This is a genomic window from Paenibacillus sp. LjRoot56 (genome assembly GCF_964253335.1).
Taxonomy (GTDB): domain Bacteria; phylum Bacillota; class Bacilli; order Paenibacillales; family NBRC-103111; genus Paenibacillus_E; species Paenibacillus_E allorhizoplanae.
Genome location: NZ_CAXURV020000003.1, coordinates 712246 through 769916, shown reverse-complemented (window position 1 = coordinate 769916; position 57671 = coordinate 712246). Strand labels below are relative to the sequence as shown.

Below are 57671 nucleotides of genomic sequence, written 5' to 3'. Positions count from 1 at the left end.
CTGGACAGAATGGACGAATTTGACCAATGTGCAGATCGTTGATCAAATCAAGAAAGTTAATCCGAATGCCGAATGGGTGCAGTTAACAGCGCCGAAAGGTCCTGCAGGACAGTTCTCAGGATCAACGGATATTGGAAAAACAGCTGGATTGATGGCAATCCCGAAGTCACTTGAGAAAGACAAGACGAAGCTGCATAGAGTGTTCGACCTCTTGAATTATATCTCCACCGGAGAAGGTTCGAAGCTTGTCCAATATGGCGTGGCGGGTAAGCATTATAATCTGGAAAACGGCAAGGTTGTCCCGACTCCGCTTATGGCCTCGGAAGCCGCATATACGTATCTGTACCAATTTACAGGTCGACCTGACCTTGAATACTTGTCAACCAAGTTTGCAACTCAATTTCCATATATCGATTTTGCGAATAAACAATCACGTATTCAGTCGCTTAACGGATTCCTGAACTATCCGGAGGGTTACAATGATGCCGATGCTAGTCGTTATGTTTCGGAAGAGCTTACGAAATTCATTTACGGGAAGCGGCCAATGAGCCAGTATGATGATTTCCTGAAAAGCCTTGAAACGACAATGAACTACAAGACTTTTCTGAATTCGGCCAACAAGCAGTTGAATGAGTTAGGTTATGGCAAATAAAGCAAACAGTTTTCTGCGAAGAACCGATTACTCTCTTCTCGGTTCTTCGCTTTTTTGGTAAGGAGGGAAACCAAAGATGGATGAAGGAATTTTACAGGTAAGTAAAAAGCAAACGGTACAAAGAGCCCAGATGAAACGACTTAGAAAAGCGATTTGGAGCTATCGGGCACTCTATTTCATGCTGCTGCCGGGAATCATTTACTACATTATTTTTAAGTATATCCCTATGTATGGAATTATTATTGCATTCAAAGATTTTAATTTCTCGGACGGTATCCTGTTCAGTGGATGGGCAGACCCTTGGTACAAGTATTTCAAAATGTTCTATGAATCGCCTTACTTTATACAAGTCATGTCCAACACGTTTATTATTAGTTTCTATAAAATGATTTTCGGCATCGTGCCTCCGATCCTTTTTGCGGTCCTGCTTAACGAATGCCGAGTCCGTTGGTTTAAGTCTTTCATTCAAACGTTAACCTATATGCCTCACTTTTTTTCCTGGGTGATTATTTACGGGATTCTCCTTGCGTTTCTGTCCGAAAGTTCGGGTCTGGTAAACCATTGGATTAAAGATTCTGGAGGTACACCAATCAGTTTCCTTACCTCAACGGAAATGTTTCGGAGTGTGCTTGTTAGTTCTGAAATTTGGAAAGACTTGGGCTGGGGCGCAATCATTTATCTGGCTGCAATGACCGGCATTGACCCAACGCTTTACGAAGCCGCTAAGGTCGACGGGGCAGGAAGGTTTCGAATGATATGGCATATTACGTTGCCCGGGATCCGATCAGTTATCGTCATGCTCCTGATTCTGAAGCTTGGGCACATTCTGGATGCGGGATTTGATCAAATTTACATTCTATACAATGTTCAGGTATACCCGGTTGCGGATATTTTGGACACTTGGGTTTTCCGAACGGGGCTGCAGAAATTGAACTTCAGTCTGGCTGCTGCTGCCGGTTTACTCAAATCATTTGTGGGTTTGGTACTAATACTGTTATCTAACAAGCTTGCAAAGCGTTGGGGGGAGAGCATATGGTAAAACACTGGAATGATAAGTTATTTGACGGAGCTGTGCTGGTAATATTGGGCTTGGCCGGCTTGGCCGCGATCATTCCGGTCATGTATGTGGTTTCAGTATCGATTACCCCAATCTCCGAAGTACTGAAAAACGGAGGATTCGTACTCATTCCGGGAAAAATTGATCTAACTGCTTATAAGCAACTGTTTACGACAACAGGAATACCACGATCGATGTGGGTGACTGCCTTGTTGACCGTTATAGGAACCATAGTTAATTTGGTTTTGACGCTTCTCATGGCGTATCCGCTTAGCCGGAAGAAGTTGCCTGGCCGCAGTTTCTTTCTTTTTATGGTTGTCTTTACGATGTTGTTTAACGGAGGATTGATTCCTACTTATATTGTCGTGAAGAATATAGGATTACTCAACTCTATCTGGTCCATGATATTGCCTAGTGCAATATGGACGTTCAATATTCTCATTATGAAAAGTTTCTTTGAAAACTTACCGGAGGAATTGTTCGAATCCGCCCGGATGGATGGAGCCAAGGAGATGCGTATCTTGACGCAGATTGTCGTACCTTTGTCGGTTCCATCCTTAATGACAATCGGCTTGTTTTATACCGTTGGTCATTGGAATGAGTTTTTTCAAGCCATCATGTATATGACGGACAGAGACTGGTTCCCATTGCAAGTGATAGTAAGGGAAATTCTGATTCAGACGCAGCAACCTTTGGAGAATGCTGAAAACTTGATGCCTACCGAAACATTGCAGATGGCGTCTGTGATTACGGCATCATTGCCAATCATTGTCCTGTACCCATTTCTGCAGAAACATTTTACCAAGGGTATGCTTTTAGGCGCGATCAAAGGTTGATAAAGGGGGAGTTCACATGCAATTGCGTACAGACATACTAGTTGCAGGAGGTGGGATTTCTGGCGTGGTAGCTGCATTGGCAGCTGCTCGTAATGGTGCGAAGGTCATAATATGTCAGGATCGGCCTGTATTGGGTGGTAATGCTTCTTCTGAGATTCGTATGCATATCGTTGGGGCAGCAAATTCCAAGCGGAAGCAGGATTTGGAGACGGAAGCGAGAGAAGGCGGCATACTTGAAGAAATTCTGCTTGAATGTGCCATCCGCAATCCACAGCGAAGTGCATCGATGTTCGATCTCATCTTATATGAAAAGTGCAGAGCGGAACCGAACCTGAAATTAATGCTCAATACGGTAGTCACTGGTGTGCGGATGGAGGGCAGCCGAATTCTGTCCGTACTGGCTGCCAGGGAAAGTACGGAGCATTATTTTGAAATCTTCGCCAGCATCTTCATGGATTGTACGGGAGATGGGCGTCTAGGCAAAGAAGCGGGAGCATTGTTCAAGACAGGCCGGGAATCTTCCAAACAATACGGTGAGTCCCATGCAGGAGAAGAAGCTGATCCGTACCGTCTCGGTTCTTCGCTGCTGTTTACAACCCGGAATATGGGCAAACCGATGAAGTATATCCCACCCGCATGGGCTAAAAAGTATACAGAAGCGGATTTAAAGTTCCGCGACCACTCCTCATGGGAATATGGATATTGGTGGGTGGAGTTCGGCGGTTTGCTGGATACGATTGCCGATAACGAAACGATCCGCGATGAACTGCTTGCCATTATGATGGGCGTCTGGGATCATATCAAGAACAGCGGCAACCATCCGGAGTCGGAGAACTGGGCTTTGGATTGGTTCGGCTTTGTCCCCGGCAAACGGGAGTCTCGCCGATTTATCGGCAAGCATCTCCTCACGCAATCGGATTTGGAAGAAGCTGTCCATTTTGAGGATGTGATTGCGTATGGCGGGTGGCCGATGGATACGCATCCACCACAGGGGATCGAAGCAAAAGATCAGGATCCTTGCAGTCAGCCGGTTACCAATTATGTATACGGTATCCCGTTGAGGGCATTGGTTAGCGCCAATGTGGACAATCTGATGTTTGTAGGACGGAACATATCCGCTACGCATATTGCTTTTTCAAGTACCCGTGTTATGGCAACGTGCGGTGTAATGGGACAGGGGGCAGGAACGTTCGCAGCGCTTGCGATTTGTAATGGGATCACACTGGATCAAGCATGGCGTGACCCGGAGTTGGTCCGAAATACGCAGCAGTTGCTGATCAGACAGGATGCCTATTTGCCTGGCATTCAGGCGGATCCCAATCTGGCGAGTCAGGCTACTGTCCGGGCTTCATCTGAGCAGTCGGAGGGGTTGGCTTCGAATGTCATTGACGGACATACCCGTTCCATACATGGATCGAGAGGGGTAAGACCGGATCTATCTGTTCCTGGCACCCACCGCTGGATGGCAAAGCCGGAAGACCGGGAGCCTTGGATTGAGCTGGAGTGGAAAGAACCGGTAGCTATCCGCGATATCACCATCGTGCTTGATACGGGCATGCATCGGAGGCTAACACTGACACACGATGACAACCTGCACCAACAGAACGTGTGGGGGCCGCAGCCGGAAACCTTAAAGGAGTTTCGGATACTGGCTTATTTAGAGGGTTCGTGCGAAGAAGGCATTCAAGTGATGCACGTCCAGGATAACTATCAGCGGCAAGTTACATGTCAAGTTCAGTTGGAGCAGGTGCGTAAGCTTCAGCTGGAGGTCCTGGGTACCAATGGATTGGATCATGCTCGAATTTTTGAAATTCGATGTCATTGAAGGAGGGATATGCCAATGAGCCAACGCAAGCCACTGTTTCCGCAATTGAATCGGATGCTGCACGGGGCGGATTATAACCCCGAGCAGTGGATCCATATGCCCGAAGTCTGGGATGAAGATATGCGTCTGATGCATCTAGCCAAGTGCAATGTCATGACCATGGGCATGTTCTCCTGGTCCAGTCTGGAGCCGAATGAAGGACAATTCGAATTCGGATGGCTTGACGGAATCATTGATAAACTGACGCTCAACGGCATCTCGTTCATTCTGGGTACGCCAAGCGGGGCGCGGCCGGCATGGCTGGCCCGTAAATACCCGGAGGTGCTTCGGGTCAGACCGGAACGAGTGCGTAATTTGTATGGAACCCGGCATAACCATTGTTATACGTCGCCTATATATCGGGAGAAGGTCAGGATTATCAATACATTGATGGCGGAACGTTACGGCAAACATCCCGATTTGCTGCTGTGGCATATCTCCAACGAATACAACGGGGAGTGCCACTGCGATTTATGCCAGGCAGCATTTCGTGAATGGTTGAGGAAGAAATACAACGACGATTTAGACAGTTTGAACCAGGCGTGGTATACGACCTTTTGGAGCCACACCTATTCAGATTGGAATGAAATTGAGTCGCCTTCCCCTATTGGGGAACATATGTTGCACGGTTTACAGCTGGATTGGAAACGGTTTGTCACCGATCAGAGCATTGATTTTATGCTTCATGAGATTGCGCCTCTGAAGCGGCTTACCCCTGATATTCCTGTCACGACGAATTTCTTGGGCGGGTGTAACATCAATTATGAACGAATGGCCGAGCATGTGGATATTGTTTCGTGGGACAGCTATCCGTATTGGCACAGCAGGAATCCCGACTGGCGGACGGCTTGCCATGCAGCGTTCACCCACGACCGGTACCGTTCGTTCAAGCCCGATAAACCTTTTCTGCTGATGGAATGCACACCGAGCTTGGCAAACTGGCAGGAGGTTGCCAAGCTGAAGCGACCCGGCATGCATGCGTTGTCCTCCATACAAGCTGTGGCTCACGGCTCTGATTCCGTTCAATACTTCCAGTGGCGTAAGAGCAGAGGAAGCTCGGAGAAGTTCCACGGTGCTGTTGTGGACCATAGCGCACACGAGTATACGAGAGTTTTTAGCGATGTAGCGGAATTAGGTGCTTACTTGGAACGACTACAGCCTGTTAACGGTACGATTATCCGGGCGGAAACCGCACTCATTTACGATACTGAAAATAAATGGGCGGTGGAAGGAGCAGCAGGGCCGAGAAAACCGAATCTTAGCTACGATCAGGAAGTGTTCCGCCACTATGAGCCATTTTGGAAGCAAGGTATTCCTATAGACATTATATCCATGGATCGTTCACTAGAGGGCTACAAGCTCGTGATTGCTCCGATGCTATACATGTTGAAGCAGGGGACGGCAGAACGATTTGAGGCATTTGTCCGATCAGGGGGTACGCTTGTCCTAACGTACTGGAGTGGAATTGTCGACGAGAATGATCTCTGTTTCCTGGGCGGCTTCCCGGGACCGCTTCGTAAGCTAGCTGGGGTATGGTCAGAAGAACTTGATGCTCTTTATCTAGAAGATCACAATTCACTCGTTATGAAGGAGAACGCATTGGAAGGCTTATCGGGAACATATTCGGTATCTTTGATGTGTGATCTGATTCATGTCGAGACGGCGAAAGTTCTTGCAGAATACCAGGAGGATTTCTATCAAGGGTATCCTGCCTTGACCGTAAACCGATTTATAGATGGGGAAGTTTACTATATGGCGGCTCGAACCGAGCCATCGTTTCTGGAAGATTTTTATCCCGCGCTGGCAGGTCGTTGCAGGTTGGGCCGTGCGCTTCAGGCAGATTGGGCGGAGGGCGTCAATGCGCAGGTCCGTACGGATGGCGACCGGGACTACATCTTCCTTCATAATTTCACTAATAAAGAGCAGAGCATCCTATTGAGGGAGATTGTCACCGATCTGGACGGAATCCCAGTAGAACAAAAATTGTGTCTTCCAGCTTACGGATATCGTGTGTTCATTAGGGAAGGAAATGTTTTTAAGGCTAATGTCTGAAAGGGCGAGCCTTCCAGTTTTCCTGAAGCGAGACTCTTAATTATCCCAAATAAGTATTGTTAAATTTCAAAAAGGTCGCCTCTTAAGCATTATAAAGAAGCGACCTTTTGAAGTACATCCGGAAACTTTGGATGCACAGTACGGTAAGTTGGCTGTTAGTTCGTGGCTGGAACGCGTGAATTAAGGTCAATTGAGTTGAAACACAACATGGCATTTGTAGCTTATTTTTTACCGGTTGAAAGTGGATTTAGTACATCGGATCTGGGCTAATGTTCATTTACACGGGGAGGAAACTAATGATAAAATTCGTTGAGTAATGCTATGTCTATAAATAGAGCGCTTACATTGCGGGGGCCTGCGGCATGAGAGAAAGTAAATTTTTTGTTCAGCTGTTCGCAGCTATTATGGTTTTTGTGGTGGTCTACACCTTTATTGCGTCGGGGATCTTCTACTACAAGAACAATGAGCTTGTTAATCATGATCTGGACAATGCCCAGAGGCAACTGGTGGAACAAGCGGAAGAGAAGCTGGACACCTACTTGTTGGTGGCCACTAACTTGATTTACCAACTGAGGACCAATGACCATATGAACGACTATGTCAAAAGCGGGGGAGCAGATCCATATGCTGTTACGAAGCTGCATTTGGATCTAATAGATATGGTGGGAGCCTTCGCCGATTTTGGTTATATGATCGGGATCACCAACAAGGATGGCTCTGTTGTGATCACCCCGGAGCATACTATTGACAAAGAGCGCTATTACCAGGAGATCGGCCTGACTCACGATGAGATCTTGATAGTGAAAAACCATCTGGAAAGCAGCCGAACCGGTGCTTTCCTTACGGTTCCGAAGCACCCTGGGGCGGAGGTGGAACGTCGAAACACTGCGTTGACTCTGGTGCGTAAGGAAAAAATCGGGGAGAATGGGGAGTTCATTGTTTTTGTAAACTTCCCTGAGAAGCAATTCTCTTTGCAGTTGAGTTCGTCAGAAACGGAAGCCTTCGGAATTGTTAACGGCAACGGCTTGGTTTCTATGCAATCCGATCTTGACCGAGCTAAGTTGGAAGGACTTATGGTGCCTTTTATCCGGGAAGGGGGGATGGAGAACCATGAATATTTCCGGACCGAAAGCGGCCGTTACTTCATTCATGCCGTTCCGTCCAAGGTTATGCGGGATTGGCGCTATGTGTATCTGGTGCCAAAAAATAAAATGGACAAGAGCACCCGCAACCTGCTCATGGAGTCCCTTTTGGTCTACATGGCTTTGGGAATTTGGGGGGCGGGCTTGGCTTACATGTTTTCCAGGCGCATGTATCGACCTGTCCGCAATCTAGTCCGTTCCTTTAAGGGAATCGATATCGACAGTGAAGCTCGGGATGAATTTGCCTTCGTGCAGGAGGCAGCTTCTCGGATTCATACTGCCAATGCCAATCTCAGGGAGATGATGTCCGCCCATCGAGCTCCATTGAAGATCAACTTTATCCGAGATTTGTTATGGGGCATGGTTCCCGACCACAGGCTTCAGGAGGAGCTGGAGAAACACGGGTTGGAGGCATTCAACGGCCATCTGACAGTGGTCATTGTCGAGTTTGCCAATTACAAGGAGTTGGAAGAGGAATATTCCAAGGAACTGATTTTAAAACTCAAGCCTCAAATAGCGATTATTTTGGAGGAGCAACTTCGTCAACAGACGGAAACAGAGGTGGTAGAGATAACATACAAGGGGTTTGTACTGCTTCTACGAGAGACAGATCCGTCTGTGCTCAAAAAAATGTTGGATGGCGCCCTGAAGACCATAGAAGCGAGCATGGAGTTTCCTATGGTGGCAGCCATCGGTTCTCCGTCGGAAAACCTTCCTGAAATTGAAAAATCATACCAGAGCGCACTGCAAATTATGGACTATTGGTATTCCATTCATAACCAGACCATCTTGACCTGGACAGATCTGGAGGATACCATTCAGGAAAGCTTCTTTTATCCACTGGATCTGGAGTCTAGCTTCATTCATTACCTGCTGCGTGGCAAGGAAAAAGAAGCGGAGAATCTGTTGAACCGGGTGCTAGAGGAAAACTTTGTTAAACGGAAGCTTAGCGACGAGGTGCTGTCACAATTCCATTATGCCATAATTACCACTGTTAACCGGGTTGTGCACCAACTTGGCCAGATGCCCGTAGAATTCTTTGGGGATGAGATCAGCCTATACGCAGAGTTCAAGATGGTTCCGGTAAGAACGGAAATGCCCGATCGAATCCGTAAGCTGTTCTTTTGGATGCTTGGAAGGATCAAAGGCAAAGATGACCGTATGGACAATGCCCAAGTGAGCCGGATCATTGAATTCATTGCCGAAAACTACGCGGCGGATTTGTCCCTACAGTATTTGGCGGAGCATTTTGGCTTGTCCGCAGGTTACATCGGCACCTTGTTCAAGAGTCATACGGGAGAGAACTTCAGGGATTATCTGAATATCTGCCGCGTTACGAAGGCCAAGGAGATACTGAGTCAAGAGGATGTGAAAATTAACGATTTGGCGCTGCGCGTCGGCTGCACCAATTCCCACACTTTTATCCGTATGTTCAAAAAGTACGAAGGAGTGTCTCCAGGCCAATATCTGAAGGATCGTGATGGGCATGCCGAATAGGTATGCCTTTTCATTCGGGCACATTTCAGGAATAAATGAATTATTATGCGGGTGATCTAGGATATTGCACATGAAAACTTGGATTCTGAACATGTACGTTCCTCTATGCTGGATGTTACAGTTTGGTCGCAGACAAGAATGCGCTTACATGAAAAGGTTTACAAAAAGATGAAAAGGAGGTGCTAAAACTATCGCTTACCCCCATCTTGAAAACAGGCTTGATCAACATCACATTGTGGAACAAACTGGCCTGGAATTCAGAAAGTTATACTGAACGAGGAAAAACGGCAAGAGAGTAAACGGCCACTTAGTCTTATCGCCTGGTTGTAGACCTTATCCGGCGCGTTCGCTTTGCCAGCATGAATCTGGGTGGACCTTGCTGACCGCTGATTACCGAATTCCGTCACATATTTAACTGTAAGGGAGTTGGTTATTCATGATTGAGAAATGGAAGAAGCTTATAAGCATGCTGTTGTGTCTATTGCTGCTGCCGGGACTTCTGCCTGCCGGGCTTTCCGGCGGTTGGGGGGCGGCTCCGGCTAAAGCAGAATTGCAGGAAGAGATAAACAGGATACTAAATCCAGTTATGGATACGTATATGGATGGGGGGGTTTCCCCGGGTACAGACGAAGAGCAGTCGAAATCCTTCGGTACATCAAGTGTCATGGCCTTATACGGATATAACGATGACTTTAGCAGCCCCCAGAGCCACAGGATCGGCCTTATGAAGTTTGATTTGAACAATTTGGGCAGTTTTAACAGTGCCAAGCTGCGTATGTACTGCGTCTCCAATTGCACTTATACTGCACCGGACAAATATGTAAGCGCGTACAAGATCTCTGGTGACCAATGGGACGAACAAACGCTTACCTGGCTCAACCGTACGGATTTTCCTGCCGGAATGACGGCAGCCCAACTAAACGGCATTTTCCTGAACAAAACTACCGTTGGAGGGGGGGCTGGCTGGTACGAATGGGATTTGACGGATTACATGCTGCAGCAGAAGGCAGAAGACGGGATTGCCTCGATCGCCTTGCGCTCGCAGAATCAGAAGGTCTACTTTGCCGCCAGTAACAGCGGCAATGCGGCCCAAAGGCCGTATCTTCTGCTGAGCACCGATAGAACACCGCCGGCTTTGTCTAGAGCTCCGGTAAGTGGCGGGAACACCGTGATCGATCTGCAATTTGACGAGCCCATTCTGAATAATCTTGCAGACGGTTCGGCCTTGAAAGTGGCGCTAGCGCTTAATGTCGGAGGAACAGGCTTCAGTCCTTTGGGGGCGGGAGATACAGTTGTCATCAATGGCAATAATTTGACTGTCACCATGATGAACAGGCTGGCTGTCCCGGGTGCCCGTATCCGACTGTCAGCTGATTCGCTAAAGGATAGTATTGGGAACAAGGTACCTCAATTAGACATTCCGCTGGAGTACGATGCCGAGTCTCCTGCGATAACCTCAACAGCCGTCAGCGGAATGAACAAGCTGGTAACTCTGAATTTCAACGAAAGTATCATCAGTACGGCTGCAGATGTGGTGGCGCTGAAGGCGGCTGTGTCGGTAGACCGGAATAGCGGCGGATTTGTTCCTCTTGCCACCGGTGATACGGTTACGCTGAACGGTAATCAGCTAGTAATTACCTTTCAATCGGCCTTGTCTAACAATGCTCAAATTCGCATTGACAGCGGTGTACTGAGAGATTCGGCAGGCAATGCGGCGAGCGTTCTGACTGCCTTGGCGCAGCTCGATTTCGTGCCGCCGATTTACCAGGGTGGGGATATTCTTTCCTTCAACAAGCGGATTGTCCTCAAGTTTAACGAGCCTCTAACCGCCGCCGTCACTGACTTGAAGTCAGTGGTTACCATAGAGAGGAATGGCACGGGTTTTGCGGTGCTCAGTCCGTTAGATACGGTTCAGATTAGCCGAAGCAGCTTGGTACTGGATTTGGATGAAGCCATTTCCGGGCAGACGAGAATCAAGGTCGCCGCCAATTCCCTGAAGGATGATTCCGGCAACATTCTTGCGTCGGAGGTGCCATCTAACCCCATCAACGCTTACTTCGCCAATTATCCATATCCCGGTTTTCTCACGGGGCGAGTGGAAAAAGCTATTGCCCTTGATATGAAAACTCCCGCTGATCGTGGAGTGGTGACGGAGGAATACAGAAAATTTGTGGTGCTGTCTACGGAGCTGGCTCGGGGAGAGCGCAGCTCGGCTGTGGTGCTGGCATTTACGAACGCTGTCCGAAAGATGATCACGGAGTATGACTACATGCCTGATGTGTTTGGCGGGTTGGAGGCTCGGAACAACGTCAGTCTGACATACGGATTGGCGCTGGTTTGGCAACAGTCAGATATTATGAGCCAATTTACGGAAGCGGAGAAGAGCAAGTTGATCACGTTTCTTAAGGCGGAGCTGGTGTCGAGCGCCTATGTACTCAGCGACAAGAACGCCGATGGCAGCGCCCGGTCCAACAGTAAAAGCCGCAGAGAATTGGACGGCGGCACAAATAGTTGGCCCCATACAGGCCCGAACTATATGGAGCCCATATTCGGCGTGATGTTTGCGGCACAGATGGTACTTGGCCTGCCGCAGTCGGATCGCTTTTTGAAGACCTACGACCACAATGCGTTTATTGCCGAGCTGGAGGCCCAGGGCTTAAGTCGGATCAAAGCCTCTTTCGCCAAAACAACAGTCTCGGAAATCCAGCCAGTGGTTCGATTCCAAAGCTGGAGTTATAAAACGTCAAGCGGGCAAATCGTTACCATGAAACAACTGCTGGAGGACCCGGTTAAGGCGTTTGACGCCATGGAGCAGTTCACCTTCGAGCATCCTGCGGAGGAAGGGCATTATATGGGGCAGCTGGGCATGCTGAAGGAATTTCATTCCTCGGACTCCGGAGGAAACCGGGAAAGCTCAGTGTATGCCAAACATGGAGTGGACCCGGCGCTCATGAACCGTACCCTGCTGGAATATTACGGATTTATGTCCCAGACCGCCTATCCGGAGGCGCGGAATCGAATTGAGGACCTGCAGAAGGTGGGGTTAGACGACTATTACACGAAGGTGGTCAACGGCTTTTATACAGTATCTTCCACCAGCGCGCAGACCTATTATTACAGCAACGATGTGATGTCGGAATTCGCCGCCGCACGTGGGCTGTACCAGCCTGCCGCTTGGAATGACACCTTTAATTACGACCCGTTAGCTACAGATCCAGAGTTGACCGCCGCTGCCAATTGGAACTTCAGCGGAGGAAGCTGGACCCCGGAGTTTAAGGTTATCGTGCCATACAATATCAAGAAGGCCGCCAATTCCAAATTTCCCGCCGCAGGCACTCAGGACCCGCAGGAACGGTCGCTGAGGCTTTCCGGGGGCGACGGCCAGGCGGTTGCGTACTCCAAGCGCAGCTTCGGGGATATCCGCTATATCACGTGGGTTCAGTTCGACGCGGCCGATCAAATCGGGCTGGTAGGAAAAGTGGTGGATGAGGTACATTATTATGCCCTTGTATATGATCATCTCCGCAAGAAGGTAGCCATCCAGAAAAAAGCGGGTGCAACCGTGACCACTTTGGCGGAAGCTTCGTATGCTTTAAACGTCGGGAAAGCCTATCGTTTCCAAGCTGATTTCATCGGCCAGTCCATCAAGTTTTATATTGACGGCAAGCTGCTGCTATCGGCAACGGATTCCTCCGCTTCCCAGACAAGGGGCGGCGTGGGGTTCATCGGGCAACGGAGCGCAGCCAATTTCGACGCAGTTGTGGTTCAGTATCCCGTGCCTACAGCTCCGGAGCTTATTACCATCGATATCGGGGAAAACCAGCTAACCCTCAACTACAGCAAAATTCCCGATGCCATCGGTTACAAAATCCGGTACGGGACAGCACCGGGTGTGTATACCCAAGTGCTAGATACCAGAAGAGATGGAACGGAAACGGTTCCGGGTCTTACCAACGGCACGGTGTACTATTTTGCCGTTTCCTCCGTAACAAATGACGGCGAAAGCGCGCTGTCCAATGAAATGGCCCGGGCCCCTGCCGTCAACACAGCGGTTCAGCCTGTCCTGCAATCGGTGGTGCCCGCAGGTTCCAGAGTGCTACTCAGCTTCAGCACGGACCCGCTGAATACGGAATATACCATTCACTACGGATACAGCCCCGGCGTATATTCCAACACCATCACGGGAGTAACGTATTCCAACTATGAGGTGCCGCTCTCATTTGCCCGGGTGCCATATTACTTTGCGGTTTCTGCTGCCAACGCCACAGGCAGCAGTCCCAATTCCAACGAATTGACTGGGCAATCGAATAGCGAAACGATGTACATTGACGATTTCGGTCAGGGAGCTTACGGGGCCTATTGGACGGGAAAGCAGGGCTTCTCCCTGACAGGCGATGGACAGCTCAAGTCTGCCTCCACGGGGCTTAGCCGGGCCTGGCTGGCGGCCGGCTATGAATGGCAGGACTATTCGGTTTCCGCTGATATTACCTATACCGGCACTCAAGCGCAGCAGCTCCTCCTTCTGGGACGGGCAACCAACGTGAACAATTACTATTTACTGGGCTATTATTTCGGGGAGTACGCTATCCTGAAGAAGGTCGACGGCGGAGCGGTGACCAAGATTGCCGCTATGGCCGCTCCCTCCTTGCAGACGGGGGACCAATTGGCATTGAGGGCGGAATTCAAGGCCAACCGGATCAGCTTATATGTCAACGGGCAGCTGGCAACGGAAACGACAGACTCCAGCCTGGTCAGTGGAACGGCGGGTTTTCTGACCAATAATACTCTGGCCCTTTATGATAATCTGAGAGTAATATCCGCTGCCTCTGAGCCTCCAGCAGAGATCCAACGTGACATCATCATGGACAACGGAAATGCAGATCTGACGGGAATCTGGACGTCATCCTCTTACAATGCCAATTATTACGGAAACGACTATGTGTTTGTACGAAACGGTACCGGAACGGAGACGGCAATATGGAGACCGAATATTGGGCAGGCCGGAAATTATGAGGTATATGTCTGGCTTCCCGATGGGGCATCCAACCGGAGCACGTCTGTTCCGTATTCGGTATATTACTATGGAGGCTCCCAAACTTATGCCGTTGACCAGACGGTTGTGCCGGGAGGCAAATGGATCCTGCTTGGTGTCCATCCCTTTGCTGCGGGCCAATCCGGCTATGTACAAGTGGCTAATAAGACGAGTCTGACTATCGCCGATGCTGTCCGGTTTGTGCTTGTACCGGACATCGTGATAGACAACAAGGAGGCGAGTTTGCAGGGCGTCTGGACGCCCTCTACCTATAACGCCAATTATTACGGATCCGATTACAGCTATGTTCGAAACGGTTCCGGAACAGAAACCGCGGTGTGGAGACCGGATATTTGGCGTTCCGGGAACTATGAGGTCTATGTATGGTTACCAGATGGGGCATCCAATAGGAACACGTCTGCACCGTATACGGTATATTTCGACGGCGGCTCCCAAACCTATGCTGTCGACCAGACGGTTGTACCAGGAGGCAAATGGATCCTGCTTGGTGTCCATCCGTTTGCTGTGGGCCAATCCGGCTATGTGAAGCTGGCTAATCAGGTGAATTTGACGACCATCGCCGATGCAGTCCGGTTTGTGTATGTCCGATAAAAACCAGTCACCGTCGACAATATATTTCACGTTACAATGGTTTCACCGATACGTCGGAACGTAACGGCTCGTTAAATTTCGGGAGGAAGACATCTAATAGGTGTTTTCCTTTCTTTTATAGTGAAGAGCCGCTATTAGAACAGTACGGGAAAACCGCACTCCGGGGTATGAAGTACACGAGAGATCACAGGTATTGTACATGAAACCTTGGATTCTGGACATTTACGTTCCGCTTTACAGGGTGTTAGAGTTTTATTGCAAGGCAAGCAAGCGTTTGCAAACATAGAGGAGGAGAAGGAGAAAGAGATGGAACAAATCAACCAGAAATTGTCCACCCGTTACACTGTCCGAAGGAAGAGTCCGGCAGCGGTCCTCATGAAGGCGTTGATCCAGGACCGCTTCCTATATATGCTGCTCATTCCATTCCTTGCATGGTACGTGCTTTTTGAATACATGCCCATGTACGGAATGCAGGTTGCCTTTAAGGATTACAAGCTATTTAAAGGAATTTCGGGCAGCGAGTGGGTCGGTTTTAAGCATTTTCAGGAATTATTTACAAACCCGTATTTTTGGAGGCTTTTGAAAAATACTTTCATCATCAGCTTTTATGGACTGCTTTTTTCGTTTCCGGCGCCTATCGTGTTGGCACTGCTGCTTAATGAGGTGAGGCTGGGCCTGTTTAAGCGGATTGTACAAACCCTTACTTATCTGCCCCACTTCGTATCTACTGTAATTATCGCGGGGTTGGTCACTAACTTTCTTGCCCCTACCAACGGGCTGTTCAACCTGATCCTCGATCAGCTGGGTTTTGACAAAATCTACTTTTTGACCAGAGCGGAATACTTCCGAACAATCTTCATTTCCTCAAATATTTGGAAGGAAGTTGGTTTTGGTTCCATCCTGTACATTGCCGCTTTGTCCGGCATTAATCCAGAGCTGTATGAGGCGGCGGAGATTGACGGGGCCAACAAATGGAAGCGGGTACTTCATGTCACTCTGCCCGGTATCGCGCCAACCATTACTATCATGCTGATCCTTAAAATCGGCAGTCTGCTCAGTGTCGGCTATGAATACATCATCCTATTGTATCAGCCTTCCACGTATGCCACAGCCGATGTCATCAGCACATATGTATATCGGACTGGCTTGCAGGAGGGGCATTATGACTTTGCCACAGCCGTCGGATTATTTAACTCTGTGGTATCGCTGACGCTTGTTTTTCTGGCGAACAAGGTATCAAAGCGGATTTCGGAAACTTCGTTATGGTAGGTGAAGCATATGAATAAATTATCCAACGGGGAAAAGACATTTAACGTATTCAACTATTTGTTTTTATCGCTGCTTGCTTTCGTCACCCTGTATCCTTTCTGGTATGTATTAGTATCTTCCTTGAGCGCAGGTGAGGCAGTTTCGCATGGCAAGGTGTGGTTATGGCCCTCAGGGCCGAACCTGGAATCTTATAAAAAAGTCATCCATTACGATGGAATATGGGTCGCCTATGCCAATACGCTGTTTTACACAGTGGTTGGCACGGCGGTGGATCTTGTTTTTACAACAATGGGAGCGTATCCGCTTTCGAAAAAACGGCTTTTAGGCCGGAAGCCCATCAATATCTTCATCACCTTTGCCATGCTGTTTGGAGCCGGACTGATTCCGGTTTATCTGAACTTTCGCAATCTGGGTCTTATCGACACCCGACTGTCGTTGATTGTCGGATTTGCCGTGAGTACCTTCTATGTGTTCATTCTGCGCTCCTTCTTCAGTTCGATTCCAGAAGAAATGGAAGAGGCAGCCAGAATCGACGGAGCGGGCGGTGCCCAAATCCTCCTGCGGATCTATTTGCCTCTGGCTAAGCCGGCCTATGCAGCGCTGGGATTATTCTATGCAGTGGGGAAGTGGAATGGCTACTTCTGGGCCATGGTGCTGCTGCGAGACGAGGATAAGATTCCCTTGCAGGTGTTGTTGAACAAGCTGGTTGTCCAGATGAAGGCAAGCGACCAGATGCTGGGCATACAGGATGTAGGGTCCAGCATGACTCCGGAAACGGTGATCTATGCTACCATCATTGTGGCGGTACTGCCGATCATCGTGATTTACCCCTTTATTCAAAAATATTTTGTGAAGGGGGTGATGATCGGCTCAGTCAAAGGATAAGTAAATGCGTGATGGGTCATGCCGTTGGTATCAGGAAAGATAATAAAAGGGAGGATAAAAGACATGGTTACAACAAAAAAAATTGTTTTCGGAGTAACAGCAGCTGCCTTGCTGGCAGCATTTTCGACAGGTTGTTCCTCCGACCAGCCCAAGAGCAGCGCTTCGGCAAGCCCTGTGGCGAGCCAATCTGCTGCCCCGGAGGCACTTGCTAAGGCTAGCAATACCCCCATTGAGGCTACAATCCATATGCATTATTTCGGTAACCGGGTATTCGACGACAATTGGCCGGTTTTCAAAAAGGCGGCTGAGCTGACGAATGTAAAGTTGAAGGGAACCGCGTCCAAAGCCTCCACGAACAGCGATGAAGTGTACAATCTGATGGTGGCGGGAGGCAATTTGCCGGATATTATCCAATTCTATGATGGCAAGCTGAAGAAACTGGCCGAGGATGGAGGCTTGCAGCCGCTCGATGAGCTTATTGAGAAGTATGCTCCACACATTAAGAAGTATTTTACGGACAACCCGTTAATCAAGCAGGCAGCTTTGAATACGGACGGGAAGTTGTATATCATTCCATATGTTCAAGGTGGACTGGTGCAGAAGGGCTGGTTTGTCCGCAAGGATTGGCTGGATAAGCTTGGGCTGCAGCAACCGAAAACTGTTGATGAGCTGTATACGGTGCTGAAGGCGTTTAAAGAAAAGGATCCTAACGGAAACGGCGCTGCGGATGAGGTTCCATATTTCAACCGGGACAACCGGTACGGCATCTATGATTTGCTGTCGCTGTGGGATACGCAAATGGGGCTATACAGCAAGGACGGCAAGAGAGTATACGGCCCTCTGGAGCCACAATTCAAAACAGCCGTAACCACCCTTGCCAAATGGTATAAAGAAGGCCTGATTGACAAGGAAATCTTCACACGTGGCGGCAAAGCGCGGGAGATTCTGCTAGGCGACAATAAAGGCGGTCTGACCCACGACTTCTTCGCCAGCACGGCCAATTATAATACCAGTCTGAAGAGCAATGTGCCGGGCCTCAATTTTGTGCCTATTGCGCCTCCCGCAAGTCCCACAGGCGTCATAAAGGAATATACGGTCCGGAGCCCTTATCCTAATGGAGCCACCATAAGCTGGGGAATTTCCTCCCATACGAAATACTCAGTGGAACTGATCAAATATTTCGACTTCTGGTTCACCGAGGAAGGAAGCAGGCTGATGAACTTCGGCGTGGAAGGCCAGACGTATACGATGGTAAACGGCAAGCCACAATTGAATGCCGATATTCTGACGAAGCCCAGCGTGGCGGATGAGCTAAACAAGATCGGGGCTCAGCAGCAGATCGGCTTCGCGCAGGACTATGAAAACGAAAGACAATGGACTAACGAGATTGCGCTTAAGGGCATTGATGAATATATCAGCAAAAACTATATTGTTCCCCCTGCACCTCCTGTAACAACCTTGAGTGAGCAAGACAGACAGACCAACAGTAAACTGTCGGGGCCTCTGGCGACTTATGTCGAGGAAACTCTGCAAAAATGGGTGCTGGGAGCAGAGCCGATTGAGCCCAACTACGACAAGTTTGTTGCCAAGCTGAAGGAACTGGGGGCAGAGCAAATTGTCGCCATTATGCAAGCGGCGGCAAACAAGAAATAGCAGCAAAGCGATTAGAATTATACTGATACACCATGGCGCTCAGGGGTAACATTCGGGGCGACATGGTTGTAAACAGTTGAGATCGAACTTCAAATCACAATTAACAATGGAGGGGATGGTTGTTTATTTTTGAATACGAACACAACGTTGTTAAGTCCTTCTTCCGAATCGTAATACCAACATTGTCTTAAAGATAAGGGGATGATCGAACATGCATCAAAATTTGAAACGGATTATCAGTGTATTCCTGGTCGCTGCAATGATGTTAGGACTTGCTCCGCTGGGGTTCCTGGATCCATTAAAAGCTTCTGCTGCCGTACCGCTTGAAGTCAATCGAACACTGTATCCTACGGAGGACACCTACATTGATGGCGGTGTTCCAACTTTGCCGGCAGGCGAGACGCAAGATAGCATGCAAGCCAAATCTTTTGGCGGAAGCTCCGTCATTGGACTCTATGGATACAATGACACTTTTACCGCAACGAATGAACTAAATCATCGGATCGGATTCATGAAGTTTGATCTGAGACAATTGGGCGACTATGACAAAGCGGTTCTTCGTATGTATTGTACAACAAATTGCACAACAACTTCGGATCGTTTTGTAAGCGCGTACAAAATATCGGATGATGCATGGAATGAAAATACACTAAATTGGGACAACCGGATAGAGTTTCCCCTGGGGACTACAACTGCATACTTGAACTCCATTTTGCTTACCAAAACATGGGTAGGCAACGGTGCCGGCTGGTACGAGTGGGATCTAACTGATTACATCAAGTCCCAGCAACAGACAGATGGGATTGCTTCCATCGCTCTTCGGTCACAGAATCAGAAGGTTTACTTCACAAGCAGCAACACTACAACCGTGGCAAACCGTCCATACCTCTTTATCACTACCGATCGGAACGCTCCTGTATCAACCGGAGCTAAGGTCAGTGGTGAAAATACTGTCATCGGTCTGCAATACGACGAGCCGGTAGTCAACAATCTGGCGAATGCATCTGCGTTGAAAGCCGCGGTTACCATGGATGTATACGGAACGGGATTCCAGCCCTTGGCGACGAATGACTCCGTGACGATAAGCGGCAGCGACGTAACCGTCGCACTGGGGAGCCGGTTAGCCGTTCCAGGCGCCAAAATCCGGGTGGCTGCGGGAGCGCTGAAGGATGCTATGGGAAATGCCACAGCCGAGACTACAATTGCGCTTCAGTACGATGCGGCTGCACCGGTATTAAGCCGTTCGGAGATTGGAAATTTGAACAAGCTAGTCACTCTGGAATTCGATGAAGACGTGATAAACAGTCTGGCTGATGCCGCTGCGCTTAAGGCAGCTGTTACCATATCCAAAGCGGATGGTTCCTATGTGCCCCTTGCAGCAGGAGATACCGTAACGTTGAGCGCCCGTCAGCTTGTCCTGGCCTTCGGGCAGGCGATCCCGGATGGGACGAACATCCGTATTGCAGCAGGCGCTCTAAAGGATGCGGCAGGTAACTGGTCAGAGCTTGTGAACGCAATTATTCATCTTGATTTTGAGCCGCCTGTCTTTCAAGGAGCCAGCTTGTATGCCGTGAATAAAAGAGTGAGTCTTCGGTTTAACGAATCCCTTGTAGCTGCGACGACGAACTTGAAAGCTGCGGTAACCATAGACCGGGACGGTAACGGCTACGTTCCTCTCGGTACCAGTGACAGAGCGCAGTTGAGCAACAACTCCCTGATCCTGGATCTGCAACAGGAAGTTACCGACCAAGTACGGGTCAAGGTCGCTGCAGGTGCTTTGAAGGATGAATTCAACAATGTGCGGACTGGCGTATCGGAGACGGAGTTATTGAAATCCAGTCTGCCTGCTTACAATTATCCAGGGTTTCATACGGACGTGGTTGAGAAAGCATTGACACTGAATATGAAAACGCTTGCTGATCGGGGAGTGCTCAACGCGGAATACAGGAAATTCACGGTGCTTGCAACGGAGCTTGCCCGTGGAGACCGGAGTCCGGATATCGTTCAGGCATTCACCGGCGCTGTCCGGAAGATGGTCACGGAATATGACTATGTGCCGGATGTATTCGGAGGACTGGATGCAAGGAGCAACATCTACTTGACCTATGGGCTGGCGCTGGTATGGACGCACCAGGATATTATGAATCTGTTCACAGAGTCGGAGAAGAGCAAGCTGGTTACCTTCTTGAAGGCGGAGCTGGTTTCCAGCGCTTATGTACTTAGCAGCAAAGGTCCCTACAAGCCAAGATCAAGCGGCGCAAGCCGCCCGGAGATGGATGGCGGGACGAACAGCTGGCCCCATACTGCTCCGAACTATATGGAGCCTCTCTTCGGAGTGATGTTTTCTGCTCAGATGATCCTGGGGCTTGCCCAGTCTGATGATTGGCTCAGGACTTACAATCACACGAATTTTATTTCCGAACTTGATGCCAAGGGGTTAACACGTATTCATGACGCCTTTGTCAAAACGGCGGCTACCGACATCAATCTTGTGGTCCGTAATGCGTCTTGGTATTATACGAATTCTGATGGCAAAACCGTTACGATGAAACAGCTTCTGGAGGATCCGATACAGGTCTTCTCGGTGATGGAGCAGTTCAACTTCGTGCATCCTGCCGAAGAGGGCTATTATATGGGACAGTTGGGAATGTCCAAGGAATTCCACTCCAGCGATTCCGGCGGTAACCGTGAGAGCTCGGTCTATTCCAGGCTCGGAATCGATCCTGCTTTGTTAAATCGGAGCTTATTCGAATACTATGGGTATTTGGATAACACCTCTTATCCGGAGGCCAAAGAACTTATTGAACAACGGCAACAGATAGGATTGGACGATTATTATACTAAAATGGTCAACGGCTTCTTCACGGTATCTTCCACCAGCGCGAAAATGTATTACGCGGACAATGATTTGATGACTGACTTTACGGTTGCACACGGATTGGTTGACCTTCCCGCGTGGAATGATACCTTCAATTATGATCTTGCCGCCACAGATCCGGCGCTCAGTCTGGAGAGTAAGTGGAATGTGCGGGGAGGCAGCTGGGCTCCGCAATATAAGACCATTGTGCCTTACAATATCAAGAAAAGCGCAAATACCAAACAACCGACCGGCCTGACCGACCCGTCGGAGAGAGTGCTGAAGCTATCCGGTATGACCGATAACTCGGTGGTCTATTCGAAGATGAGCTTCAAGGATATCAGCTATATGGCATGGCTCCAGTTCAACGCTGCCAACGAAGTGGGCTTGCTCGGAAGGGTTGTGGATGACACTCACTACTATTCGATGGCCTACGACAATACAAGGAAGAAGATCGCCATCAAGAAGCGCAACGGCGATACCGTGACGACACTTGCGGAAGCGACGTATGCCCTGGATGCCAATCGTTCTTACCGCTTCGAGGTTGATATGAGCGGAGGAAATCTGAAGCTGTCCATCAACGGCAATCTCCTGCTTACTGCAACCGATACCGAGTATGCGCAGGGCGGAATCGGATTCATGGGACGGCAAAGCGACGCGTACTTCGACGCAGTGGTGGTGAAGAATCTGGCGCCTACGCCGCCGGAGCTTCAGTCCATTGTCATAGGAGATGGTGAACTCACGCTGAACTACTCCAAAATCCAGGATGCTGTAAGCTACAACATTCATTACGGATCCGAACCCGGACACTATACACAGGTCTTGAACACCAGACGCCCTCTAACTACGACTGTTCCGGATCTCGTCAACGGTACGAAGTACTATTTTGCAGTCTCTTCTGTCACCCCGGACGGAGAGAGTGGACTATCCAATGAGATGTCGTTAACGCCTTTGAAAAATACAACGGTGCAGCCTACAGTGCTAGGAATTACACCGTCAGGTAATCGCCTGGTTGTAAATTTCACCACGGCTCCAGTTAATACAAGCTACATCATTCAATATGGACTGTCCTCAGGGGTATATACTTCCAAGATAGAGGGAGTGACGTCCTCTGGCTACGAGGTGCCTATTACTTTTTCAGAGGAGCCTTATTACTTCACGGTAACGGCGGTGAATGAGACGGGCAAAAGCCAGCCATCCAACGAAGCAAGTGGTCAAGCGAGTGCCGCTTCATTATACATGGATAACTTCGACGCAGGGTATGGAGGGAATTGGGCTGTCAAGACAGGATTCAGCTGGTTGAATACGGGGCAAATCCGGTCCATTAACTCTGGACTCAGCCGAACATACCTGGCCGCAGGATTCCATTGGCGAGATTACTCCGTTTCGGCAAAGGCCAAATACACGGGTACCTCGCTGGAGCAAATATTTGTCACGGGCAGGGTTACCGATATTAATAATTATTATTACGCCGGTTATTACACAGGCGAGTACGTGATATATTCCAAGGTAGGTGGAACACTCACCAAGTTGGCATCCGTCCCTGCGGGAGTCATTAAGACTGGTGATGAGATACTTTTGCGCGCTGAATTCACAGGTACTCGGATCCGGCTCTACGTGAACGGCAATTTTATGGTGGAGGCAATTAATTCGAGCCTGCCGGAAGGAACGGCCGGCTTAATGACTAATCGTACGGAGGTTGCGTTCGACGAAATGGTCGTATCCGCAATATCTCCAATCTCGGCATCCTTGAATCCCGCAGCGACAGACGGGCTTGACAGTTGGTATACGGTTCCGGTTACCGTAACGATAACGACCTATGGCAGCGCAGAATATAATGTGAACGGCGGGGATTGGATCCCTTACACGGGCTTGATTCCAGCCTTCGGAGAAGGGGTTTATACGGTCGGTTATCGCAGCACGGGTCAGGCGGACAATGTCGGGCAAACCCAAACCATCACATTTAAGGTAGATAAAACGGCGCCTGTAACAGACGCGACTGTAAATCCCGGAGCGCAAAACGGCAGCAACGGCTGGAGCGTACTTCCGGTGACAGTCACCTTAAGCACATACGACAACCTCTCGGGTGTTGCCAAGACGGAGTACAGTCTGGACGGCGGGAGCACATGGCAAAGCTACACGAATCCGGTCACAGTTAACCAAGATGGCAAGTATACGATGAGTTATCGTTCGATGGACAACGCCGGCAATGCGGAAGCGGTGAAAACGATCAACTTCAATTTGGATTTGACTGCACCGACGATTACTATATCCGGTGTGACGTATGGAACGCTCCTTGATTCCATGAATATTACTCCGATCCTTACGCTTAGTGATAACTTGTCCGGCGTGGACAACAGCAAAACGACGGTCACCTTAAGTACGTATGGCGTTCAACAACCCATGCAGCAAGGAGCTACCGTTTCGTTATATACGCTGCCGCTTGGTTCACATACCTTTATTGTCACGGCAAGTGACTTGGCGGGGAATACGAGCACCCAAACCGTCCTGTTCCAGACAACGTCTAGCATCCAATCTATGCAAGATTTAGTCACACGCTTTACGAGTATGGGATGGATCGATAACGCAGGGATCGCAAATAGCCTGCAAAGCAAATTGGCTGAGAATAATTTGGCTGACTTAGTGAATTTTGTGAAAGCACAAAGCGGAAAACACATTGCAAGCCAAGCCGCTAGCTACTTGCTCAGAGATGCCCAATATTTGTTAAACGAGAATTAATAAGTCCAGTGGGCAACATGCTATTCACAAAAGTGCGTTAATCGCAGGCAATATATGACGTAGGTATGATTAAGAGTCCCGTTTTTGTTGGATATTTTAAAAAGATATACAAGGAGGCTGTCCTTAATTGCTATGGGCAGCCTCCTTGTATTCATATCATGTTCCGCTGTAGCCATACCCATTCTCTTATAAACTGGATCCATCCTTTCGCCGCATGGGAAAGGTAATGGTGTTTACTCCATATGATAGCAAGATCCCAACTGATATGGGGAACCGTCTTCGGAATGACTTTGACAGATTCGGTGTGTATTCTTCCTGAAACTGTCTCCGGCAGCAAAGCGATGCCTAATCCCACCCCTACCATTTCACTAATTAGATCCCATTGAGAACTTTCATAAGAAATAATAGGCTCGAACCCTTCTCGAATGCACGCCTCTCGAACTCTGTCGTTAAGTGAGAACCCCTCCTTGAACAAAATAAATGATTCGTTACGTAACTCAGATAAATGAACAATTTCTTGATTGGCGAGAGCGTGATTCGAATTCACAATTAACGAAAGTTTGCGTTCAACCAGAGGAATGAAATCAAATTGACTTTCGTCTACAGGAAGTACGACCACTCCCAAATCAATTTTTGCATCGCGTAAAAGTTGTTCAACTATTTTTCCCCCTTCCTCAATCAGGTGAAGATGAATGCCAGGGTATAGGTCTCGAAACTTTGCAATAATATGCGGAAAGAAGCTAACACCAATTACAGGAGGGAGCCCTAACGATAATTTTCCCTTCTTTAAAAGCTTTCCGTCATTCAGGGATACTTGGAGGTCATCAGCCATCGATAATGTTAAATGGGCAAATTTTAGAAAAATGTCACCGTCATCTGTCAATTGAATATGCCTTGTTGAGCGGTTAAACAATATAACCCCTAATTCGTCTTCAAGGTTCTTGATAATCTTACTTAAAGTGGGCTGTGTAATATGCAGGGTCTGAGCCGCTTTTGAAATACTGGCATGCCGCACCACTTCAATAAAATAGCTCATGTGTTGAAAATCCATCCTTAATCTTCTCCTATATATTCGATTTTGGAATAAATCTCATTCATTTTTATCATTTTACACATAAATTGTTGTGCTGTACACTTTAATGTAAGCGTTACATCTATTCGTTGTAATTACTATTTCAAGGAGATGACCATCATATGTATGAAACCGAGGTTGCAATTGTAAGTGCAGCCCGAACACCGATAGGGAAATTTAATGGTGTATTCAAGGAATTTTCAGCCATTCAACTTGGGGCAGCTGCCATTCAAGAAGTAATGCGACGTGCGAACATAGAGGCTTCTTTGGTTCAAGAAGTGCTGATGGGCAATGTCCTGCAGGCGGGCCTTGGCCAGAATCCGGCAAGACAGACATCTCTATTGGCAGGGTTGTCCACCGAGATACCCGCTACAACGATCAATCAAGTATGCGGTTCCGGGCTAAAGGCCATTCAATTGGCGTATCAATCCATCCGAAGCGGCGAGTACGATTTCATCGTAGCTGGCGGAATGGAGAATATGAGTCAAGCGCCGTATTTGCTCAAAGGAGCACGGACTGGATACGGTATGGGTGAGCAAGTTCTGGTTGATAGTATGATAAAAGACGGCTTATGGTGCGCGGAGAATGATTATCATATGGGAATTACAGCTGAAAATCTGTGTAATCAATACGATTTGGCGCGAGAAGAGCTGGACCGCTATTCCCTCGGAAGCCAAAGAAAAGCCGCAGCAGCTGTTGTAGAGGGAAGATTTAAAGACGAAATTGTGCCAGTACACGTGCCAGGGAGAAAAGGAAGTATCATAACCACAGACAGCGATGAATATTTGCGACAGGACACAACCATGGAAGGACTATCTGCACTGCGCCCAGCATTTATGAAGGACGGGAATGTTACGGCCGGCAATTCTTCCGGCATTAACGATGGAGCAGCTGCGTGTTTATTGATGAGCCATGCGAAGGCACAATCCCTTGGGATTCGTCCAATGGCTATTATTCGTTCAAGCTCGGTTGTAGGAGTAGACCCTGCTATTATGGGAATCGGACCGATTCCAGCCACCGAACAAGCTTTGAGAAAAGCTGGATTGGCAATAAAAGATATTGATTTAATTGAAGCAAACGAGGCGTTCGCTGCGCAATCGCTCGTTTTTTCGAAACATTTCGAATTGAACGACGACAAACTTAACGTCAATGGCGGAGCCATTGCCCTTGGACATCCGATTGGTGCTAGTGGAGCAAGAATTGTAGTGACCCTTCTTTATGAGATGATGCGCAGAGAATCGAGATATGGATTAGCTACGCTGTGCGTCGGTGGCGGGCAAGGTATTTCCATTATTGTTGAGCGTTGCTTATATGAACAGGAGGGGGAGGTAAAATGAAAAGCATATTAACATCGTTTGCAGATGCGGTTGCGGAAATAAAAGACGGGGACTCTCTCATGGTTGGCGGCTTCGGACTGGTTGGTATTCCTGAAAATCTGATCATGGCCCTTGCAGAAAGCGGGAAGCGGAATTTAACGATCATTTCCAACAACTGCGGTGTCGATGATTGGGGACTGGGGCTTCTGCTGCGTAATAAACAGATTAAGAAAATTATTGCCTCTTATGTCGGCGAGAATAAAGAATTCGAACGCCAACTCCTATTGGGGGAAATCGAAACAGAGCTTCTGCCGCAGGGAACGCTGGCGGAAAAAATAAGAGCGGGAGGCGCTGGAATTCCTGCTTTCTATACCCCAGCAGGAGTGGGGACTCTTCTTGAGGAAGGACGGGAAACTCGAGTTTTTAACGGCAAAACCTATATGATGGAAGAATCATTAACAGCAAATTTTAGCTTAATTCGCGCAGCAATTGCAGATAAGAATGGGAACTTGACATACAATAAAACGGCAAGAAATTTCAATCCGATCATGGCTGCAGCAGGACGCAAGACTATCGTGGAGACGGAGCAGTTGGTTGAAGTAGGGCAACTCGATCCTGAAAATATTCATACTCCGGGTATTTATGTGCAAAGCCTAATTGTCGGTCAGCAACAAAAAAGAATTGAAAAGATGACCTTCAGCACTGAGTTATAACATAATAACTGCAAAAGGAGAAAAACGATGAAAGAATGGTCCGTTCGTGAAAGAATTGCCATCCGTGCAGAAAAGGAAATTGAAAGCGGATTCTATGTAAATCTTGGTATAGGCATTCCCACGTTGGTAGCCAATTATATTCCTAGCATTAAACAAGTCATGCTTCAATCCGAGAATGGGCTGCTTGGTATCGGGCCTTACCCTAAAAAAGACCAAGTCAACCCTGATCTGATCAATGCCGGCAAAGAAACTGTAACAGCAATTTCGGGAGCCTCTTATTTCGATAGCTCTGATTCATTTGCCATGATAAGAGGTGGGCATATCGATTTGGCCATTCTTGGCGGGATGGAAGTATCGGAATCCGGAGACCTTGCCAATTGGATGATACCTGGCAAGATGATCAAAGGAATGGGTGGCGCCATGGACCTTGTTCATGGCGCGAGACGTATCGTCGTCATTATGGATCACGTGAATAAAGAAGGCAAACCGAAAATATTGCGCCACTGCAGTCTGCCTTTGACTGGCAAAGGGGTCGTTAATAGGATCATTACGGATCGTGCGGTTATTGACGTTACCTCGCAGGGACTTATGCTGATGGAAGTGGCCAAAGGTTACACATGCGACGATATTCAAGCAATGACAGAACCATCGCTCCGCATGGCGGAAAACCTGGTGTTGAATGCTTATTAACAAGGAGGCGAAGTTAGTGGTGCAAGATCGGGTCGTTCTGATTACAGGCTCTGCCAGGGGAATCGGCTTTGAAATCGGGAAACGTTTTGCCGAGTCGGGTGCTAAAGTCATATTAACGGATAAGGATCGCGCCGCTGTAGAACAATCTGCGGAGCATCTTCGTTTATTAGGATTGGATGTTCATGGCGTAAAATTGGATGTGACGTCGGAAGCGGAAATCGCTGAAACTATTCACCACATAGCGTCCGAGTGGGGAAGATTGGACATACTGATCAATAATGCCGGTATGCAGCATGTATCTCACATTGAAGATTTTCCAACGGAAAAATTTGAGCAGATGATAAAAATTATGCTTACGGCCCCCTTTTTAATGATTAAGCTGGCTATTCCAATTATGAAAAGACAACGGTTCGGGAGAATCATTAACATTTCATCGATTAACGGATTAGTAGGCTTTGCAGGCAAATCTGCTTACAATAGCGCCAAGCATGGGGTCATCGGACTGACAAAAGCCGTTGCCCTTGAGACTGCCGCATACGGAATTACGGTTAACGCGCTTTGCCCCGGCTATGTGGATACGGACCTGGTAAGAAATCAATTGAAGGATGTAGCGGCTCTTCACAACACATCGTCTCAGATGGCGTTGGAGGAGATTATCCTGCCTTTGGTCCCACAACGCCGTCTGCTGGAGGTGAATGAAATAGCGGAATATGCCTTGTTCCTTTCCAGCGAGCATGCAAAAGGAGTGACAGGTCAAGCTATTGTCATTGATGGCGGATATACTGCACAATAGCAGTTATTGAGGAGGAGAGTAAGAATGGAAGATATACTAAAAGACGTCCATATAGAAGGGGGCACTGTTACAAATGTTCAATTTGTGACTGATGGATGCTTTACCTTGCCGGATGGTAGAATCATAAGCGACTTGCCTGCATTTTGCCGTGTTGTTGTCAATTTGAAGCCAACTCCCCAATCAGACATCAATATAGAGGTTTGGTTACCTCAAGAGATATGGAACGGAAAATTTCTCGGCACGGGCAACGGAGGGGGCGCCGGTTTCATCAATTATACGCCTCTTGCATTTGGAATACGGCGCGGTTATGCAACTGCTAACACAGACCTGGGCACGTCCCCTAATGCCAATACTTTAATTGGCCAGCCCGAACGATGGGCGGATTTCGGTCATCGCGCTACACATGAGATGACTGTGGCGGCGAAGGAGATCATTCAAGTATTTTATGAAAGATCAGCCTCATACTCATACTTCATTGGATGCTCGACTGGCGGCCAACAAGCATTAATGGAAGCTCAACGTTATCCGTCTGATTATAACGGAATTATTGCTGGTGCTCCGGCTAACAATCGCACACACCTGCATACCGGGTTTCTATGGAATTACAAAGCTATGAATCCAACGCCGGGGAGAACAATTTTAACGAAAGAACAAATAGATTTCATTACACACACGGTGGTCAGGCAATATCAAGGAAAAGATGGCGGTGCTCCGGGCGATAACTTTTTAACGGATCCTAGAAAATGCAATTTCGATCCTGATACGATTCCCAATTGTAACGGGGGAGATTACAACAATGGTCTTACAAGTGAGCAATTATCCGCACTGAAGCAAATTTATGCAGGACCAACCAATCCAAGAACGGGAGAACGGATATACACGCCTCTTCCTTACGGAAGTGAGAATTGCGCCGGGGGCCTAGAGTTACAACAAGATCCCGAAAAGCTGCCGCAGTCGCTTTTATACATGTTTAAATGGGTGTTCGGCGCCGATTTTGATTACACAAGATTTGATTTTGACCGCGATCTGGATACATTGAATGAAATTTTAGCTCCGATTCTAAATGCTAACAATCCCGATTTAAACGAGATGAAGAAATTCGGTGGGAAAATCTTGATGTATACAGGGTTGTCTGATCCGCTTGTCCCTTATCAAGATGCGCTCCATTATTATGAACGGGTGATTCAAGATCAGGGGGGACTAGCCCAAACCCAAGAGTTTTTTCGGTTTTTCCTCGTGCCGGGGATGGGACACTGTGGTGGCGGTCCGGGGTTAAACGATATCGGTCTCGGTGTTTTTCAAAGCGTTGTTCCAAGTAGCGAGCATGACGTTTTCACCGCGTTAGTTGAATGGGTCGAGCATGGAATAGCACCGGATAAAATCATCGCAACAGCGTTTAAAGATAACTTTGCTCCGAATGGGATCAGCTTCCAGAGACCTATCTATCCATATCCTAAGCTTCCCGAATATGTCAGTGGGGACCCGAATTTACCTTCTAGCTACCAAGGCGTTGATCATGAACGAGGCGGAGTTTTGACACCCGCTGAAAGATATCTTGTATAGTTGAACATTACATTAAGATGCTTACTTAGTTCTTCGACGCGGTAGGGCACGTCTCGATTCGTCGCATGCCGCAGAAGTCTATTATGGCCAATTTCAGGCACCCTATTCCGTAACACCGAAAATGATTGGGACGGATCTTACTGAAATTACTAATAGAGAAGCTTTCAGCACTCTATCGAAAGCATTCGGAGGTTGTTCGAATCATCTTGCCTTACGATTGGAAAATTATTTTCATGGATGCAGAAGGCAATCAAGTTCCGCTGAAGCCGCATAAATTACCACAGCGTCGATATCTGGCTTACGGTTCATCCATTACGAATGGCGGTGACGCCGTGCGTCCCACCGGATCTTACGCGATGCGTATCGCCGATCTTCTTGGCGTGGATTTATTGAATAAGGGATTCGCAAGTAGCGCACATATGGATCGAGCAATCGGTCATCATATTGCGGAGTGCGCTGACTGTAAGTATTCGAGTACATCGTATTCTTTGCTTTTGCAATCATTCGGAAACGATAATCGTCCTTCCATTTTCGCCAGTTCAGGGAAATGGAGGGCGTTTTCGTATAACATTACATTTTAGAATCTGTAAGAAAGAAAAAGCCGAGGGCAAATGAAGCCGTCGGCTGGAAGTTTCTATGGATTACCCATTATTTCCATTTTTGTATCGACGGAGATGGGCTTTATAAGCTTTCACAACAAATTACTGCCCGCTTTCCTATTCTTGATTTTATTCCCGACCATAGGGACGACCGTTACGTACAGTGTCTACAATCTCTCGGCAGGTGCAGTATTTGACCCTGTAACTGCGAAGTTCTCTTGGACGCCTCAGTTTAAGTCCGGAGCATATCCATAGCGATTCGAGTAAGCGACGGGCAATTAACAGACAGTGAGAGCGTGGTTATCACAGTTTACGATGTGAACGCAGAGGACCTGGTCGCGGAGAGTATCAATTATATCGTCTTCCAGATAGATACGACTATCCATAACAATTTGACTTTGAAGCTGAAGGCGGTAGCAGATTCTTTGGAAATTGCAAACGCTGTCGCTGCGATCAACAAGCTCCATGCTTTTGAAAATAGCGTAGAAGCCCAAAGAGGGAAGAAGCTTTCCCAGGAGCAGGTGGATAAATTAATCAGTACGCTACAACGATCGAATATGTCATTGGCTTGAAATAGACTAAGTGAACAATATTCGGAAGGGAAGACTACAAGGGGCGGTTTTGGGAATTAGGCTTATTTTGTAAAAAAATTTCAAGTCCTGTCTAGAACAGACGCCCAGTGAGTTCAGAAAAGAATCACATGTCCAACTGATAGCTATTCGCGCCCCTTTCCTTCTTGAGGAGAGGGACGTTTTTTACAGCTGGTAGCGTAATTTTGTACAAGAGGACACTAAATCTGTTTCTTACTCGCCTCACACTACGATGGTATGATAAAGATGCGTTCAGAAAAAGAGAACATCTACTGCAGGGATTGATCTATCCATGGATCATTCGCTGGACCGTTATAAGCTCGTGATCACCCCCATGCTGTATATGTTGAAGCAAGGGACGGCCGAACGGCTCGAGGCATTCGTCCGTTCAGGAGGCACGCTTGTTATAACGTATTGGAGTGGAATTGTTGACGAGAACGATCTCTGCTTTCGAAGGAGGAAAGGTTGGATGGCTTAGCGGGACCGTATTCGGTGTCGCTGATGTGCGATCTAATTCATACCGAGACAGCGGTGGTTCTTGCGGTTGAGCCTTCCGGCATATGGATGCAGGGTTTCATTAGAGAAGGAAATGGAACGGGCACGGGTGTCCAATAAAAAAGGGGAGATGGTCAGATTGACTCTCAATCAAACGGTTTTGTCTGTGCCCAAGTTGTTCAGTGATCGAATGGTAATTCAACAAGGAGAGCCTGTCACGGTATGGGGGAAAGCGGCAGCTGGCGCACGGGTGACGGTACGGATTTCCAGGCAAGTTAAACAATCTGTCGTTACACCTGAAGGCGAATGGCTGTTACAGCTAGATCCGCTTCCCTATGGAGGCCCTCATACCATGCAGATAACGAGCGATGGGCATATGATTACACTATCTGACATTTATGTAGGGGAGGTTTGGGTGTGTGGTGGGCAGTCTAACATGCAGTGGAGTTTGGCAAGAACGACTAATTATGAGGTAGAGCGGCAGGCTGCCAACTATCCCGGCATACGCTTTTTCAACGTACCCATTACCAGCTCGGACAGACTTGAGGACGATTTTAAATCAGGCGCTTGGAGCGAAATAAGCCCGGATACGGCAGGCGAAGCAACGGCGGTAGGCTACTACTTTGCCAAATTGATTCACGAGACGTTGAAAGTGCCGGTCGGTTTTATCCACGCGTCGGTAGGCGGCACAGAAGCTTCTTCATGGATTAAGCGCGAAACGCTTGAGTCCAATCCCGAACTAGCCTACCTCATTCGCAGGTATAAGAAAGAGGCCGTGGCAAATATTGATCTCCAAGAACAGTACAACGAACGAGAGCGGCTATACAAACAGTTTGCCGAAATGGCGGCTCAGTTTGAACAAGAGATGTTGCCGAGTAATGAAATGATTGGTGCCCCTTTAATGGGTCCGGCGCACCCTAGACGACCGGGAGCACTGTACAACGGCATGATCTTCCCTATTCAGCCATATACGATCAAGGGCGTATTGTGGTATCAAGGCGAGAGTGATGCCGGACGGACTCACCTGTACCCTGAGCTGCTGCGTGCCTTGATAAAAGAATGGCGGAGCGGGTTTCGAAAAGCTGACCTTACTTTCCTCGTCGTCCAGCTCCCTGGGTTTGGACACGGCGAGAATTGGCCGCTTCTGAGGGAAGCACAACATATTGTCGTAAAAGAAACAAAAGATACTGGGATGGTTGTTACACTAGACGTAGGGGAATGGGGAGACGGTCATCCTCCCAACAAACAGCCAGTCGGCGAGCGGCTTGCTCTATTGGCCAAAGCGACAGTTTACGGCGAAGACATTATTTACGAAGGACCGACATGCACCTCAGCCGTTTCATCCGGAGACGGTAAAGTCAAGCTTAGTTACAACGGAAGAAACAGCCCTAAAACCCTCACAGGAGTGGTTAAAGGATTCGAAATTTGTGGAGAAGACGGCGACTATTATAAAGCTGGTGCTATCATTATCAACGAATCTCAAATCGTTGCATTCAGCCCAAGGGTAGCCGAGCCTGTCGGTGTTCGCTACGCGTGGGCAGCTTATCCTGACGCCAATGTAACGAACAGAGAAAGACTTCCAGCGTATCCGTTCAGGATGGACGTCACCCGTTAGATAAGCTGGTTAATAGTGATACGATTATGATGTATGCACCGACGTAATTATCGTTAAGATACGTAGTTACTGTATCCGTTGTTGTTTGCTCCGCTTGTTCAGGAATGATTACTGCCTTTGTTGTTAAAAGGAGAGTGTAAGACATAGTCATGAAAATATGTCCGCAAGAGCTTTACCGTAACACTCACATCCGCAATGCAGTCGGAATAACAGAGATGGATCATGGATGGCTTCCGAGAAGATTCACGGAGGAGCAACTAAAGGAGTATTCAAAACAAGAACTCCACAGGATCAGGTCGGAATGTACCGCAGGAGTAAGTTTGGACTTTATGACGGATTCCCCTTGGTTGGAATTGGACTATTCGTTAGCTAGAAGTTTGAGGGAGTATGCTTTATTCGATGTTTATTTGGATGGAGCTTGGTTGGGGGCGTATCAATCCGAGCAGTTGAGTGAAAACCGCCCTGATACAATTCGTTTGAATTTATATGAGTCGCTTGGCCAGAAGCAGGTGAAGCGAGTTACCATCTATCTCCCCCATAGTGCAATCGTCCTTCTTCTCGAACTGCGGCTGTCGAATCAAGCTCAAATGTTCGAGGCATCGGTTCATTCTAGAAAGCTGCTCTGTATGGGCGATTCCATTACTCAGGGCATGGTTGCCAAACGTCCTTCCTTAACTTATCCCGTTCAACTGTCCCGAGGACTGGGCATGGAACTTCTGAACCAGGGAGTAGGCGGTTACATCCATAATGAACAGGTTCTGGACGGAGCGCTTCCTTGGAAGCCGGATTTGATTACGTTGGCCTATGGAACCAATGATTGGACTCAAGCTGAAAGCTTAGAGCAATTCGTGTCCAACTGCCAATCCTTTTATGATAAGCTACGTCTCCTCTACCCGGATGTGCCTATTATCGCTTGGACACCATTATGGAGAGCGGATTGGGAGAAGCCGAGGAATGCCTGCGGATTTTTAGAATTTGCTGCAGTTATGGAGAAGATCGTAGCTTCCTATGATCGGGTACAGGTTTTGAAGGGGATGGAACTGATGCCGCATGACCCTGCATTGTTTTTGGATGGGGTGCATCCGACAGATGAAGGCTTTCAGCGGTTGTCGACCAATTTATTGACTTTGATTTCCGCTGACTATTCATGAAAAATCACGCATCTTCAAGGAACGGGGAACTTCTGGAGCCAGTCACCGGTAGGACTGTCCCGGTGGAATCCGCATTCATTTTCGATCCCGAAAATAAAAGGTAAAAGTAGCCGAAAGGCCCCAAAAGCCGAAACGTTGCGGAATTGGAAGCATGCTTCAGGGAGACTGGACGGAACATCGGCGGAGAAAAGCTGGTATTGCCTTCATATGGGTTTCGGATATTTATACGGGTAGAACAACATAATTAATTTCGAGATTTGCAGCGAAATACGATTCGTTAATAAGGGACCTCCCCAGCGTCGATTACCGATTATCTTCAATACTTAACGGTCAAAGCAGGGCGTGTGGTACTGCGGATCTTTTATCTTGTATAGTTGAACATTAGAACATTACAGTAAGATGCTTACTTAGTTGATTACTATTAGACAAGAAGGTGGAAAAATTGCAAGTTTTCAAGGGAATCGCATTTCACAATGTTGATGAATTGGTACCTTTTGAAGGCGGGGGTTGGGCTCTAAACCGGGTGCCTTCCCAAGTGAGAAAGGAGTTAAATGAGGCAGCCAGAGTTGACCGTGCGGAAAATACATGCGGAGTGGAGCTAAGGTTCTTAATGCGTAGTGATAAGGCGAAGATTATTCTTCGCCGAGGTAAAGCGCGTCTTGATTCGTCACATGCTGCAGAAGTCTATTATGGCCAATTTCAGGCGCCCTATTCAGTCACTCCGAGAATGATTGGGACGGATCTTACTGAAATTACTATTGAACGGCCCCATATAGAGAAGCTTTCAGCACTTTACCGAGAACATAATCTCGTTTTCGATCCGGAGGTTGTTCGAATCATCTTGCCATACGATTGGAAAATTATTTTCATGGATGCAGAAGGTGATCTAGTTCCACCGAAGCCGCAACAATTACCACAACGTCGATACCTGGCCTATGGTTCATCCATTACGCATGGCGGTGATGCCGTGCGTCCCACCGGATCTTATGCGATGCGCATAGCCGATCTACTTGGCGTGGATTTATTGAATAAGGGATTCGCAAGTAGCGCACATATGGATCTGGCCCTCGGTCATCATATTGCGGAGCGCGATGATTGGGACTTTGCATCACTAGAGATGGGGATAAACGTGATAGGGCAGTGGACGGCAGAAGTATTCGAACATAAGATGCGTGATTTTCTTTCTGCCGTCCTTAAATGCAAGCGTAATCGATGGCTCTTTGTGACGGACCTATTTCTATGTAACCATGATCTGGATGGTTTGGATCGGATCTTAGACTATAGGTTGGCAGTCCGTCGAGCAGTCGAGGATTTAGGTGATTCGAGGACTATCTACACAGCGGGAACGGAGCTGTTGCGAAGTGTAAATGAGTTGTCCGCCGATCTTGTCCATCCTTCAGCGGCGGGTCAAGAAGCAATCGCTTTACGCTGGTCCAAGCTCATGCGCGACCGGATTGAAGCGGAATAACTTCGAGCTCTTTGCTTAGCAATCATTCGGAAACGACAAGCGTTCTTCAATTTTAACCAGTACAAGGGAATGGAGTTCGTGGAATTCGTTTTTATAACATTACATTCAGAATCCGTTCATGAAAAAGCCGAGGGCAAATGAAGCCGTCGGCTAGAAGTGTCTATAATTACTATATATTACCAATTCCATTGAAGGTCCTTATAACTTTATTCAAGATTTTAAAGATAGGAGCGACGGATATGGGCTTTATAAGCTTCCACAACAAATTGCTGGCCGCTTTCCTATTCTTAATTTTATTCCCCACCATAGGGACGGTCTATTATTCTTATCATGAGTTCAATGACTTGCTCCGCAAACAAGTGGAGCTGGATGCGGCCAATCAGTTGGAGCAGGTGAATTTTAACTTCGAAAGGCAGCTAAAAGTGATCACAAGTACGATGAATTCGATCGCTTTGGATCCCAATGTGAAAACATTGCTGGAAACACCAAAAATCACCGAACGGGATCAACTGAATGCTGCTCAACAGATGGATAAAAAATTTCTTGAAGTAACAACGACACTTTTGGATGATACGGCGCAAATTATAGTTCAGGATAGAAATATGCACATTTATACGTATGGCATTCCCAATGGGTCTAGAGACGTTAGGGAACAGTTAATCGATCAAATTACAGCAAAGAACGGATATATGGTTTGGTCGATACAATCACAAACTGCGGACAATTCCGAAAGCGGTTTTATCACGGTGGGTAAGCTCCTCAAAGACGAAAACTTGTCGGATCTGGGAGTAGCGGTAATTCGCTTGCCCACAGATGAATTGCTCGAGATATTGGGAAGACAAGGCTCCTCCTCAGAACAGACCGGCTTCTTGCTTTCTGAAGACGGTATTTGGGGCACCGACTTGGAACTCAATAAAGCCATTTACGAGCAATTAAAGTCGAGTTGGTCCGCAGGAAATAATACGTATGAGATTAATTGGAATGGGGAGTTGTATCTGGTCAGCACATATTCGCTTTCCATTCCGGGCTGGCATGTCGTACAAATGATTCCATACACCGAAATGTACCGGAAGGTCAATCAGATGACCCGCTGGACGGTACTTGTATTATCATTAGCGATGACGATATTCATCGTACTGATTATCGGTTTTTCCTCGATGCTGAGCAAGCCGATCCGAGAGTTGAGGAGAGTGATGAGGCAGGTGGAGTCCGGCAGGCTGGACGTTTCCTGCGAGGTGAAGTCCCGAGACGAGATTGGATTATTAAGCAGAAGTATGAACAGCATGCTGATGAGGCTAAAGAGCCATATTGAAAATGAGGTGATTCTGAATAAGCAGAAGGAACAAGCCAAGCTGGAGGCGCTCCAGTCGCAAATTACCCCTCATTTTTTATACAATACGATGAATACGATCAAATGGATGTCGGTAATGGCAGGCACAAAGGACATTACGGAAATGCTGATGTCGCTCGGACATTTATTGAATATGAGCATCCATCGCGGACAAGAGATTATTAAGTTTGAGGAGGAACTGGAGAACGTCCGATCGTTTTTGACCATACAGAGATACCGTTTCGGTGAGAGCATTAAAGTCCGGGAGGAGATTAATCCGGGATCACTGGCTTGCATGGTGCCCAAGCTGTCTTTACAGCCCCTGGTCGAAAATGTTTATCAGCACGGGATATTCTCCGGAAGGGGCGAGGGCGAGATGATTATTCGAACAAAGCTTGCCTCCGGAATTTTGCTAATTGAGGTGGAGGATTCAGGGCAAGGTTTATCTCAGGAAAGAATCGATGAAATTCATAAATTGTTGAAGCAGCCGGCATCGGCTCATGGACCGCGCATCGGTTTGAAAAACGTTCACAATCGCATCCAATTAATGCATGGGACGGACTGTGGAATACAGCTTCAGAAAAATAAAGGGAATGGTCATACAGTGGTTTCCATCAAGCTGCCGGTTCACAAGGAGGAGATGGTTGATGAAGATCGTCGTGATTGATGATGAGATACTCGTACGCAGAGGGATTATGAGCATGAATTGGGAGTATTATGGGATAGAAGTGGCTGGTGAAGCTGCCGACGGAGAAACTGGCCTTGAGCTAGTAAGGCGTACGCTGCCAGACATAGTACTAAGCGATATTCGGATGCCCAAAATGGATGGGTTAACGATGATACGTACGATCAGGGATGAATTTCCTGAGATGAAAATAATAATACTTAGTGTGCTGGAGGATTTTGAATCAGTCAGGAAAGCCCTTCGCTTGGGGGTAACCGATTACGTACAGAAATTTCTAATGGGTCCGGACGAACTGCTGGAAACGGTGTTGAACATCAAGCGAATTCAGGATTGCACAGGTAAAGCTCGTCCGACATCCAAACATGACACACTACCCGACAAGTTGTCTGATTGCGAGCTGGAGAAACCGGAGGCGGACTTTTATGGACAAGCGCTGCGCCCGGAAGACGGCGCGAGAACGCATGCTGCCGTAAGTACAAGCATAAACTTTTTTGCCGTCGAACATTTAAAACAATACTACACGGTACTTGAAGGGCCGGAGGAAGCTATTGCTCGCGAAGGTTTCGAACGTTTGTTCCCGTTAGATGCAGATGAGTGCATCACAGAGCAAAATATAAAAAATGAAATATGCCTATGGGTTTCCACCGTGGTCTCTCTGATGCAGGAGTGGGGCGGGAATATTCAGCAATTTTGGAACCATTCGTCCCCCTACAATCAAATTTCACAAGCTGCAACCTACCAGCAATTAAGAGGTTGGTGTCTCGATTTTCACATGCTGGCTTGGGAGACGCTGCATATTCTCAAAGCCTCGCATCATCGAATCGAGATTTGTAAAGTCATAGATTATTTACATGCTCATTATATGGACCAGATTCAGGTTACTGACATGGCACATTTGACCAATCTAAGTGTAAATTACTTTAGCTACTTGTTTTCCAAGGAAATGGGAGAGCCATTCGTCAATTATTTGCAAAAGGTTCGCGTGGAGAGGGCGAAAGAGTTGCTGAGAAGCAATCAGTTACACTGGATCGACGTCGGAGAGCAGGTCGGCTTCCGCAGCACAAAATATTTTGCGAAAATTTTCAAAAAGTACACGTCTGTCTCTCCTTCTCAGTATAAGTATTGAGTCTCGAAGAATCGGTGATCAATATCGAAGAATTGCAAACGCACCCTTTAAAGAGCGGATGGTTGCTCAATAGGAAATAATAAATACGTTCGTATTTCAAAGATGCGTGAGTTTCTGAATAATAGCGCTTACATTATAATTTTCTCAAAAGGAGGTGAACTTAGTATGAATAGATCGGAAGCACTTCGAGGTTGGTTGTTTATTTTCCCCAGTTTGCTTGGCTTTGGATTATTTACATTTATTCCCATTATTTTCTCTTTGGTAATCAGCTTTGCCAACTGGAACTTTTTAGAGGGGTTCTCTGGGATCGAATTTGTGGGATTCAGCAATTACACAAAAATGTGGAGTGATCACTGGTTCATCGACAGTCTGAAAAATAATCTGGTTTTCACCTGTGTCACGGTGCCCGCGACTATCGTCTTGTCTCTGCTGTCGGCGCTCGCATTAAATAAAGGCGCATATCTCAAGTCGACATTCCGGATGCTAATCTTTATGCCTCACATCTCAAGTTTAGTAGCAATATCGGTCGTGTGGGGAGTTTTGTATAACCCGTCTCAAGGTCCAATCAATGCTTTCCTTAGAAGCTTGGGAATCAGCGACCCTCCCGGATGGCTGTCCAGCTCGACCTGGGCATTGCCCGCGATCATGATTATGACCATTTGGTCGAACATCGGGTATAACATGATCATTTATTTGGCTGGCCTTCAAGGTATACCGAAGGATTTATATGAGGCTGCCAAAATCGACGGTGCCGGCTCTAGAGGCTGCTTCTTTCACATTACGCTGCCAATGCTGTCCTCGACAACTTTTTTCGTGTTAATCACAAGCATGATTCATTCCTTTCAAGTGTTTATCGCTGTGTTCTCGATGACGTACGGCGGTCCTGGAACGGCTACTAGCGTCATAACTTTTTATATTTACCAGTCTGCATTCAAGTTTTTCGATATGGGTTATGCTTCGGCGATGGCATGGATCCTTTTCATTATGATTTTCATCATTACCATCGTTCAGTGGCGAGGCCAAAAGAAATGGGTGCACTATTAATAGGGGGGCGACATGAGAGGTTTTTTACACAAACAAACGTCTTCATCCAAAGAGGTTGTGTCCAAATTGATGCTCACAGTGGTGCTGGGCGCATTAAGCCTGACGATGGTCCTGCCTTTTATTTGGATGCTGTCCACCTCTTTAAAGGGACAAGCTGAAGTATTCGTGTTTCCCGTAAAGTGGATTCCCTCGGTATTTCGCTGGGATAATTACAAATCGGTATGGATGGGGCCGAATCCGTTTTGGTTATATTACTTGAATTCCATTAAAGTAACGATATTGACGGTGGCAGGTACGGTCGTTATTAGCTCGGCTGCGGCATATGGCTTCTCGCGCATCGTATTTAAAGGACGGGACACGATTTTTATGCTTTATTTAGCAACATTAATGATTCCAGATCAAGTCACCCTTATCCCCAGATTCATACTGTTTAAGTATCTAGGCATGTACAATTCCCACCTGGCCCTTATCGTACCCGGCGTTTTCGTAGTGTTTGCAGTGTTTTTACTTCGGCAATTCTACATTACGATTCCCCATGAATTTTCCGAAGCTGCCCGGATAGAGGGAGCAGGCCATTTCCTGATTTGGACAAAAATCGTGATGCCTCTTTCGAAGCCGGCGTTGGTTTCTCTTGTGATTTTGAACGTAACGTCGAACTGGAATGAGTTTATCAATCCTCTTGTATTTTTGTCAGACAATAAATTGTATACGGTACCGCTTGGTTTAACGAACTATATCGATGAAATGGGAACAGACTACACTCTAATGATGGCTGCTTCGGTAAGTGCCGTTCTGCCGATCATCCTGATCTTCATTCTCGCTCAGCGATGGTTTGTGGAAGGGGTTGTTTCCAGCGGTATTAAAGGTTGATTTTTAATCAAATAGCATACGGAGGGCAATATGAGAATTAAGTCAATCGACATCTATGTTCACAAATCCCCTAAGCAAAGCGTGCAATTAATAAATTCGGCTGCTACAAAGCCTGACTCCGATTATTACCGCCATCCAAAGTATAAAGCAATTTATTCGACCAAGCAGGAAACACTGCTGGTGAAAATAGAGACGGAATGCGGATTAACCGGCTGGGGCGAAGCTTTATCGCCGATCGGGCCTGAGGTCACCGGCAATATCATCAAGCGAATTTTGACACCGCTATTGCTAGGCGAAGACCCGCGCCAAATCGAGGTTTTATGGAATCGCATGTACGGCTCGATGAGAGAACGAGGTTTTTTCTCCGGGTTCATGCTGACGGCCATCTCGGCTGTCGATATTGCATTGTGGGACCTGTGGGGAAAATCGCTGCACCAGCCGATACATGTGCTGCTCGGTGGTGCGGAAAGAAAGCGGATACATGCTTATGTCTCGGGGCTGTACGCAGATTCAGACTCGGAGAAGGGCAAGCTGGCGATTCAGTGGAAGGAACAGGGCTTCGACGCCATCAAGCTGCATTTGGGCTTTGGGATCGAACAGGATGCCCGAACCGCCCAGACGATTAGGGAAGCGGTCGGGGACGGTTTCCGATTAATGGTTGACGTGCACCAGCAATATTCGGTGTCGCAAGCGATTCAATTGGGCCGCCGGCTGGAAGCCCTCGGTTACGATTTTCTTGAGGCTCCTGTTGCCAGTGAGGATATCCAGGGAATCGCTGAAGTCAGCCGGGCGCTGGATATGGCCGTAGCGATTGGCGAAGAGATCCGAACGCGTTATGAGTTCAAGGACCGGATTAACGTAAGAGCCGGAGATATTTATCAGCCGGATATGGGTTGGGTTGGCATTTCCGAGATGCGTAAAATCGCCACGATGTCGGAAGCCTTCAATATTCAGATTGCTCCCCATTTAAGCAATGGGCTGGGTATTTGCATCGCTGCGACGTTGCAGCTATGCGCTAATATCCACAATTACTACACGCTTGAGTTCCAGCCAAACGTGCTGCCGGCGGCGAACCGGCTTCTGAAGGAGCCTATTGTTTGCAAGAACGGGTATTACGAATTGCCAGAAGGCCCTGGGTTGGGCGTTGAGATCAATGAATCTGCGCTGATGCAGTATGCAGAGTTATTGTAGGAGACAATACAAGGAGGGTTCATATGAAGAAATTACTTTTGACAGGATTGGTTTTAAGTATGATGGGGCTTGCAGCCTGTTCGCAATCGAATACGGACAATGTGGGCAAGCAGATAGAAGGAACGGTGACAACGGCGGCCAAAAATGAGGTGATTAAATTAAAGATGTGGGGAGCGATTCCACCTGAAAACGGTCCTCAGCAGATGGTCGACAACTGGAATAAGGCCAATCCGAATATTCAGGTGGAATATCTTCGGTACGTGAATGACGATGCAGGCAACACGAAGCTGGATACAGCCTTATTGGCGGGTGGGCAGGTAGACGTTTTTATTAACTACGGTATGGCACCAATGCAAAAGCGAATTAAGGCGAAGATTGCAGAGCCTCTCGACAGCTATTTCGCCAAAGACAAGTTCAACATTGAAGAGAATTTCGGTGATAAATCCATTCTAAAGATTAACAACAGCTCCTATTATATTCCGGCCATTATTTTAAATGAATTCGTATCTTTAAATAAAAGCTACCTGGACGAAGCGGGTCTTCCCATTCCCAAAACGTGGACTTTGGACGAATACGCGGATTATGCCACCAAATTGACGAAAGGCGATGGGGCGAGCAAACGTTATGGTTCATTTATTGGCTGTTTGGAGCCGAAGACCGCCTGGATGAATTCGATCGTCAAGACGGAGCTCGGTCCAGATGCGTACTATAAAAAGGACGGAACGAGCAATTTCGATGCACCGCCATTCAAGAAATATATCGATGTCATGGTCAATTTGGAACGGAACCTAAAAGCGCAGCCGGCATATGCGGAAGCGAACACTACTAAACTGCAGGGCACCAGCATGTTCGCTACCGGAAAAGCAGCCATGAATCTCTGCGGTACGGCCAGCATTCGGACGATTAAGGATATAAAAAACTTTCCACATGACTTTGTAACGGCATTGGCGCCGACACCTAACATTTCTTCGGGGGGCAAATATCCAGGTGGCGGTACTTCCTATTTCGATTACGTATCCATCAACGCTGATTCCAAATATAAGGATGCGTCCTGGAAATTCCTTAAATGGTATGTGACAGAAGGAAACGAACCGTTAATTGCCTCAGGAAGGGTGCCTTCTTGGAAAAAGGTCGACAGGAACAAAGTACTTAAGCTGCTGCTTGGCGATAATCCGGAAAAACTGTTTGATCTGGAATCGTTTAAGCGCGTGATCTTCTCCGAAAATGACTATGTCGTGGATTCGAATGTGGAAAAGCTTCCGGAACTGACTAAGGTGGTCAATGAGGAAGTAGAAAAAGCACTGCTCGGCGAACAAACGTCGGCAGCCACAATCGCAAACATGAAGAAAAACGGTGATAAGATTTTGTTAGGTAAATAATGAAACCACTTGAAGGGAAGTTATTCGGAATGACTTTAACGCAGCCATATGATGTTGCAGTGATTGGAGGAGGTCCGGCGGGTGTGGCTGCAGCGGTTGCAGCTGCGAGAGCTGGGGCTCGAACGATCTTGATCGAGCCGACCCCGTATCTAGGCGGTGCGGGCACCGGAAGCATGGTCGGCCCATGGATGACAAACTTCTACAAAGATACCCAAGTTATTCGGGGAGTGTTCCAAGAAATTGTAGACTTGCTTGTGGAATACGAAGGGTCTACGGGGACGATCAAGTGCCCTTACAAGGATCCGAACAGCACGTGGGGGACAGGCGGACATATCACCCCCTTTGATGTCGAAATTCTTAAATTCGTATTGAACAAAATCGTGACGGAAGCCGGTGTCGACCTTCGGTTAAACACGACAGTCGATCAAGTCGAAACTGAGAGCGGCCTCGTTAAATCCATAGGAACTGTGACTAAATCCTCGAAGCAACTCATAAAAGCAAGGGTTTTTATTGATTGTACCGGTGACGGGGATATTGCTGTCATGGCCGGCGCTCGTTACGAATACGGACGCCAAAAAGATGGGGCCGTTCAGCCGGTAACTTCGATTTTCAAGATGAGCTATGTTGATACTGACTCTCTTATCGAATATACACGGCAGCATGAGGATGAACTCGTCTGGGTTACCTATCCGATCTTGCCGCCAAACCTGCCTTCGTATTTTTCTAACTCAATGGTCGCTTTCAGCGGCTTTAACAATCTGGTCCTTCGAGGGCGGCAGCAAGGTGAGCTTAATCTCGGACGCGAGCGCGTCACTCTTTTTTCCGATTACCGAAAAGGGGATGTGCTGTTCAATGCGACAAGATTAAATGAGATTGATGGCACCGACAATCGGGACCTAATCCGGGCAGAGCTTGAGTTGAGGGATCAAGCAATTTCTTTGGCTCAATTCGCCCGGAAGTATTTTCCCGGATTCTCCCAAGCTTCAATTTCGGGCTTAGCTTCGAAAGTCGGAGTTAGAGAGACGCGGAGAATTGTCGGGGATTACATCCTGAATGAAAACGACGTTCTGAAAGGACGGAGCTTCGCTGACGGCATTGCCAAAGGCTGCTTTCCGATTGATATTCATAACCCGAGGGATATGACCAACCAATGGACGGAATTGGAGGGGGCATATGATATACCCTACCGATGTCTACTTCCGTTGGGCCTAGAAAATGTGTTGGTCGCAGGACGCAATATTTCTGCAACCCATGAAGCATTGGCTTCCTTACGTGTTCAATCGCATTGTATGGCTATAGGCCAGGCGGCTGGCGTAGCCGCTGCACTTTCTGCCGGTCAAAAGATCGCAGCACGGGAGGTTAACGTTTCCGAGTTGCAGCGAATCCTAAGAAACCAAAAGGCTATTGTTGCAGGCGATGCATAAAGGAGGAACGGCTCCTATTATCCTAGAGGCGAGCGACTGAGCATAAGCACATTCGTAAAGGACCACCCGGATTTCGTAGGCAGCAGCTCCTTCGAAATCCGGATATTCCATGGAGACGGCGGAATTCATGATTAATTCCTAATGACTGGAATCATCTCCGAGCTGCTGATTGAGCGATCAATCATGAGTCAAAGTGGTCAATAGAGCTAGTTGATAAAATATGTCCAGATAGAGGAATACCCCAAGGTGTCTCGATTTTCGATCTGATCCGGCAACATTTCAGCGTACACCATCTTGACGTTTTCCCATATCCGAAGCTTCCCGAATATGTCAATGGAGACCCGAACCTACTAGCTAGCAAGGCATTGGGCATGAACGAGGTGGAGCTTTGAAACCTCTGAAAGATATTTTATTTAGTTGAACATTACTGTAAAGTGCATATTTAGGCCAAAAAAGATTGAGAACGAATACCAGGAGGTGGTTCCAATCGAAGATTTTGTTCGGAGCAGTATAATTTCTTGGAAATGGTGGACTTGTCTAGCATTATCCGTATTACCATGGATATTGTGGTTGATCTACGATAGAAGAGAATATAGAAAACAACGTTTTTACGCCGGAGCTGTCATAGCTCTCATTTCATGCATCTTGGATGCTTTGGGAGTCACATTGGGTTATTGGAAGTACAATGTACAATTATTGCCTATACCAATTGGAATTCTTCCGTATGATTTTACTCTTATACCTGTAATTATAATGTTTATGATAAAAAGTGATTTGATAAAACAAGTATTCATAAAAGGTAGTCTATTTAGTTTTCTCACAACGTACATTGGACATCCATTATTTGATCAGTGGCTTCATTTTGTCAATCATACTCATTGGGAAAATAGTTTGTCACTACCAATTTATTTATTATTATATATTATTGCAAATTGGTTATTTTTAAAATTTAACAGCTTAACCCGAATGCGACGAGTTTAAGATTGGATATGTTTCATGCAGCAAGATTATTGCTTAACTGATAGATCTAGAGCATCTTGATACTAAGAGGTGCTTTAGTACATGGAAAAATATTTTCAAGGGGCAGTTGAACAAATCTATTTGTCTCCGAAGGTTACCTGGCTCAAAGTCTATGTTGAAGGTTTATCAGTTTTGCTCATATAAAACATATTATTATTTAATAAGAAAAGCATATAAATAGGATCTAATGCCAAACTTTGAATATATAAAGAAGTATTTATGATTTTTGCAATTCTTCAGTACTCATTGAAAGCATTAAATTTTCAATCTAAGAAAGACTTGATGTTATAGGTTTGGAATATTATTCAAGGGAATCAGTTTCTTAGATTTCTGTTGAGTGTCTAATGATATAGAAAGAGCAGATGGTTAAAAGTATCAAAAAATCAAAATATAAATTTATTCTATTAATATATAAAATATCATCTTAGATGGAAATTAAATAAAAAAAGGAGAGAATCGGAAAATGAAGTGTAATATGGGCACTGATAATTTTGCCTTTGATGGACAATGGATTATTCTTAAAGCTGATGATCTAGTCTATTCGGAGGATAGCCCCGATGGCTTGTCTCCGGCATGGAATCGTTTCTTTAATGAGATGGAGCGACGCGGAATTGTTGCAAGCTTGGGGCTTATCGGGAATACCCTGGAAAACGCAGATGAACGGTTTGTTTACAGAGTAAAGCATCTGATAGAAAAGGGTCATGAAATCTGGAACCATGGATACGATCACATGCTATCTAAGGAAAACGATCAAAACGTTGTATGCTACGAGTTTCAGAATACGTCAGCTGAATATCAGTTGGAGCATCTTTTGCGCACACAACAGTTGGCACGCAAGCGTTTAGGGGTAGTGCTTCGCACATTCGGAGCACCGGGCAATGCAATAGATGATCATACAACGAAAGCTTTGGAAGCAGTGCCGGATCTTATGGTTTGGCTGTTTGGTCGCCTGAGCAGCAAAGCAGTGCTGGAGCGGGTTGTTGATATTGAGCACCCTGTCATTCACCCCAATCTAGAAGCTTTCCGGCAGCAGTATGAAGCCAAAGGGGTAGACAAGAAATATTTATTACTTCAAATTCACCCCCCACACTGGAATGCTGCGGATTTCACAGAATTTGTTCAGGTCATGGATTATCTGGAGCAGAAACCGGTGCGGTTTATCACTCCTTATCGGTTTTATACCCAGTATTATTAATAATACTAGCTGTATGCTTACAGAAAACAATAGTTAATGCAATTGTAAAATCTGGCATCCCGAAAGTGTGAGGGACGCGAAGTAGTTATCAAGGCAGGGAGTTTTTTGTTTATGTCGTTATTACCAAAAAAGTAAAATGTTTTTTTTTGCTAAAAGTTTCCTTTCGCTATGCACTTGGTAAAAACTTCGATGAGATGCTCCAACAAACGTTCATGCATACTTGGAAATTAGACGCCTTTACAAAAAGTATGTATTGGAAAAGGAGGATACGATGTCCAAGGATGAACTAGAAGAACCAAACAAGTTGGTTTATAACGAGACTTTGGCATATGTTGTTGATCGGTTTGTACATGCAGGAGTAGAGCGGGAGAAAATAATTGCTTTGGTTCGTACAATGAAGGAAATGTTTGGTATAGAGTCAGAGGATGAGGCTGAAGCAGCATTCGAAAAGTATTTGAGAACAAAAAACTAAAAACCTTTCAATGTCGGTTAAGCCCAGATTAGAAAAAAGGAATAGAGCTATTAAACTTGTATCGGGTTGTCCTTAAAAAGGAAAATGAAATAGCTTATTATTTCGTTAGAAAAGTAATTGCGCAGTATTTTAATGCACAACTTCAGAATAGCTACATTTTTATTCATTGTCCTATAAACGGAAAAAGTACATGTCACAAACGGATCTGACAGGGACCACTCTTTACCTTGGCTTCCAAGACCGATCATTATTCCATAAAAAAACTGCTTCTGGAAGCTTCCGTTATGACAGATCTAACGGTAATAGAAGCTTCGGAAACTTAAAGTCGATATACAAACGAAAGCTTTACCTTTAACTCTTTATCTACTTAGGAACACAATTTTCATATGAGATCAACGAATAAGGGATGAGGATGAATATGAAACCATATCGTTGCACGGAAGAACCGATAAAAATTTATGGTTTGCAAAACCAGCTTGTGCCTAACCGTTTTTGGCGCCTTCCGGAAGAGCTGCTAGGAAATTTGACCGAGAGGGTTGCACGAAGAGCCAAGTCGCCTGTAGGCGGACGCATCCGTTTTCGTACGGATTCCACTCAAGTGACTATCCGTACGATGTTAAAGTTGAACTAGACGTGTGATCCAAAAGATTTATGAAAATGCGAAGTCTTCAGGAGATCCATATGTCTACTTTGTTGATGGGGAGAGCTGCTTCGGAACAACGAACCGCGAATCATGTACGGTCGACGGTTTCCATCCGAACGATCTCGGTTTCTTGCGTATGGCCGAAACCATTTACCCTGTGCTAAAGCGAATTATTCGTTAAGCACTTTTATGTACATGGGATACCTACATGCGAGGATCTGACGAGCGGACGTCTTGTTTACGACGTTATGGCCCGAACGAATTATGAGATCGACATTCATAGCCCTTACGGCAAGAAGACGACTGACGAACGCAAATTAAACGGCTACGATATTCCCTGCTGCATCAATTGCTCGCCGAACAAGGCGTCGTGTTTATGAAATGATTGCGAAAAAAGGGATGTTCGATGCAAACAGCAAACCCGATTTTAATTTTACGAAATTGGAATAGGTGGGGTAATAGTGAATAAGTTCGATCCGACATGGAACTGGGCGATCTGCTTCCTCTTATCAGTTCTTCCTTGGTATTTATGTTGGAAAATTGTAAATAAGGACCATAGAAAAAAACAATCGTTGCAGGAGCAGTCATTGCAATCATTTCTCTGATACTTGATGTCGTTGGTGTAAAACTAGATTTGTGGACATATCATGTATGTGTAATCCCAATATACATTGGGTTGTTTCCGTATGACGCTACTTTGATACCCGTTATCGTTATGGTTCTTCTCTATAAGTTTCCCAAAATACATCTCGTAATAAAAGCTGTCCTTTTTAGCACGTTAACAGCCTATGTAGGGCACCCCATCTTTGATAATTGGCTGGGATTTGTTAGTCATATACATTGGAATAACAGTTATTCCATCCCTATATAGTTATACATCATAGCTCATTTCATCTACACGCAGCAAATGAAGAAACTGTCATAATTATCTTCTCTTCCATTATATATGCCCCATTCACATGACTTCATTTCAATTGGAGGTTATCAGTAATGGAGCACCACAAACGTTTCATGCCATGCTTTCTGGCAGAAACTATCAGGCATCATCAGATTTCAACGTTAATTGGCACATTTAAATGAGGCAAACTATATCCTTCAAATTTTTTCCTAAAAGTCAGTCATCCGCAGTGTTCCTATCAAGGATCAGCCGGAATTTACGATTGATTATGGATAGTAGTCGTAAGTAAGTATAAAAGTACGAAAAAAGTCGAGTTCAGGAGCAGCTTTAATCCTGACTCGGCTTTTTTTTCATACATGGCAGCAGATCGGTAATGATACATATAAGTAAAACCACGCTTTATTCAAGTATTATCGATCCTCTTACGGGTGGATACATATTCCATGTTCATTAAGGAGATAATCAACTCATGGACATCAGGAGTCTCATAAATATTCCCAGGGGAGGGAATCAATCGTGGATTTTTTTAGAAAGATAGTCATGAGAAGAAATAAATTCGCGAAAATCGAAACATCGATTGATATACCCCAAAAAGTGAATGGGGAGGGGACCCTGCTTTCATTAGGACTTGGTCATAATTTGAAGATACTCCAAACCATGTATGAAAACTGCCCTTATGTCGTTTTTCATAAATTTTTGATTTCCGGGAAAATCAATGCGGTTCTTATCTATATCGAAGGCTTGTCCGATAAGAATATGATCGATGAATACGTTCTTGCGCCGTTAACGGATAGTACGTCGGTGGGACAGGAAAACATAGAAACCCTCCTTCAGAAAAAAATATCACTTTCTAACCAGAAGAAAATCAAGTCGATCGATGAAGTTGTGGAACAAATTTTTGAAGGTAGTCCTGTCCTACTGATCGATAATGAATCGCAGGGCATTGCATTAAATTTAGCCAAGTGGGAAAAGCGCTCGATCGAGGAACCTATGGCAGAGCCTATTATTAGGGGATCTCGGGAAGGATTCACCGAGACGTTGTCAGTAAATATGTCCTTGTTGCTGAGGAGAATCAAAACACCTCTGTTTAAAATGAATCAAATAAAAGTCGGCCGTTATACCAAGACCAAAATCATTGTTGCGTATATCGACGGACTGGCAGACCCTACCTTAGTACGGGAAGTCATGAATCGGTTAGAGCGAATCGAGTTGGACGGTGTACTCGAAAGCGCGTATATCGAAGAGATGATCGAAGATAACCCGTATTCTCCTTTCCCGCAAATTTTAACTACAGAAAGACCTGATTCTGTCGCTGCCAACTTATTGGAAGGACGTGTCACCATCCTGGTCGACGGAACTCCTTTCGCCATTGTTGCACCGACGACCCTCTTTTCCTTGTTGCAATCGCCCGAGGATTATTATCAGAGTTTCATGTTTGTTACGATGCTTCGTTGGCTTCGCTACATTTTTGTTGGCATTGCCTTACTGGCTCCTTCGGCTTATGTTGCTGTTCTTACCTATCATCAAGAGATGGTGCCAACGACACTCTTGCTCAGCATATCCAAGTCGAGAGAAGAAATTCCTCTTCCAGCTTTTTTTGAGGCTCTTTTGATGGAGGTAACGTTCGAAGCGCTTCGCGAAGCAGGGATCCGGCTTCCGAAACAAGTAGGTGCGGCGGTTAGTATCGTTGGAGCATTGGTCATTGGTCAGGCTGCGACGGCGGCAGGGCTCGTTTCGTCCCCGATGGTCATGATAGTGGCGATTACAGGAATCGCTTCTTTTATGATTCCTCATTACAATGTAGGAATTTCGCTTCGAATGCTGCGCTTTCCGATGATGATTTTAGCTGGCATGATGGGCTTTCTCGGGTTAATTCTCGGCGTGATTACGATGGTCATTCATCTTTGCACGCTGCGTTCATTCGGTGTTCCCTATTTGTCTCCATTGTCGCCGATGGAAGCTCGCGATATGAAAGATGTATTCATCCGTGCTCCGTGGTGGAAGTTAAACACTCGCCCGCACTTAAAGGGGGCATGGAATAAGTATCGACAATCTCCTGGGGAAAGACCCGGGTCCGGTAAGGGAGAAGATTCCAAATGATTGAAAGAGGCAAAATTTCCTCCTTACAGATGGCGCTCATTCAATACTCTGTTGTCTTGGCGACGGGAGATCTTCTTATTCCGGCGGTAACGGCAAAGCTTGCCAAGCGGGATTTATGGTTGTCCCCGATTTGGGCTTCAGTCATGGGATTTGTTGTCGTATATTTCGTTTATCGCTTATACAAGCTCTTTCCCAAGGAGACGATTGTTCAGCATGCCGAGCGGGTTTTGGGCCCGATTACAGGGAAAATCGTCGGAATTTATTTTTTGTTTACTATTCTGCAAATAGATGGCAACATTGTTAGGTCAGCCGGAGAGTTTCTTTCGACTGCTTTTCTCCCTAAAACCCCCATTCTAGTCATTATGGGTAGTGTGGTGATGGTTTGTTCCTTTGCCGTGCGCGGAGGTCTTGAAGTCATAGCCAGATGTGCCCAAATCTTTATACCCATAGTGATGATACTATGGATTCTTTTCTTTCTTTTGCTCACTCCGTCGATGAAACCCGGTAACATGCTTCCAATCTTTGCGAACGGAATCATGCCTTCCTTCATTGGGGCGATTCCGCCAGCTGCTGTTATACTTCATTCCGTACTTATTACATTTATGCTCCCTTACTTGAGGGACCCGGAAAAAGGAATGAAGTGGGGGATGATCTCCGTCGTGATCTCAGCGCTTACGCTGACTTTTATTACGATGGCCACTCTGTTTATATTCGGGGATATTACCTCCCAACTCGTATATCCCGTCATGATGGCCATTCGGTACATCGAAATGGCCGGGTTTATCGAACATTTGGAGTCTTTCATGATGGCCGTTTGGATGATTGGCACCTTCATCAAAATAACGATTTATTATTATGCGTTTGTTCTTGGCCTCTCGCAATGGCTGCGCCTATCGGATTATCGGCCTCTTGTTTTTCCGGCTGGTTTTATGCTGGTTACGTTCAGTATATGGGTCGCTCCTGATGTACAGGAATTTACTCACTTCCTTGGCACGGTTTCTTATTTTTGGAGTGCATCAATCGAAGCGGGAGTTCCGATCATCTTGCTGCTCGCCGCTATGGTGCAAAAAATGCTTCAGCGAAACAATGGGGGACAGAAGGGATGAATATGTCCTATTGGGTTAAACACTTAAAGCTTTACCTTCTTGCTATTTGCGGCGCCGTTCTCGTATTGCTCACAGGCTGCTGGGACCGTAGAGAAGTCAACGATTTGGCTTTAATTCTCGGCGTGGCAAGCGATAAAAAAGACAATGATACAATCGAGCTATCCGTGCAAGTATTCATACCCAAATCCGCGGGAGGCGGGCCTTCAGAGGGAATGTCCAGTGGAGGGGGAGCAGGACAGACATTTGTTAGATCGGCTACGGGCGTGACAATGGCCGATGCGATGTCGAAGCTGAGAGAAAAGTTCCCGCGGGAACTTTTCTGGGGACATGATAAAGTTTTTATTATTGGAGAGAAGATGGCAAAAGAAGGGGTCAGCGACATGATTGACTTCATGATGCGATTTCCGCAAGCACGCGTACGTCTTCGGGTCTTTGCCTGCCATGGAAGTGCAAGACATGTCCTGGAGCTAATCCCACCGCTGGAACAAAGCACGGCAGAAGTACTTCGGGAAATGTTGGAGCTGCATTCAGTTGTGGATGTACCGATTAAAACTTTTGCTCAAGCGTTAGCGGGCAAATCAGGTGCCGCGGCCTTGCCATGGCTTGAAATTGTGCCTCCGGAGCCGAATAAAAATGAATTTCAAACGGTTCCATTCATTAAGGGAACAGCTGTGTTTAAAAAAGATAAAATGGTTGAGCGGATTGACGAGAGGATAACCAAAGGGGTGGTCTGGATCAGGAATGAAATAAAAAAAGAAATAGTAACTGTGCCATCACAAGATGGGAATGGATTTGTAACGGTGAATGTAAAAAGCAGCAAAACTGAATTAGTTCCAGATATTCAAAATAATCAATGGAGCATAAAGGTCAACGTGAAACCAGAAGCAAGGGTGATAGAAAATACAATGAGCCTTTCTTTGAAAGATCCTGAATTTTCAAAAGCGATCGAACAGAATTTGAATACAACTATCGAAAAGCGTGTGAGGAACGCACTGGCACAAGTGCAAGGAAAGATGCACGCGGATATCGTAGGTTTCGCGGAAACCTTTTACCGTAAATATCCCAAAGAATGGGAAGCAATCAAAGATCAGTGGGATGAGCAGTTTCCAAAAGTGCAAGTCTACGTCCAAGTTGCGTCTAAATTGTTGAGCCCCGGAATAGCGGATACAGGAATCAGCAGACCTGAAAAAGAGGTGAAGAAAAAGTGAAATGGGTATCCGTATTGGGGATAACATTACTTGTTACTGCGATCACTCTATTGGAATGGCCCAAATTCAGTCATCTCAGTAAGGAGAAAATGGCTTTTGCTGCTCTTTTTATGATTGGGTATGTTCTGGCCATATTGCTTATTTTCTATCCTGAGCTTCCTGGCCCAACACAAATGGCAACAGCGATATATAAACCTTTTGCAAAAATTTTGGAAAGATAGGAAGGAAGCGATACTGATTGAATCAATAAATGAGCTCTCAGCAAACAACCAGGTAAAAAAAAGTAATTTGACTTAAGAATTCTCAGATGTTGTGTAGAAAATTTGGGGATATAAAATCCCCCTCACAAAGCGAGTGCTTATTACATAGCAGATGGTTTAGAAAAAACCATTAGTGCTGACTATTGGGTAGAGAACACAGATTTCAATGCTTTTAACAGCTGGCTTAGGATTAGAGCGCATTCCGGGTAACAAACAGTAGTTGGTTGTTAAAGTTAATTAAAAAAGTGCATGGGAAAGAACCGTCGTTCTGTTAAGCGTGGAAATGGATTCTATATATTCCCATTTCTTGTTACTCACTATAGCCCGAACGCTTCCTTAGAAGTTAGGATGGCAAAAATCCAGTGGATGAGTTTATTTACACATGCAATTATTGCTACTTTGAACAGCTTTCCCTCACTGCGTTTCTTATCATAATAAGCCCTTAATTTCTTATTTCTATTACTACGAATTCCACATCGTACAGCTTGATATAAGGCAGTACGCAGCCTCCTGGAACCGTGCTTAGGGATTCTATTTTGGGTAGCTACAAACTTGCCTGAAGAAAACACTGGGATCAACACCAGCAAAGGCCACCAGTTTCTTTGCGTGATCAAATCGATCGATCTCACCAATCTCAGCTAAAATTATTGCAGCAATCTTAGTGCCAATTCCGGGTATCGATTGGATTAAAACATATTCAAGTAGCTCTTCAGCCAGGCCATCTACCGATTTATTAAGGGTTGATAGATGATCTTGTGAGGTACTCCACGGTCTAAAAAAGCTTGTGCATGGCTCTCTCCCTTTGAAACATCCACACCAATAACTGGATTCATGACATCACTCCTGTAGTATTTTCACCAGCAACCCCAAACCTTCTTGTCTTCCACACTATCGCATGTGATACGGGATTCATGTCCCAACCAGTCTAACCATGGTTGAACAAGTAGACCGCTATAATAAGACCACACAAAAATGAGGTCTACCAGAAAGATCTGGTGACCCCATAATACGATTGGGCCTTAGCTATGAGAAAATCAATGGCATTAAAGGCTAAGTCATTAAGCTACGGGCAGAATAGCAAAATAAGTAGCTGAGTTATATAATATCTTAATAAAGCAAATGGGATGAAGTCTTAATAAGTAACTTTGAAAAACGTTAAGGGATTTTTTAAAGATGATATAAGTGAAGGAGAAATTTTAAGCATAATTGGGTTTGTAATTCCTGTGAAGTTGAATTTCTTCGAAAAAAAGAAGAGGATACATGTTCCAATTGTGATTCTGCCCGATCGCATGAAAAATAGAATGAACTAACGAGGAGTCCATATATAAATTATTAAATTACCCAAATACATTTCAAGTTAAAGAAGGGCTGCCATGCAAACCATAGTCTTAATTGCCACATCACTCATGCTGCTTTTAACAGGATGTTCTAGTCATATTAAACCCAGGGAGGCCAAATCTGGAGAAGTTCCTCATACAAATTACGAGCAACCCATGTCGTCAGTTAGCCCTCCCTCTGCTCCGACTATGAGTAGAACAAAGGCTAATGAATCTGTTCTACTCAAGCCCCTTGGTGCAATGGGGGAGGTGGCATCTTATTACAATCGCCATTTAGCAATTAAGGAAGGGATTGTTTATGGTTGGACTGACGATGGTATTCCGAAAGCTATGATGGATAGTGCTGTTCAGGTCGGAGTCGGAGATACGACAAGCTTTGCTTTATTAAAGGATGGACAGTTGCTTGCATGGTTTGAAGATCCGAAAGCTATAATACCTATTGCAGAGAATATTGTTAGCTTCTCAGCCGGTCGTACTGGTGTGTTTGCAATCAAACAAGATGGTCTTTTAATGAGATTCGAATCACCAGGTAAACCAGGAGTGGAAATAGCCAAAGACGTTGTTTTTTCAAGCATTGGTGATGGAACAGATTATTATATTACAAATCAAGGAGACGTTTTCGCTCGAGGGCTTGCTCATCGAGGACAATTTGGAGACGGTCGCTTAGAAAGTACTGAGGAATTCGTCAAAGTAGCAAGCAATGGCGTACAGGTTAAAGGACATACGGGACATGCCATTCTACTGAAAAGCAACGGTGATGTGCAAGGGACTGGTGGTAATATCTATGGTCCTCTTGGCAATCATGGACTTGGTGATAAAGCAATTACATGGGGGAACATATTTACCAGAGCGAAGATTATTTCAACAGGTTCCTCGCACTCGGTTGCCATTAAAGATGATAGTACATTGTGGATATGGGGGGCTAAAGAAGGCACACAGCCTCATCAAGTTATGGAGCAAGTTGTTGCCGTTGCTGGGGGAACAAATATGACGCTCGCTAAAACTATAGATGGGAGCATATGGTTTTGGCAAACTGGTATGAATCCACGTAAGATTTTGTGATAGGAGAAAATCAAAAGGGTTATGTTAGTTTGTATGAGGGTATCAATCATTAACCTACCATTGAACTAACGTAAGAACTATAGCTCCATGACAATAGGCTACTGTAATTATCGGTGGCCTGTTCAACTAAACGGATATAGTAGTTGAGACGTCATATAATCCGTCAACAAGAAAAAGCTTTAACAATGCAAAAATAGAGACATTTTTATTAGCAATAATGTAGTCTTTGTTGTTTAAGAGAAAGTAGGAGGCATAGGTATTTATAATGATGATCATACAATTAATATTGAAAAAAATCAGAAATTAAGAAAATGTAGAAATATTATTTTATATATGCTAATATAAGAGATATCTTATTCTTAATTTTTATATTATTTTTATTGTAGTGTTATTTATAATATCGACTTAGTCTATAATTTAGATTAATGGTGTTAATAGGTAGATGATAGGAAAGGAACCGTATTCATTTAGAGTATTGTATCTAAGTGTTGGTAAGATTAATATAGCTCGTGACGGAGGAGTACTTCCAGATACATGCGAGTTTTACTATACGCATTTAGTCTATAATATAGATTAAATCAAAAAAACGTTGAGATACTAAACAGGACAATGTCAGAAGTCAACATATTGAATAGGCTTTTGGACAAAGACAAGTAATATTGGTATAGGAGTACAGGAAGTCATATTCAAACAAATAATAGTCATCGAGCTCAGGAGGGAAAAAAGTTGGAGATGTTGACGGCTAAACACGGACTTATGAGAGATATCAATAAACTGACAGTCCTAACATTAATAAGGCGAGCGGGTTCCATATCCAGAGCTGAGATTGCAGAGAAAACAGGACTCAATAAAACGACTGTTACCTCATGTGTAGAAGAACTGATAAGTAGCAGGCTGGTACGAGAAGTAGGATTAGCTGGCAAAGCCCATGGGCGTCCACCGATGATGCTGCAATTTAATGGGAAAGATGGATTGGTTGTAGGGGCGGCGTTGGGAATCGGTGGTTTAGATGTCATTATTACCAACTTGGAGGGGGAAATTCATTTTCAAGGTCGTTATGACATGCGAACGGATGATGCCAACTATTTTATAAAGGACATTGGCGATGC

Annotated in this window: 43 protein-coding genes and 2 pseudogenes (2 of these 45 only partly in view); 43 read left to right on the top strand and 2 right to left on the bottom strand. The window is 46.1% G+C overall.

The genetic code is table 11. The annotated features are described in order from the left end of the window. The 11 genes from ACSQ8O_RS22460 to ACSQ8O_RS22410 all read left to right on the top strand — a co-directional run. Positions 1 to 652 carry the final stretch of an extracellular solute-binding protein gene (locus ACSQ8O_RS22460; RefSeq protein WP_436243442.1) on the top strand. Its footprint begins 890 nt before the window's first position, so only the last 652 of its 1542 coding nucleotides appear in the window; the start codon falls outside the window, past its left edge; its stop codon occupies positions 650 to 652. Positions 653 to 782: 130 nt separating this feature from the next. After that, the gene (locus ACSQ8O_RS22455) at positions 783 to 1691 is read left to right on the top strand and encodes an ABC transporter permease (RefSeq protein WP_436243932.1); all 909 of its coding nucleotides are present in this window, start codon (positions 783 to 785) and stop codon (positions 1689 to 1691) included. After that, the gene (locus tag ACSQ8O_RS22450; RefSeq protein WP_436243441.1) at positions 1685 to 2545 is read left to right on the top strand and encodes a carbohydrate ABC transporter permease; all 861 of its coding nucleotides are present in this window, start codon (positions 1685 to 1687) and stop codon (positions 2543 to 2545) included. Before ACSQ8O_RS22455 ends, ACSQ8O_RS22450 begins: the two co-directional genes overlap by 7 nt. A gap of 16 nt (positions 2546 to 2561) precedes the next feature. Further along, positions 2562 to 4370 (top strand): FAD-dependent oxidoreductase, encoded by a 1809-nt coding sequence (locus ACSQ8O_RS22445; RefSeq protein ID WP_436243440.1) that lies wholly within the window; start codon positions 2562 to 2564, stop codon positions 4368 to 4370. A gap of 15 nt (positions 4371 to 4385) precedes the next feature. Beyond that, positions 4386 to 6461, top strand: coding sequence for a beta-galactosidase (locus tag ACSQ8O_RS22440; protein ID WP_436243439.1), 2076 nt, complete (start codon positions 4386 to 4388; stop codon positions 6459 to 6461). Between the two features lie 362 nt (positions 6462 to 6823). Next, a complete protein-coding gene (locus ACSQ8O_RS22435; protein ID WP_436243438.1) occupies positions 6824 to 9100 on the top strand; it encodes a helix-turn-helix domain-containing protein in 2277 nt (758 codons plus the stop codon). A gap of 436 nt (positions 9101 to 9536) precedes the next feature. After that, positions 9537 to 14744 carry a CBM96 family carbohydrate-binding protein gene (locus tag ACSQ8O_RS22430; RefSeq protein ID WP_436243437.1) on the top strand — a complete coding sequence of 1736 codons (5208 nt, stop codon included), beginning with the start codon at positions 9537 to 9539 and terminating at the stop codon, positions 14742 to 14744. Between the two features lie 306 nt (positions 14745 to 15050). Continuing rightward, the gene (locus tag ACSQ8O_RS22425) at positions 15051 to 16013 is read left to right on the top strand and encodes an ABC transporter permease (protein ID WP_436243436.1); all 963 of its coding nucleotides are present in this window, start codon (positions 15051 to 15053) and stop codon (positions 16011 to 16013) included. A 9-nt stretch (positions 16014 to 16022) separates the two neighbouring features. Next, positions 16023 to 16898: a carbohydrate ABC transporter permease gene (locus ACSQ8O_RS22420; RefSeq protein ID WP_436243435.1), complete on the top strand. Its 876-nt coding sequence runs from the start codon at positions 16023 to 16025 to the stop codon at positions 16896 to 16898. 63 nt (positions 16899 to 16961) lie between these two features. Continuing rightward, entirely contained in the window at positions 16962 to 18551 is a 1590-nt protein-coding gene (locus ACSQ8O_RS22415) for an extracellular solute-binding protein (protein WP_436243434.1), read from the top strand. 211 nt (positions 18552 to 18762) lie between these two features. Next, on the top strand, positions 18763 to 24147 hold the full coding sequence (locus tag ACSQ8O_RS22410; protein WP_436243433.1) for an OmpL47-type beta-barrel domain-containing protein: 5385 nt from the start codon (positions 18763 to 18765) through the stop codon (positions 24145 to 24147). Between the two features lie 151 nt (positions 24148 to 24298). Here the strand turns inward: ACSQ8O_RS22410 and ACSQ8O_RS22405 are convergent, their stop codons facing one another. Next, positions 24299 to 25198 carry a LysR family transcriptional regulator gene (locus ACSQ8O_RS22405; protein ID WP_436243432.1) on the bottom strand — a complete coding sequence of 300 codons (900 nt, stop codon included), beginning with the start codon at positions 25196 to 25198 and terminating at the stop codon, positions 24299 to 24301. A 143-nt stretch (positions 25199 to 25341) separates the two neighbouring features. On the opposite strand from ACSQ8O_RS22405, the gene ACSQ8O_RS22400 reads away from it, so the two are divergent. From ACSQ8O_RS22400 to ACSQ8O_RS22255, 30 genes and pseudogenes are all read left to right on the top strand, one after another. Then, the gene (locus ACSQ8O_RS22400) at positions 25342 to 26556 is read left to right on the top strand and encodes an acetyl-CoA C-acetyltransferase (RefSeq protein WP_436243431.1); all 1215 of its coding nucleotides are present in this window, start codon (positions 25342 to 25344) and stop codon (positions 26554 to 26556) included. Continuing rightward, positions 26553 to 27248: a CoA transferase subunit A gene (locus tag ACSQ8O_RS22395; protein WP_436243430.1), complete on the top strand. Its 696-nt coding sequence runs from the start codon at positions 26553 to 26555 to the stop codon at positions 27246 to 27248. Before ACSQ8O_RS22400 ends, ACSQ8O_RS22395 begins: the two co-directional genes overlap by 4 nt. A gap of 27 nt (positions 27249 to 27275) precedes the next feature. Then, positions 27276 to 27938: a 3-oxoacid CoA-transferase subunit B gene (locus ACSQ8O_RS22390; protein WP_436243429.1), complete on the top strand. Its 663-nt coding sequence runs from the start codon at positions 27276 to 27278 to the stop codon at positions 27936 to 27938. After that, complete coding sequence (locus tag ACSQ8O_RS22385) at positions 27928 to 28731, top strand: 3-hydroxybutyrate dehydrogenase (protein WP_436243428.1); 804 nt, start codon at positions 27928 to 27930, stop codon at positions 28729 to 28731. Before ACSQ8O_RS22390 ends, ACSQ8O_RS22385 begins: the two co-directional genes overlap by 11 nt. A gap of 24 nt (positions 28732 to 28755) precedes the next feature. Continuing rightward, positions 28756 to 30294 carry a tannase/feruloyl esterase family alpha/beta hydrolase gene (locus ACSQ8O_RS22380; protein WP_436243427.1) on the top strand — a complete coding sequence of 513 codons (1539 nt, stop codon included), beginning with the start codon at positions 28756 to 28758 and terminating at the stop codon, positions 30292 to 30294. Between the two features lie 206 nt (positions 30295 to 30500). Further along, positions 30501 to 30875: a hypothetical protein gene (locus ACSQ8O_RS22375; RefSeq protein ID WP_436243426.1), complete on the top strand. Its 375-nt coding sequence runs from the start codon at positions 30501 to 30503 to the stop codon at positions 30873 to 30875. A 30-nt stretch (positions 30876 to 30905) separates the two neighbouring features. Next, a complete protein-coding gene (locus tag ACSQ8O_RS22370) occupies positions 30906 to 31148 on the top strand; it encodes a hypothetical protein (RefSeq protein ID WP_436243425.1) in 243 nt (80 codons plus the stop codon). Positions 31149 to 31189: 41 nt separating this feature from the next. Beyond that, positions 31190 to 31465: a hypothetical protein gene (locus ACSQ8O_RS22365; RefSeq protein ID WP_436243424.1), complete on the top strand. Its 276-nt coding sequence runs from the start codon at positions 31190 to 31192 to the stop codon at positions 31463 to 31465. Between the two features lie 322 nt (positions 31466 to 31787). Further along, a pseudogene (locus ACSQ8O_RS22360) lies at positions 31788 to 31934 on the top strand (beta-galactosidase trimerization domain-containing protein); the annotation flags it as partial. A gap of 14 nt (positions 31935 to 31948) precedes the next feature. After that, positions 31949 to 32098 carry a hypothetical protein gene (locus ACSQ8O_RS22355; protein WP_436243423.1) on the top strand — a complete coding sequence of 50 codons (150 nt, stop codon included), beginning with the start codon at positions 31949 to 31951 and terminating at the stop codon, positions 32096 to 32098. Positions 32099 to 32108: 10 nt separating this feature from the next. Further along, a complete protein-coding gene (locus ACSQ8O_RS22350) occupies positions 32109 to 33593 on the top strand; it encodes a sialate O-acetylesterase (RefSeq protein ID WP_436243422.1) in 1485 nt (494 codons plus the stop codon). 329 nt (positions 33594 to 33922) lie between these two features. Beyond that, the gene (locus tag ACSQ8O_RS22345; RefSeq protein WP_436243421.1) at positions 33923 to 34744 is read left to right on the top strand and encodes an SGNH/GDSL hydrolase family protein; all 822 of its coding nucleotides are present in this window, start codon (positions 33923 to 33925) and stop codon (positions 34742 to 34744) included. A 535-nt stretch (positions 34745 to 35279) separates the two neighbouring features. Then, positions 35280 to 36212, top strand: a complete 933-nt coding sequence (locus ACSQ8O_RS22340; protein ID WP_436243420.1) for a GDSL-type esterase/lipase family protein — start codon at positions 35280 to 35282, stop codon at positions 36210 to 36212. A gap of 239 nt (positions 36213 to 36451) precedes the next feature. After that, positions 36452 to 38209, top strand: a complete 1758-nt coding sequence (locus ACSQ8O_RS22335) for a sensor histidine kinase (RefSeq protein WP_436243419.1) — start codon at positions 36452 to 36454, stop codon at positions 38207 to 38209. After that, a complete protein-coding gene (locus tag ACSQ8O_RS22330) occupies positions 38190 to 39353 on the top strand; it encodes a response regulator transcription factor (protein ID WP_436243418.1) in 1164 nt (387 codons plus the stop codon). The genes ACSQ8O_RS22335 and ACSQ8O_RS22330 overlap by 20 nt, the downstream gene beginning before the upstream one ends. 165 nt (positions 39354 to 39518) lie before the next feature. Continuing rightward, positions 39519 to 40397, top strand: a complete 879-nt coding sequence (locus tag ACSQ8O_RS22325; RefSeq protein ID WP_057308673.1) for a carbohydrate ABC transporter permease — start codon at positions 39519 to 39521, stop codon at positions 40395 to 40397. Between the two features lie 12 nt (positions 40398 to 40409). Further along, the gene (locus tag ACSQ8O_RS22320; RefSeq protein WP_436243417.1) at positions 40410 to 41267 is read left to right on the top strand and encodes a carbohydrate ABC transporter permease; all 858 of its coding nucleotides are present in this window, start codon (positions 40410 to 40412) and stop codon (positions 41265 to 41267) included. A gap of 30 nt (positions 41268 to 41297) precedes the next feature. Continuing rightward, positions 41298 to 42458, top strand: coding sequence for a mandelate racemase/muconate lactonizing enzyme family protein (locus ACSQ8O_RS22315; protein ID WP_057308675.1), 1161 nt, complete (start codon positions 41298 to 41300; stop codon positions 42456 to 42458). 23 nt (positions 42459 to 42481) lie between these two features. Further along, positions 42482 to 43837: an ABC transporter substrate-binding protein gene (locus ACSQ8O_RS22310; RefSeq protein ID WP_436243416.1), complete on the top strand. Its 1356-nt coding sequence runs from the start codon at positions 42482 to 42484 to the stop codon at positions 43835 to 43837. After that, the gene (locus ACSQ8O_RS22305; RefSeq protein WP_436243415.1) at positions 43837 to 45261 is read left to right on the top strand and encodes an FAD-dependent oxidoreductase; all 1425 of its coding nucleotides are present in this window, start codon (positions 43837 to 43839) and stop codon (positions 45259 to 45261) included. Before ACSQ8O_RS22310 ends, ACSQ8O_RS22305 begins: the two co-directional genes overlap by 1 nt. Before the next feature lie 477 nt (positions 45262 to 45738). Beyond that, positions 45739 to 46242: a CBO0543 family protein gene (locus ACSQ8O_RS22300; protein WP_436243414.1), complete on the top strand. Its 504-nt coding sequence runs from the start codon at positions 45739 to 45741 to the stop codon at positions 46240 to 46242. A gap of 502 nt (positions 46243 to 46744) precedes the next feature. After that, complete coding sequence (locus tag ACSQ8O_RS22295) at positions 46745 to 47476, top strand: DUF2334 domain-containing protein (RefSeq protein ID WP_436243413.1); 732 nt, start codon at positions 46745 to 46747, stop codon at positions 47474 to 47476. A gap of 271 nt (positions 47477 to 47747) precedes the next feature. Next, positions 47748 to 47948, top strand: coding sequence for a hypothetical protein (locus ACSQ8O_RS22290; protein ID WP_436243412.1), 201 nt, complete (start codon positions 47748 to 47750; stop codon positions 47946 to 47948). A gap of 418 nt (positions 47949 to 48366) precedes the next feature. Continuing rightward, complete coding sequence (locus tag ACSQ8O_RS22285) at positions 48367 to 48579, top strand: SGNH/GDSL hydrolase N-terminal domain-containing protein (RefSeq protein ID WP_436243411.1); 213 nt, start codon at positions 48367 to 48369, stop codon at positions 48577 to 48579. Positions 48580 to 48583: 4 nt separating this feature from the next. Beyond that, entirely contained in the window at positions 48584 to 48772 is a 189-nt protein-coding gene (locus tag ACSQ8O_RS22280) for an SGNH/GDSL hydrolase family protein (protein ID WP_436243410.1), read from the top strand. A gap of 387 nt (positions 48773 to 49159) precedes the next feature. After that, complete coding sequence (locus ACSQ8O_RS22275) at positions 49160 to 49462, top strand: CBO0543 family protein (RefSeq protein ID WP_436243931.1); 303 nt, start codon at positions 49160 to 49162, stop codon at positions 49460 to 49462. 567 nt (positions 49463 to 50029) lie between these two features. After that, positions 50030 to 51589, top strand: coding sequence for a spore germination protein (locus ACSQ8O_RS22270; protein ID WP_436243409.1), 1560 nt, complete (start codon positions 50030 to 50032; stop codon positions 51587 to 51589). Continuing rightward, positions 51586 to 52695: a GerAB/ArcD/ProY family transporter gene (locus tag ACSQ8O_RS22265; RefSeq protein ID WP_436243408.1), complete on the top strand. Its 1110-nt coding sequence runs from the start codon at positions 51586 to 51588 to the stop codon at positions 52693 to 52695. Before ACSQ8O_RS22270 ends, ACSQ8O_RS22265 begins: the two co-directional genes overlap by 4 nt. Further along, a complete protein-coding gene (locus ACSQ8O_RS22260; RefSeq protein ID WP_436243407.1) occupies positions 52692 to 53903 on the top strand; it encodes a Ger(x)C family spore germination protein in 1212 nt (403 codons plus the stop codon). The genes ACSQ8O_RS22265 and ACSQ8O_RS22260 overlap by 4 nt, the downstream gene beginning before the upstream one ends. Then, entirely contained in the window at positions 53900 to 54124 is a 225-nt protein-coding gene (locus tag ACSQ8O_RS22255; protein WP_436243406.1) for a hypothetical protein, read from the top strand. Before ACSQ8O_RS22260 ends, ACSQ8O_RS22255 begins: the two co-directional genes overlap by 4 nt. A 356-nt stretch (positions 54125 to 54480) precedes the next feature. On the opposite strand, the pseudogene ACSQ8O_RS22250 reads toward ACSQ8O_RS22255, so the two are convergent. After that, a pseudogene (locus ACSQ8O_RS22250) lies at positions 54481 to 54919 on the bottom strand (transposase); the annotation flags it as partial. A 617-nt stretch (positions 54920 to 55536) separates the two neighbouring features. Here ACSQ8O_RS22250 and ACSQ8O_RS22245 point away from each other — a divergent pair. After that, a complete protein-coding gene (locus tag ACSQ8O_RS22245; RefSeq protein ID WP_436243405.1) occupies positions 55537 to 56562 on the top strand; it encodes an RCC1 domain-containing protein in 1026 nt (341 codons plus the stop codon). A gap of 732 nt (positions 56563 to 57294) precedes the next feature. Further along, on the top strand, positions 57295 to 57671 hold the beginning of the coding sequence (locus ACSQ8O_RS22240) for an ROK family transcriptional regulator (protein WP_436243930.1). It continues 793 nt past the right edge of the window; the window shows 377 of its 1170 coding nt (coding positions 1-377); it begins with the start codon at positions 57295 to 57297; its stop codon lies beyond the right edge, outside the window.

Excerpts from the sequence above, each read along its gene's own strand:
- ACSQ8O_RS22455 (WP_436243932.1), top strand. The coding sequence starts at position 783 with ATGAAACGACTTAGAAAAGCGATTTGGAGCTATCGGGCACTCTATTTC.
- ACSQ8O_RS22450 (WP_436243441.1), top strand. The coding sequence starts at position 1,685 with ATGGTAAAACACTGGAATGATAAGTTATTTGACGGAGCTGTGCTGGTA.
- ACSQ8O_RS22445 (WP_436243440.1), top strand. The coding sequence starts at position 2,562 with ATGCAATTGCGTACAGACATACTAGTTGCAGGAGGTGGGATTTCTGGC.
- ACSQ8O_RS22440 (WP_436243439.1), top strand. The coding sequence starts at position 4,386 with ATGAGCCAACGCAAGCCACTGTTTCCGCAATTGAATCGGATGCTGCAC.
- ACSQ8O_RS22435 (WP_436243438.1), top strand. The coding sequence starts at position 6,824 with ATGAGAGAAAGTAAATTTTTTGTTCAGCTGTTCGCAGCTATTATGGTT.
- ACSQ8O_RS22430 (WP_436243437.1), top strand. The coding sequence starts at position 9,537 with ATGATTGAGAAATGGAAGAAGCTTATAAGCATGCTGTTGTGTCTATTG.
- ACSQ8O_RS22425 (WP_436243436.1), top strand. The coding sequence starts at position 15,051 with ATGGAACAAATCAACCAGAAATTGTCCACCCGTTACACTGTCCGAAGG.
- ACSQ8O_RS22420 (WP_436243435.1), top strand. The coding sequence starts at position 16,023 with ATGAATAAATTATCCAACGGGGAAAAGACATTTAACGTATTCAACTAT.
- ACSQ8O_RS22415 (WP_436243434.1), top strand. The coding sequence starts at position 16,962 with ATGGTTACAACAAAAAAAATTGTTTTCGGAGTAACAGCAGCTGCCTTG.
- ACSQ8O_RS22410 (WP_436243433.1), top strand. The coding sequence starts at position 18,763 with ATGCATCAAAATTTGAAACGGATTATCAGTGTATTCCTGGTCGCTGCA.
- ACSQ8O_RS22405 (WP_436243432.1), bottom strand. The coding sequence starts at position 25,198 with ATGGATTTTCAACACATGAGCTATTTTATTGAAGTGGTGCGGCATGCC.
- ACSQ8O_RS22400 (WP_436243431.1), top strand. The coding sequence starts at position 25,342 with ATGTATGAAACCGAGGTTGCAATTGTAAGTGCAGCCCGAACACCGATA.
- ACSQ8O_RS22395 (WP_436243430.1), top strand. The coding sequence starts at position 26,553 with ATGAAAAGCATATTAACATCGTTTGCAGATGCGGTTGCGGAAATAAAA.
- ACSQ8O_RS22390 (WP_436243429.1), top strand. The coding sequence starts at position 27,276 with ATGAAAGAATGGTCCGTTCGTGAAAGAATTGCCATCCGTGCAGAAAAG.
- ACSQ8O_RS22385 (WP_436243428.1), top strand. The coding sequence starts at position 27,928 with ATGCTTATTAACAAGGAGGCGAAGTTAGTGGTGCAAGATCGGGTCGTT.
- ACSQ8O_RS22380 (WP_436243427.1), top strand. The coding sequence starts at position 28,756 with ATGGAAGATATACTAAAAGACGTCCATATAGAAGGGGGCACTGTTACA.
- ACSQ8O_RS22370 (WP_436243425.1), top strand. The coding sequence starts at position 30,906 with ATGAAGCCGTCGGCTGGAAGTTTCTATGGATTACCCATTATTTCCATT.
- ACSQ8O_RS22350 (WP_436243422.1), top strand. The coding sequence starts at position 32,109 with ATGGTCAGATTGACTCTCAATCAAACGGTTTTGTCTGTGCCCAAGTTG.
- ACSQ8O_RS22345 (WP_436243421.1), top strand. The coding sequence starts at position 33,923 with ATGACGGATTCCCCTTGGTTGGAATTGGACTATTCGTTAGCTAGAAGT.
- ACSQ8O_RS22335 (WP_436243419.1), top strand. The coding sequence starts at position 36,452 with ATGGGCTTTATAAGCTTCCACAACAAATTGCTGGCCGCTTTCCTATTC.
- ACSQ8O_RS22330 (WP_436243418.1), top strand. The coding sequence starts at position 38,190 with ATGAAGATCGTCGTGATTGATGATGAGATACTCGTACGCAGAGGGATT.
- ACSQ8O_RS22325 (WP_057308673.1), top strand. The coding sequence starts at position 39,519 with ATGAATAGATCGGAAGCACTTCGAGGTTGGTTGTTTATTTTCCCCAGT.
- ACSQ8O_RS22320 (WP_436243417.1), top strand. The coding sequence starts at position 40,410 with ATGAGAGGTTTTTTACACAAACAAACGTCTTCATCCAAAGAGGTTGTG.
- ACSQ8O_RS22315 (WP_057308675.1), top strand. The coding sequence starts at position 41,298 with ATGAGAATTAAGTCAATCGACATCTATGTTCACAAATCCCCTAAGCAA.
- ACSQ8O_RS22310 (WP_436243416.1), top strand. The coding sequence starts at position 42,482 with ATGAAGAAATTACTTTTGACAGGATTGGTTTTAAGTATGATGGGGCTT.
- ACSQ8O_RS22305 (WP_436243415.1), top strand. The coding sequence starts at position 43,837 with ATGAAACCACTTGAAGGGAAGTTATTCGGAATGACTTTAACGCAGCCA.
- ACSQ8O_RS22295 (WP_436243413.1), top strand. The coding sequence starts at position 46,745 with ATGAAGTGTAATATGGGCACTGATAATTTTGCCTTTGATGGACAATGG.
- ACSQ8O_RS22290 (WP_436243412.1), top strand. The coding sequence starts at position 47,748 with ATGTCCAAGGATGAACTAGAAGAACCAAACAAGTTGGTTTATAACGAG.
- ACSQ8O_RS22285 (WP_436243411.1), top strand. The coding sequence starts at position 48,367 with ATGAAACCATATCGTTGCACGGAAGAACCGATAAAAATTTATGGTTTG.
- ACSQ8O_RS22270 (WP_436243409.1), top strand. The coding sequence starts at position 50,030 with ATGAGAAGAAATAAATTCGCGAAAATCGAAACATCGATTGATATACCC.
- ACSQ8O_RS22265 (WP_436243408.1), top strand. The coding sequence starts at position 51,586 with ATGATTGAAAGAGGCAAAATTTCCTCCTTACAGATGGCGCTCATTCAA.
- ACSQ8O_RS22260 (WP_436243407.1), top strand. The coding sequence starts at position 52,692 with ATGAATATGTCCTATTGGGTTAAACACTTAAAGCTTTACCTTCTTGCT.
- ACSQ8O_RS22245 (WP_436243405.1), top strand. The coding sequence starts at position 55,537 with ATGCAAACCATAGTCTTAATTGCCACATCACTCATGCTGCTTTTAACA.